The organism is Spiroplasma citri, from assembly GCF_001886855.1.
GTDB lineage: Bacteria > Bacillota_I > Bacilli_A > Mycoplasmatales > Mycoplasmataceae > Spiroplasma > Spiroplasma citri.
The window spans coordinates 807401-865071 of sequence record NZ_CP013197.1; the positions used below are offsets into that span (position 1 = coordinate 807401).

77 protein-coding genes and 5 pseudogenes (1 of these 82 cut by a window edge) are annotated in these 57671 nt (G+C 25.1%); 21 read left to right on the forward strand and 61 right to left on the reverse strand.

The annotated features are described in order from the left end of the window. Positions 1-622: 622 nt before the first annotated feature. Both SCITRI_RS04460 and SCITRI_RS04465 read left to right on the forward strand, forming a co-directional pair. A complete protein-coding gene (locus tag SCITRI_RS04460; RefSeq protein ID WP_071937382.1) occupies positions 623-856 on the forward strand; it encodes a pentapeptide repeat-containing protein in 234 nt (77 codons plus the stop codon). A gap of 438 nt (positions 857-1294) precedes the next feature. Further along, complete coding sequence (locus SCITRI_RS04465; RefSeq protein ID WP_071937383.1) at positions 1295-1753, forward strand: hypothetical protein; 459 nt, start codon at positions 1295-1297, stop codon at positions 1751-1753. 58 nt (positions 1754-1811) lie between these two features. On the opposite strand, the gene SCITRI_RS04470 is transcribed toward SCITRI_RS04465, so the two are convergent. Continuing rightward, on the reverse strand, positions 1812-3068 hold the full coding sequence (locus tag SCITRI_RS04470) for a hypothetical protein (protein ID WP_071937384.1): 1257 nt from the start codon (positions 3066-3068) through the stop codon (positions 1812-1814). Continuing rightward, the gene (locus SCITRI_RS04475; protein ID WP_071937385.1) at positions 3035-3283 is read right to left on the reverse strand and encodes a hypothetical protein; all 249 of its coding nucleotides are present in this window, start codon (positions 3281-3283) and stop codon (positions 3035-3037) included. Before SCITRI_RS04475 ends, SCITRI_RS04470 begins: the two co-directional genes overlap by 34 nt. Before the next feature lie 114 nt (positions 3284-3397). On the opposite strand from SCITRI_RS04475, the gene SCITRI_RS09970 reads away from it, so the two are divergent. Together SCITRI_RS09970 and SCITRI_RS04480 are read left to right on the forward strand one after the other, a co-directional pair. Further along, positions 3398-3571 carry a hypothetical protein gene (locus SCITRI_RS09970; protein ID WP_155522110.1) on the forward strand — a complete coding sequence of 58 codons (174 nt, stop codon included), beginning with the start codon at positions 3398-3400 and terminating at the stop codon, positions 3569-3571. A gap of 147 nt (positions 3572-3718) precedes the next feature. Then, entirely contained in the window at positions 3719-4468 is a 750-nt protein-coding gene (locus SCITRI_RS04480) for a hypothetical protein (protein ID WP_071937386.1), read from the forward strand. Between the two features lie 72 nt (positions 4469-4540). Here the strand turns inward: SCITRI_RS04480 and SCITRI_RS12460 are convergent, their stop codons facing one another. Beyond that, positions 4541-4891, reverse strand: a complete 351-nt coding sequence (locus tag SCITRI_RS12460) for a PTS transporter subunit EIIB (protein ID WP_374941066.1) — start codon at positions 4889-4891, stop codon at positions 4541-4543. On the opposite strand from SCITRI_RS12460, the gene SCITRI_RS11415 reads away from it, so the two are divergent. Then, a complete protein-coding gene (locus SCITRI_RS11415) occupies positions 4803-5006 on the forward strand; it encodes a hypothetical protein (RefSeq protein ID WP_237237825.1) in 204 nt (67 codons plus the stop codon). The genes SCITRI_RS12460 and SCITRI_RS11415 overlap by 89 nt on opposite strands. Here the strand turns inward: SCITRI_RS11415 and SCITRI_RS11420 are convergent. From SCITRI_RS11420 to SCITRI_RS04495, 4 genes are all read right to left on the reverse strand, one after another. Further along, positions 5003-5704 (reverse strand): PTS transporter subunit EIIC, encoded by a 702-nt coding sequence (locus tag SCITRI_RS11420; RefSeq protein WP_237237826.1) that lies wholly within the window; start codon positions 5702-5704, stop codon positions 5003-5005. The two genes, SCITRI_RS11415 and SCITRI_RS11420, sit on opposite strands and share 4 nt — an antisense overlap. A gap of 61 nt (positions 5705-5765) precedes the next feature. Further along, on the reverse strand, positions 5766-5981 hold the full coding sequence (locus tag SCITRI_RS11425) for a hypothetical protein (RefSeq protein WP_237237827.1): 216 nt from the start codon (positions 5979-5981) through the stop codon (positions 5766-5768). Continuing rightward, complete coding sequence (locus SCITRI_RS11430; protein WP_237237828.1) at positions 5929-6201, reverse strand: hypothetical protein; 273 nt, start codon at positions 6199-6201, stop codon at positions 5929-5931. Before SCITRI_RS11430 ends, SCITRI_RS11425 begins: the two co-directional genes overlap by 53 nt. Before the next feature lie 828 nt (positions 6202-7029). Beyond that, entirely contained in the window at positions 7030-7338 is a 309-nt protein-coding gene (locus tag SCITRI_RS04495) for a hypothetical protein (RefSeq protein WP_071937387.1), read from the reverse strand. A gap of 381 nt (positions 7339-7719) precedes the next feature. Between SCITRI_RS04495 and SCITRI_RS11435 the strand changes: the two genes are divergently transcribed. Further along, positions 7720-7845: a lipoprotein gene (locus tag SCITRI_RS11435; protein WP_233485665.1), complete on the forward strand. Its 126-nt coding sequence runs from the start codon at positions 7720-7722 to the stop codon at positions 7843-7845. Between the two features lie 280 nt (positions 7846-8125). On the opposite strand, the gene SCITRI_RS04505 is transcribed toward SCITRI_RS11435, so the two are convergent. The 14 genes from SCITRI_RS04505 to SCITRI_RS04585 all read right to left on the reverse strand — a co-directional run bounded on the left by SCITRI_RS04505 (position 8126) and on the right by SCITRI_RS04585 (position 18449). Continuing rightward, entirely contained in the window at positions 8126-8632 is a 507-nt protein-coding gene (locus tag SCITRI_RS04505; RefSeq protein ID WP_071937388.1) for a thiol peroxidase, read from the reverse strand. A gap of 51 nt (positions 8633-8683) precedes the next feature. Then, positions 8684-9493, reverse strand: coding sequence for a TlyA family RNA methyltransferase (locus SCITRI_RS04510; protein WP_071937389.1), 810 nt, complete (start codon positions 9491-9493; stop codon positions 8684-8686). A gap of 6 nt (positions 9494-9499) precedes the next feature. Further along, positions 9500-10012 (reverse strand): hypothetical protein, encoded by a 513-nt coding sequence (locus tag SCITRI_RS04515; RefSeq protein WP_071937390.1) that lies wholly within the window; start codon positions 10010-10012, stop codon positions 9500-9502. Positions 10013-11140: 1128 nt separating this feature from the next. After that, on the reverse strand, positions 11141-11392 hold the full coding sequence (locus tag SCITRI_RS04525; RefSeq protein ID WP_071937391.1) for a hypothetical protein: 252 nt from the start codon (positions 11390-11392) through the stop codon (positions 11141-11143). Then, positions 11392-11541 carry a hypothetical protein gene (locus tag SCITRI_RS04530; protein WP_071937392.1) on the reverse strand — a complete coding sequence of 50 codons (150 nt, stop codon included), beginning with the start codon at positions 11539-11541 and terminating at the stop codon, positions 11392-11394. The genes SCITRI_RS04525 and SCITRI_RS04530 overlap by 1 nt, the downstream gene beginning before the upstream one ends. Before the next feature lie 104 nt (positions 11542-11645). Then, on the reverse strand, positions 11646-11867 hold the full coding sequence (locus SCITRI_RS04535; protein WP_071937394.1) for a hypothetical protein: 222 nt from the start codon (positions 11865-11867) through the stop codon (positions 11646-11648). Positions 11868-11869: 2 nt separating this feature from the next. Further along, positions 11870-12112, reverse strand: coding sequence for a hypothetical protein (locus tag SCITRI_RS04540; RefSeq protein ID WP_071937396.1), 243 nt, complete (start codon positions 12110-12112; stop codon positions 11870-11872). Between the two features lie 588 nt (positions 12113-12700). Beyond that, complete coding sequence (locus tag SCITRI_RS04545) at positions 12701-12988, reverse strand: hypothetical protein (protein WP_071937398.1); 288 nt, start codon at positions 12986-12988, stop codon at positions 12701-12703. A 120-nt stretch (positions 12989-13108) separates the two neighbouring features. Continuing rightward, the gene (locus SCITRI_RS04550) at positions 13109-13537 is read right to left on the reverse strand and encodes an ABC transporter permease (protein ID WP_071937399.1); all 429 of its coding nucleotides are present in this window, start codon (positions 13535-13537) and stop codon (positions 13109-13111) included. Then, positions 13530-14435 (reverse strand): ABC transporter ATP-binding protein, encoded by a 906-nt coding sequence (locus SCITRI_RS04555; protein ID WP_071937401.1) that lies wholly within the window; start codon positions 14433-14435, stop codon positions 13530-13532. The genes SCITRI_RS04550 and SCITRI_RS04555 overlap by 8 nt, the downstream gene beginning before the upstream one ends. 121 nt (positions 14436-14556) lie before the next feature. Next, the gene (locus tag SCITRI_RS04560; protein WP_071937402.1) at positions 14557-15150 is read right to left on the reverse strand and encodes a hypothetical protein; all 594 of its coding nucleotides are present in this window, start codon (positions 15148-15150) and stop codon (positions 14557-14559) included. A 104-nt stretch (positions 15151-15254) separates the two neighbouring features. Next, a complete protein-coding gene (locus tag SCITRI_RS04565) occupies positions 15255-15677 on the reverse strand; it encodes a hypothetical protein (protein WP_071937404.1) in 423 nt (140 codons plus the stop codon). Between the two features lie 738 nt (positions 15678-16415). Next, on the reverse strand, positions 16416-17018 hold the full coding sequence (locus SCITRI_RS04575; RefSeq protein WP_071937405.1) for an FMN-dependent NADH-azoreductase: 603 nt from the start codon (positions 17016-17018) through the stop codon (positions 16416-16418). Positions 17019-17528: 510 nt separating this feature from the next. Continuing rightward, a complete protein-coding gene (locus tag SCITRI_RS04585; protein WP_237237829.1) occupies positions 17529-18449 on the reverse strand; it encodes a hypothetical protein in 921 nt (306 codons plus the stop codon). A gap of 830 nt (positions 18450-19279) precedes the next feature. Here SCITRI_RS04585 and SCITRI_RS09975 point away from each other — a divergent pair. The 5 genes from SCITRI_RS09975 to SCITRI_RS09985 all read left to right on the forward strand — a co-directional run bounded on the left by SCITRI_RS09975 (position 19280) and on the right by SCITRI_RS09985 (position 20247). Further along, positions 19280-19447 carry a hypothetical protein gene (locus tag SCITRI_RS09975; protein WP_157092855.1) on the forward strand — a complete coding sequence of 56 codons (168 nt, stop codon included), beginning with the start codon at positions 19280-19282 and terminating at the stop codon, positions 19445-19447. Continuing rightward, positions 19431-19553: a hypothetical protein gene (locus tag SCITRI_RS12150; RefSeq protein WP_257785664.1), complete on the forward strand. Its 123-nt coding sequence runs from the start codon at positions 19431-19433 to the stop codon at positions 19551-19553. Before SCITRI_RS09975 ends, SCITRI_RS12150 begins: the two co-directional genes overlap by 17 nt. A gap of 13 nt (positions 19554-19566) precedes the next feature. Continuing rightward, positions 19567-19743 (forward strand): hypothetical protein, encoded by a 177-nt coding sequence (locus SCITRI_RS09980; protein ID WP_157092856.1) that lies wholly within the window; start codon positions 19567-19569, stop codon positions 19741-19743. A 148-nt stretch (positions 19744-19891) separates the two neighbouring features. After that, positions 19892-20089, forward strand: coding sequence for a hypothetical protein (locus tag SCITRI_RS04590; RefSeq protein WP_071937407.1), 198 nt, complete (start codon positions 19892-19894; stop codon positions 20087-20089). 14 nt (positions 20090-20103) lie between these two features. Next, a complete protein-coding gene (locus SCITRI_RS09985; protein ID WP_155522113.1) occupies positions 20104-20247 on the forward strand; it encodes a hypothetical protein in 144 nt (47 codons plus the stop codon). A 1002-nt stretch (positions 20248-21249) separates the two neighbouring features. Here the strand turns inward: SCITRI_RS09985 and SCITRI_RS09990 are convergent. From SCITRI_RS09990 to SCITRI_RS04625, 8 genes are all read right to left on the reverse strand, one after another. Continuing rightward, on the reverse strand, positions 21250-21426 hold the full coding sequence (locus SCITRI_RS09990) for a hypothetical protein (protein ID WP_157092857.1): 177 nt from the start codon (positions 21424-21426) through the stop codon (positions 21250-21252). Next, positions 21416-21595 (reverse strand): hypothetical protein, encoded by a 180-nt coding sequence (locus SCITRI_RS04600; RefSeq protein WP_071937411.1) that lies wholly within the window; start codon positions 21593-21595, stop codon positions 21416-21418. The genes SCITRI_RS09990 and SCITRI_RS04600 overlap by 11 nt, the downstream gene beginning before the upstream one ends. 2 nt (positions 21596-21597) lie before the next feature. Next, positions 21598-21720, reverse strand: a complete 123-nt coding sequence (locus SCITRI_RS12155) for an FHA domain-containing protein (RefSeq protein ID WP_257785665.1) — start codon at positions 21718-21720, stop codon at positions 21598-21600. A gap of 99 nt (positions 21721-21819) precedes the next feature. Continuing rightward, complete coding sequence (locus SCITRI_RS04605; RefSeq protein WP_071937413.1) at positions 21820-22215, reverse strand: hypothetical protein; 396 nt, start codon at positions 22213-22215, stop codon at positions 21820-21822. Further along, positions 22169-22465: a hypothetical protein gene (locus SCITRI_RS04610; protein ID WP_071937414.1), complete on the reverse strand. Its 297-nt coding sequence runs from the start codon at positions 22463-22465 to the stop codon at positions 22169-22171. The genes SCITRI_RS04605 and SCITRI_RS04610 overlap by 47 nt, the downstream gene beginning before the upstream one ends. 60 nt (positions 22466-22525) lie before the next feature. After that, on the reverse strand, positions 22526-22762 hold the full coding sequence (locus SCITRI_RS04615; protein WP_071937416.1) for a hypothetical protein: 237 nt from the start codon (positions 22760-22762) through the stop codon (positions 22526-22528). After that, complete coding sequence (locus SCITRI_RS04620) at positions 22752-23327, reverse strand: hypothetical protein (protein WP_071937418.1); 576 nt, start codon at positions 23325-23327, stop codon at positions 22752-22754. Before SCITRI_RS04620 ends, SCITRI_RS04615 begins: the two co-directional genes overlap by 11 nt. 170 nt (positions 23328-23497) lie before the next feature. Then, positions 23498-23689: a hypothetical protein gene (locus SCITRI_RS04625; protein WP_071937419.1), complete on the reverse strand. Its 192-nt coding sequence runs from the start codon at positions 23687-23689 to the stop codon at positions 23498-23500. Positions 23690-23716: 27 nt separating this feature from the next. Here SCITRI_RS04625 and SCITRI_RS12585 point away from each other — a divergent pair. Then, a pseudogene (locus SCITRI_RS12585) lies at positions 23717-24265 on the forward strand (IS30 family transposase); the annotation flags it as partial. 224 nt (positions 24266-24489) lie between these two features. On the opposite strand, the gene SCITRI_RS04635 reads toward SCITRI_RS12585, so the two are convergent. The 5 genes from SCITRI_RS04635 to SCITRI_RS04655 form a co-directional block, all read right to left on the reverse strand. Then, positions 24490-27465 carry an Mbov_0399 family ICE element protein gene (locus SCITRI_RS04635; RefSeq protein ID WP_071937421.1) on the reverse strand — a complete coding sequence of 992 codons (2976 nt, stop codon included), beginning with the start codon at positions 27463-27465 and terminating at the stop codon, positions 24490-24492. Between the two features lie 1162 nt (positions 27466-28627). Continuing rightward, positions 28628-28819, reverse strand: coding sequence for a hypothetical protein (locus SCITRI_RS04640; protein WP_071937422.1), 192 nt, complete (start codon positions 28817-28819; stop codon positions 28628-28630). 401 nt (positions 28820-29220) lie between these two features. Next, a complete protein-coding gene (locus SCITRI_RS10715) occupies positions 29221-29481 on the reverse strand; it encodes a DNA methyltransferase (protein WP_071937423.1) in 261 nt (86 codons plus the stop codon). Then, on the reverse strand, positions 29456-30046 hold the full coding sequence (locus SCITRI_RS10720) for a DNA methyltransferase (RefSeq protein ID WP_071937424.1): 591 nt from the start codon (positions 30044-30046) through the stop codon (positions 29456-29458). The genes SCITRI_RS10715 and SCITRI_RS10720 overlap by 26 nt, the downstream gene beginning before the upstream one ends. 254 nt (positions 30047-30300) lie before the next feature. Continuing rightward, positions 30301-30513, reverse strand: a complete 213-nt coding sequence (locus SCITRI_RS04655; protein ID WP_071937425.1) for a hypothetical protein — start codon at positions 30511-30513, stop codon at positions 30301-30303. A gap of 280 nt (positions 30514-30793) precedes the next feature. Here SCITRI_RS04655 and SCITRI_RS10000 point away from each other — a divergent pair, with 280 nt between their 5' ends. Together SCITRI_RS10000 and SCITRI_RS04660 are read left to right on the forward strand one after the other, a co-directional pair. Further along, positions 30794-30955: a hypothetical protein gene (locus SCITRI_RS10000; RefSeq protein ID WP_155522114.1), complete on the forward strand. Its 162-nt coding sequence runs from the start codon at positions 30794-30796 to the stop codon at positions 30953-30955. 266 nt (positions 30956-31221) lie between these two features. Continuing rightward, entirely contained in the window at positions 31222-32283 is a 1062-nt protein-coding gene (locus SCITRI_RS04660) for a hypothetical protein (RefSeq protein ID WP_147077247.1), read from the forward strand. 163 nt (positions 32284-32446) lie between these two features. On the opposite strand, the gene SCITRI_RS12160 is transcribed toward SCITRI_RS04660, so the two are convergent. Next, positions 32447-32578 (reverse strand): hypothetical protein, encoded by a 132-nt coding sequence (locus SCITRI_RS12160; RefSeq protein ID WP_257785666.1) that lies wholly within the window; start codon positions 32576-32578, stop codon positions 32447-32449. Positions 32579-32642: 64 nt separating this feature from the next. Here SCITRI_RS12160 and SCITRI_RS10010 point away from each other — a divergent pair, with 64 nt between their 5' ends. Further along, positions 32643-32789 carry a hypothetical protein gene (locus tag SCITRI_RS10010; protein WP_162302562.1) on the forward strand — a complete coding sequence of 49 codons (147 nt, stop codon included), beginning with the start codon at positions 32643-32645 and terminating at the stop codon, positions 32787-32789. A 27-nt stretch (positions 32790-32816) separates the two neighbouring features. Here the strand turns inward: SCITRI_RS10010 and SCITRI_RS04665 are convergent, their stop codons facing one another. Together SCITRI_RS04665 and SCITRI_RS04670 are read right to left on the reverse strand one after the other, a co-directional pair. Beyond that, positions 32817-33308 carry a lipoprotein gene (locus tag SCITRI_RS04665; RefSeq protein WP_071937427.1) on the reverse strand — a complete coding sequence of 164 codons (492 nt, stop codon included), beginning with the start codon at positions 33306-33308 and terminating at the stop codon, positions 32817-32819. Positions 33309-33976: 668 nt separating this feature from the next. Next, a pseudogene (locus SCITRI_RS04670) lies at positions 33977-34858 on the reverse strand (IS30 family transposase). A 119-nt stretch (positions 34859-34977) separates the two neighbouring features. On the opposite strand from SCITRI_RS04670, the gene SCITRI_RS04675 reads away from it, so the two are divergent. Continuing rightward, positions 34978-35379, forward strand: coding sequence for a lipoprotein (locus tag SCITRI_RS04675; protein WP_071937428.1), 402 nt, complete (start codon positions 34978-34980; stop codon positions 35377-35379). A gap of 15 nt (positions 35380-35394) precedes the next feature. On the opposite strand, the pseudogene SCITRI_RS04680 reads toward SCITRI_RS04675, so the two are convergent. Next, positions 35395-35721, reverse strand: a pseudogene (locus tag SCITRI_RS04680) (spiroplasma phage ORF1-like family protein); the annotation flags it as partial. A 615-nt stretch (positions 35722-36336) separates the two neighbouring features. Here SCITRI_RS04680 and SCITRI_RS10015 point away from each other — a divergent pair. From SCITRI_RS10015 to SCITRI_RS04690, 3 genes and pseudogenes are all read left to right on the forward strand, one after another. After that, a complete protein-coding gene (locus tag SCITRI_RS10015; protein ID WP_157092860.1) occupies positions 36337-36507 on the forward strand; it encodes a hypothetical protein in 171 nt (56 codons plus the stop codon). Between the two features lie 267 nt (positions 36508-36774). Then, the gene (locus SCITRI_RS10020) at positions 36775-36939 is read left to right on the forward strand and encodes a hypothetical protein (RefSeq protein ID WP_155522117.1); all 165 of its coding nucleotides are present in this window, start codon (positions 36775-36777) and stop codon (positions 36937-36939) included. Positions 36940-37038: 99 nt separating this feature from the next. Further along, positions 37039-37612 (forward strand): annotated as a pseudogene (locus SCITRI_RS04690) (DEAD/DEAH box helicase). Here the strand turns inward: SCITRI_RS04690 and SCITRI_RS04695 are convergent. From SCITRI_RS04695 to SCITRI_RS04720, 8 genes are all read right to left on the reverse strand, one after another. Then, positions 37562-37876: a hypothetical protein gene (locus tag SCITRI_RS04695; RefSeq protein WP_071937432.1), complete on the reverse strand. Its 315-nt coding sequence runs from the start codon at positions 37874-37876 to the stop codon at positions 37562-37564. The pseudogene SCITRI_RS04690 and the gene SCITRI_RS04695 sit on opposite strands and share 51 nt — an antisense overlap. Positions 37877-38035: 159 nt before the next feature. Continuing rightward, the gene (locus SCITRI_RS12165) at positions 38036-38161 is read right to left on the reverse strand and encodes a hypothetical protein (protein ID WP_257785667.1); all 126 of its coding nucleotides are present in this window, start codon (positions 38159-38161) and stop codon (positions 38036-38038) included. A gap of 14 nt (positions 38162-38175) precedes the next feature. After that, entirely contained in the window at positions 38176-38373 is a 198-nt protein-coding gene (locus tag SCITRI_RS04700) for a hypothetical protein (protein ID WP_071937433.1), read from the reverse strand. A gap of 83 nt (positions 38374-38456) precedes the next feature. Next, positions 38457-38711 carry a hypothetical protein gene (locus tag SCITRI_RS04705; protein ID WP_071937434.1) on the reverse strand — a complete coding sequence of 85 codons (255 nt, stop codon included), beginning with the start codon at positions 38709-38711 and terminating at the stop codon, positions 38457-38459. A gap of 13 nt (positions 38712-38724) precedes the next feature. Then, complete coding sequence (locus SCITRI_RS12170) at positions 38725-38856, reverse strand: hypothetical protein (RefSeq protein ID WP_255401094.1); 132 nt, start codon at positions 38854-38856, stop codon at positions 38725-38727. Between the two features lie 36 nt (positions 38857-38892). Further along, the gene (locus SCITRI_RS04710; protein ID WP_071937435.1) at positions 38893-39678 is read right to left on the reverse strand and encodes a restriction endonuclease PLD domain-containing protein; all 786 of its coding nucleotides are present in this window, start codon (positions 39676-39678) and stop codon (positions 38893-38895) included. A gap of 83 nt (positions 39679-39761) precedes the next feature. Continuing rightward, on the reverse strand, positions 39762-41264 hold the full coding sequence (locus tag SCITRI_RS04715; protein ID WP_071937436.1) for a hypothetical protein: 1503 nt from the start codon (positions 41262-41264) through the stop codon (positions 39762-39764). Between the two features lie 8 nt (positions 41265-41272). Beyond that, positions 41273-44935 (reverse strand): AAA domain-containing protein, encoded by a 3663-nt coding sequence (locus tag SCITRI_RS04720; RefSeq protein WP_071937437.1) that lies wholly within the window; start codon positions 44933-44935, stop codon positions 41273-41275. A 206-nt stretch (positions 44936-45141) separates the two neighbouring features. Here SCITRI_RS04720 and SCITRI_RS04725 point away from each other — a divergent pair, with 206 nt between their 5' ends. Beyond that, positions 45142-45666 (forward strand): hypothetical protein, encoded by a 525-nt coding sequence (locus tag SCITRI_RS04725; protein ID WP_071937438.1) that lies wholly within the window; start codon positions 45142-45144, stop codon positions 45664-45666. 65 nt (positions 45667-45731) lie between these two features. Here the strand turns inward: SCITRI_RS04725 and SCITRI_RS04730 are convergent, their stop codons facing one another. The 8 genes from SCITRI_RS04730 to SCITRI_RS12465 form a co-directional block, all read right to left on the reverse strand. Then, positions 45732-46331, reverse strand: a complete 600-nt coding sequence (locus SCITRI_RS04730) for a hypothetical protein (RefSeq protein ID WP_071937439.1) — start codon at positions 46329-46331, stop codon at positions 45732-45734. Between the two features lie 233 nt (positions 46332-46564). Continuing rightward, on the reverse strand, positions 46565-46852 hold the full coding sequence (locus SCITRI_RS04735; protein WP_071937440.1) for a hypothetical protein: 288 nt from the start codon (positions 46850-46852) through the stop codon (positions 46565-46567). Then, positions 46815-47114: a hypothetical protein gene (locus SCITRI_RS04740; RefSeq protein WP_071937441.1), complete on the reverse strand. Its 300-nt coding sequence runs from the start codon at positions 47112-47114 to the stop codon at positions 46815-46817. The genes SCITRI_RS04735 and SCITRI_RS04740 overlap by 38 nt, the downstream gene beginning before the upstream one ends. After that, positions 47108-47263: a hypothetical protein gene (locus SCITRI_RS10025; protein ID WP_155522118.1), complete on the reverse strand. Its 156-nt coding sequence runs from the start codon at positions 47261-47263 to the stop codon at positions 47108-47110. Before SCITRI_RS10025 ends, SCITRI_RS04740 begins: the two co-directional genes overlap by 7 nt. Before the next feature lie 63 nt (positions 47264-47326). Further along, positions 47327-47671, reverse strand: a complete 345-nt coding sequence (locus SCITRI_RS04745; protein ID WP_071937442.1) for a hypothetical protein — start codon at positions 47669-47671, stop codon at positions 47327-47329. Between the two features lie 383 nt (positions 47672-48054). Beyond that, the gene (locus SCITRI_RS04750; protein ID WP_071937443.1) at positions 48055-48354 is read right to left on the reverse strand and encodes a hypothetical protein; all 300 of its coding nucleotides are present in this window, start codon (positions 48352-48354) and stop codon (positions 48055-48057) included. Between the two features lie 15 nt (positions 48355-48369). Further along, positions 48370-48576: a hypothetical protein gene (locus tag SCITRI_RS04755; protein ID WP_071937444.1), complete on the reverse strand. Its 207-nt coding sequence runs from the start codon at positions 48574-48576 to the stop codon at positions 48370-48372. Beyond that, positions 48576-48809 (reverse strand): pentapeptide repeat-containing protein, encoded by a 234-nt coding sequence (locus tag SCITRI_RS12465; protein ID WP_157092891.1) that lies wholly within the window; start codon positions 48807-48809, stop codon positions 48576-48578. The genes SCITRI_RS04755 and SCITRI_RS12465 overlap by 1 nt, the downstream gene beginning before the upstream one ends. A gap of 873 nt (positions 48810-49682) precedes the next feature. Between SCITRI_RS12465 and SCITRI_RS04765 the strand changes: the two are divergent. Then, positions 49683-50570: pseudogene (locus SCITRI_RS04765) on the forward strand (IS30 family transposase). Positions 50571-50612: 42 nt separating this feature from the next. Here the strand turns inward: SCITRI_RS04765 and SCITRI_RS04770 are convergent. The 7 genes from SCITRI_RS04770 to parC form a co-directional block, all read right to left on the reverse strand. Continuing rightward, the gene (locus SCITRI_RS04770; RefSeq protein ID WP_071937446.1) at positions 50613-53435 is read right to left on the reverse strand and encodes a cation-translocating P-type ATPase; all 2823 of its coding nucleotides are present in this window, start codon (positions 53433-53435) and stop codon (positions 50613-50615) included. Positions 53436-53800: 365 nt separating this feature from the next. After that, a complete protein-coding gene (locus SCITRI_RS11440; RefSeq protein ID WP_237237830.1) occupies positions 53801-54094 on the reverse strand; it encodes a hypothetical protein in 294 nt (97 codons plus the stop codon). A gap of 49 nt (positions 54095-54143) precedes the next feature. Continuing rightward, positions 54144-54602 carry a GNAT family N-acetyltransferase gene (locus SCITRI_RS04780; RefSeq protein ID WP_071937447.1) on the reverse strand — a complete coding sequence of 153 codons (459 nt, stop codon included), beginning with the start codon at positions 54600-54602 and terminating at the stop codon, positions 54144-54146. A 176-nt stretch (positions 54603-54778) separates the two neighbouring features. Next, positions 54779-54928 carry a 50S ribosomal protein L33 gene (gene rpmG, locus SCITRI_RS04785; protein ID WP_071937448.1) on the reverse strand — a complete coding sequence of 50 codons (150 nt, stop codon included), beginning with the start codon at positions 54926-54928 and terminating at the stop codon, positions 54779-54781. 112 nt (positions 54929-55040) lie between these two features. Then, on the reverse strand, positions 55041-55823 hold the full coding sequence (locus SCITRI_RS04790; protein ID WP_071937449.1) for a hypothetical protein: 783 nt from the start codon (positions 55821-55823) through the stop codon (positions 55041-55043). Continuing rightward, positions 55771-56652 (reverse strand): ATP-binding cassette domain-containing protein, encoded by an 882-nt coding sequence (locus tag SCITRI_RS04795; protein ID WP_237237831.1) that lies wholly within the window; start codon positions 56650-56652, stop codon positions 55771-55773. Before SCITRI_RS04795 ends, SCITRI_RS04790 begins: the two co-directional genes overlap by 53 nt. Beyond that, on the reverse strand, positions 56653-57671 hold the final stretch of the coding sequence (gene parC / locus SCITRI_RS04800) for a DNA topoisomerase IV subunit A (RefSeq protein ID WP_071937450.1). 2416 nt of this gene lie beyond the right edge of the window; only the last 1019 of its 3435 coding nucleotides appear in the window; its start codon lies beyond the right edge, outside the window — the gene reads right to left on this strand; the stop codon is at positions 56653-56655. It lies immediately after the preceding gene.

A 57671-nucleotide genomic window follows, 5' to 3' on the forward strand; every position in this document is an offset into this window, starting at 1 on the left:
TATCTTTAAAATTAAAAATTAACCTATTTTCTCCATTAATTAGTTAATTTTTATAATTTCCTTTCTGTGATTTATTATATTTTTTCGGTTTAACAGCTAATAATATCAGTTTTAAATAAAAGGTACTATCTGATGAATAATGCAGTACTAAAACTTAATATTTTGATGCTTAAAGATGGATAACTCATCTATGACACGAAGCCTTAAAGAAAGTGTGAAAGCGATTAGATTTAACCATTTTATTTCTTTAATTCTCGGCGGGGTTAGTCGCCCGCGAAATGTCAGAGCGTGTGTTTTTGGCTTGTTTCATAAAAAGAGTGCTGTTAAACCGAAAAAAACAATATCGGACACTAAAAAACAAGAGGGAGGAGCTCCAAAAGGTTATTTTCTTTATATAAAGTTGTGTAGGGATGGATGAAGCGTAATTAATAACTGGATAAACTGTTTTTTTGTTTATTTCCGTGGGTGATAAACTCTATCAAAATATCCTATCCGCCCCCGCTCACCCCCGAAGTGAAGCGGGCGGCGAAGTAATTAAATACTAAAATAAATTATCTACTAAATATCAAAATATTAACCAATAAAGGAATATTATGTTTTTTTACAGAAAGGAAATTATAAAATGAAAACATTATACGAAATGATAAAAGATTTAACAGGAATTGATGTTGAACAAAATAAAATCAGTGATTATTTAAGCAGAAAATTTTTAGATTTACATGGTGCTAAATTAAACGGTGCTTATTTAAGTTGGGTTGATTTAAAATGCGCTAATTTATCTGGTGCTAATTTAAAAGGTATTGAAATTACAAAAAAACAATTAGAACAATTAACTGTTATTGAGGAGAATGAATAATGAAAAAGTTAAATAAAAAAATTATCAACAAAATAAATGAATTAATACTTAGAAGTTATCCAGTTTCAAAAGATGATACTACACTTTCTAGAATTTTGTGAAAAATAACTTAAAGTTTAAAAAAACTTTTGCCGCGCTTTTCAAAGTACTTGGGAAAAATTCTAAGCGTTAAGCGAAGAATTTTATAAAGGTTCCCAAATTTGTTTGAAAGAACTTCAAAAATTTTTTTAACTCGCAAGTGATTTTATCACAACAATTTAAGAAAGTCAACCACTCGGCCAAAAATTATATTTACTTGACAAATTAAAAAAATAATTATATATTTTAAATAGAGATGATTAGTAAATCAGCATCTCAGTACCTAGATCGGTATTTTAAATATCAGGTCATCCCTCTTTTTTTTAAAAAGAGGAACGCATTAAATGAAAGAAATTTTATATGATTAAAAAAAATAAAATAAAAAAAATAACTATGTATAGTGTTATTAAATATCATAAATTACATTATTCAAGTTTTCATAATCATTTTTTTGATGAAAAAAATAATGAATTAACACTTAAAAAGGGTATTAATTTAATAACAAAAACATTTGATAATGAGTTTATTAAAACTAGACCAGCAATAGTTATTGGTACAATGGGGCAATCACTTTTAATTGTACCAACTTCAACAAAAAAATCTATAAATAAAAATATTCAAAATTTTTTTAGAACTAAAATTAATTTAAATGGAAAAGATACTTATATTTGTTGAGAACAAACTAATCATATTTATAATTCACAAATAACTGGATTTTGGTTTGAAGATGGGAAATTATCTTCATTATCAAAATCTTATAAAAGATATATTAAAAAAGAAAGTGAAGTTAAATTAAAAAAATTTATTTTAAATAAATAAATTTTTTTAATTTAACTTCACTTTTGCATTACCTTATTTTATTTTTACAAATTATTTATTATATTCCCATTTTAAAGCGATATGGATAAGAACCATAAAACAAAGCATCATATGGGTCGTGGTACATTTTACTATCGGGTATATTTGTTTTGGTATCGCTAAATCTTAATTCACTAATACATTTATCTAAAAATGGGAAATTATCTAATATGCCATATATCTTGCCTTGAACAAACATTTTTCGTATTCATGTTACACGGTTAATTATTCCCGCTTCTTTATTAAGTGATGTTTGATGTTTTTTGGCTTTAAACATTTTAATCTTATAACCTAAATAAGGGTAAATATCTTCTTGTAATTTTTGCATAAAGTCGTGGGCATTAATATCATAATGAAATGTGGCATATTCAAAACCATCAAATTTATCAAATGTATTAATTATTCATTGTCCGTAATGCTCTACTAATTCATTTAAATTCATTGCATTTTTTGGTGTAATAACATTTTCTTCAATTAAATATTTATCATACTCGTTATTTTCATTAATTTTATATCCACTAAATAAAAATACGGTATGGTCTTCGCTTTCATTAGCATAATCAACACCAATTGAATAACTATCAAATTGATACTGTTTTGTATTAGAATTATAAAAATCTTTTAAATTATATTCTTTAATATATTTACGATAATTTCGTAAAACATAAATACTAGGGTCATTGTCGTTATATTCAAATCCGTAATATTCAAGTTCAAATAAGTCTGGTGGTTCTTCTTTGTTGGTTAAAACAAGTTTTTTAGTGATATTAGGTATTTTACTTCAAACAGCCCCCATTGTTAATCGTAAATTAAAAACACCTAAACCGTTAAATGCTTGTTTATTTTCTGAGTATATTTGGTTATGTTCTTTTAAAATATTTTTAATTCTTTCATTTAAAAGTAAATATGGGGTTACAAATTTTTCATAAAATACGTGGTATTTATCAAAAGGATTAAAAGTAAATTGATTAGAATATGTTTTATGAAAATATGTTGTTATTGTTGTATATTGTTTTGTTATATTATCTCATTCTTTAAATGTCCAAGATAATTCTTTTATAGGAATAGGATTGTCTAAATTATATTGTTCATTATTATTTTCATCGGTGTATTTTTCATAAGATACTTTTAAACTTTTAGAACGAAACATTGAAACTCTTAAATTATTATATCTTTTATCTAATTCTTTATCAGTTAAGATTTCTTTTTCTTCGGCATGTATCATTTCATCAGTTCACGCTGTTATAATACCGCTACCTTTACCAACTTTACCCATAATTTTATTACCATTGGCATAACACGACCCGCAGAAACAAACTTAAAAAAACTTGGTGAAGTAAAATAACGGGCATAACTATCCTCAACAAAGTCTTTAAATACTTCTCAGTCAAAACCAAAATTATAGTCACTAAAATTTAAATCATATTTTGTATTTAAATGCTCATAACTAGTAATTCGTTTTTTGTTATTAATTTCAGTAAAGTCTTGCATTTTTAGATATCCTCGCTTTCAAATTATGATAAAATAATAAAACTTATCAAATATCAAATTAAGTATTATTAATATTATATTAAAAATATTTTTTAAAGATAGGAAAATAATAAGATGGAGTTAGAAAAAAATTTGTTAGGAAATTATAAAAAAAATAAAACAATCGAGACACAAAATGAAGTTAAAAATTTATTAATTAATAGAGATAATGAGATATTTAAATTATATCAACAAGGACAAATATTACAAGGATATAAGGGTTATATCAAAATTACCAAAAACAATTAAAACAGAATATGGAAATATTCCTATAAAAAGAAGATTATATGTTAAATATGATGAAGAAAAAAAGAAAATATAAATCATTATCCTTTAGATAAAGAATTAGGTTTAAAAAAATACGAAAGAATTGAAATAAATTTAAAAAATAAATATATGTCTTTTATAGGTGATGGAAAAAAATATAAAGATATTTTACATACAACAGAGAATGCAAATATTAGTGAAAGAACAATATCTAATATTTTTAAAAATGCCGATTTAGAAGAAACCGATTACATTAGTAAAAAAAATAACAATAAAATTAAAATTCCAAATAATATTTTATACATTCAAATTGATGGTGCTTTTGAACCAATGTGAGAAAATAAAAAAAGAGTTGAAAATAAAATATTTCTTGCGACTATGCATGTTGGTGTTGATGAAGAAAAGTCAACAAAAACCAGAATAAAAATGAAAAAGAAAAAAGGCGTTTTCCAAATGATAAATAAAAATGATAAATCTAATATTTATAATTTTATTGATAAAATTTTTAAATCAATGGATACTTATGATATTAATGAAGATACTAAAATATTAATATTAAGTGATGGTGAAAAACAAATTAAAAAAATTTATAAAGCAATAAAAGCAAAATATAAAAATAACACTGTATCATATAGTTTAGATAGATTTCATTTAGTAAAAAGATTTAAAGACTTATTTTCATATAGAAATAGAAACAAAATTCATAGATTAAAATATAAATTATCAAAAATATATTTTTTTACTGGAAATCATGAAGCATTATTAGATTTTTTAATTTGTCATTTACCCTATGTTATTGACAGCAAAAAGAAATTTTTATTAGAAACTATTATATTTTTAAAATCATATACAAAATCACTTTATCATATTCATTTGTAATTATCAATTGTATCAAAGTAATAAAAAATAAAAACGTTTACTTTAGTAACGTTTTTATTTTTTATTTTAATATTATTTTCCAGAAATTTCAGATAATTTAGTTGCAACAGCTTCAACATTTAAACCAATAATAATTTGAATGCCCTTTGTTTTAGAAACTAATACTAAACCAGCGACTCCGGTTGCTTTGATTGCTGATTGATCAATTTTCGTGTTGTCTTCAACTGTTAAACGTAATCTAGTCATACAGTTATCAACTTTAACTAGATTATCATGACCAATTGCATCATAAATTACTTGTGCTAGCTTTAATGGCCCATTAGGATCTTTTTGAATGTCAATTCGTTGATTAACACTATTTTGTGAAGTTAAAATATTTTCACTACCCGCTTGACCATTTTCAACAATATTGATATTTGCTATTTGTTTTTCTTGGTTTGTTTTTTTTGCATTGTTTTTAACTTTTTTTTCAAATGATTTTGCTAATGCTATTACTTCTTCTTCACGACCAACAACTCAATCAATAAAATCAGCTTAGAAACCAAATCCAACGCGAATTCCAAAACCAATAGTTAATGCTGAAAATAAACCAGCTAAAACAGCATGTAATCATAAGAAAACCGGGGCTAAGAAAACAAAAGAAAATTCAATTGGTTCTGTAATTCCTGTTAAAAAACTAACTCCTGCAGCTGACCCTAAAATTCCAGCATATTCAGCACGACGCACTTTATCTTTAATTGATAAAATCATTGCTGCACAAGCTGCAGGTAATCCAAACATCATCATTGGGAAGAATCCTGATTGGAAAATTCCACTTCCTCCTGCTAAACCAAATTTAGCATCAGCATATAATTTTCCTAAAAAGGCGTTAATATCACCATTGACTGTAGTAATAATTCCAGTTGTATTTCAATCACTAATTCGTAATACACCGTTACTATCAATACTATATACAGCCCATTGTAGCGTTCCATCAACAATTTGTCATAAGTTTGTTCCTTGATAATTCATCAAATGGCCAATAATTGGTTGTTGGAACCATAAATAAGTGTTTAACACTTGGTGTAACCAAAATGGTAATAATAACCGGTTAAAAATAGCATAGAAGAAAGCTCCTAATGGTGGAATCGCTCCTAAACCATAACCTAAGTATTGTAATCCTAATTGAAATCATGGTCAAATTGCTGCTAATGCAAAAGAGCCTAAGAGAAAATAAACTGCTGTTATCATTGGCACAAAACTACGACCTGAAAAAAATCCTAGGGCTGCTGGTAACTTAATACCAGAATATTTATTATTAAATTAGCGCAACAAGACAACCAGCTAAAATTCCACCAAAAACACCCATACTAATGTTATATTTTGCACCATAACCTTTAATAGCATCACCAACATTAAAATCAAAAACATATAGAATTTGTGAATGTGGTTTTGCTCAAAATTGATTATCTAAAAAATTACTAATTGGTGTATTTCCTAATAAAACATTTATTGTAATATCATTGTGGGACAATTCCCATTAGTCCTTCTAAAACAGCTCACCCAAAGAAAGCAACTAGTGCTGCTTCTCCACGGAAGTCTTTTGCCATTCCGAAACCTAATCCGATTGCAAATAATGGTGCTAAATTACCAATCGCAGCATTACCAACCGCTTGAAAAATTGAACCAATATATCAAATTGCTGACAATGATCCAGTTTGATTTAACTCTGGATTGATTGAGGCATAATTCATGCCCCCAATCGTAGCAACAAAGCAGAAATTGGTAGCACAACAATTGGAAATTGTAATGCTTTTCCTAATTTTTGTAAATATTGTATTTTATTTGTTCCTTTTCTTTTTATTCTTTTTTTAGTTTACATAAATTGACATGTTATAACTAAATGATTAAAAGATTATATATTAAGTTTAATAATTGTAACTATACCAACTATTAATGAGATTGCAAATAATGATGATAAAATCAAAAAAATATTTTGTTTAATTTCAAACAAAAAAATTCGTTCACGTTGAACTCCTAATCGTTTTTCTTTGAACTTAGCATTTTTATTTCGTCAGTATAAAAAGTGAATTAATAATAAAATGATGATGAAAATAATACTAATCCAATTCCAGCATTTAATGCCATATTAGCAACTAAGGTTTGACCCAGTAATTTATTGTTCATTTTAAATATCTTTTTCTACTTTTTAACTATACGTTTTATTATCTTTTTGAATAGTATTTAAAAAGATAATGTTATTTCATTAATTGATGTAACATTAATGAAAACATTGTAAAAATTTATAATAAAAAATAAATATTTTAAATATTCTTTGTTTTATAATAATTTAATTAATATAACTATTATCATTTTTCATTTTATTTTTTTATATGAATTAAATAGTTATATTTTAAATATCTATAATCTTTTTTCATTTTTTTCTAAGTATAAGTAGTCATACTTATATTTGTATTATAACACTTTTGTTTTCTAAAAAAATCCTATAAAAAATTATATTAGATTTTAAGTAATTAAAAACCTTCTTTTTCAAGAAGGTTTAAATATTAGTTTTCCCTAAATTATTTTTGTAATTGTTGATCATAATATTTTTTTGTTTTATTAATATTGTTTTTGCCAACAAAAACAAAGTTATGTTTTGATTTAACACAATCTGGATTGATACAATGCAATTTATACTCACAAGGTTTTGAGCGACAGAAAAACACCGGTTGTTCACACATTTGGCATGATAAAATTGTTTTTTGTGATTCTTGCATTGCAGCACATTTTTTACATTCTTCAGCATGTTGTTCGCAGCCAATGAAGACACTATCTGGCATTGCTAATCTTTTTTTTGTTTCAGTTGAATTGTTATTTTCGAAAGCCATAGTTTTTGTGTTCTCCTTTCATAAAATACTTGTAATAAACACCTCTCTTATCAAAAAATTATCGACGCTAATGGTAAAACATTAATGCCGATGAATGATAAAACTTATCTTTAAGGGTTAATACAAATTTTAGTATATATTTTTTAATAAAAATTAACAATGTTATTCCTGCCAATAACGTTGATTATTAAGGGTTTGATGAAATAATTTGGTAATTTATGGAAAAAATTAAATAAAATAAGTTATTTTATTTGAAATAATTTATACATATTCAATTTAATTATTAGTTTATAAAATAGAATTTATTGTAAATTTAAACTTGAAAAAAAATACAATAAAATTATCGATAACTTTAATCGAATAGAAAGGAACATATAAAAAATGAAAAAAATTTTAACAATTCTAGGAGCAATTAGTTTTTCTACAGTTGGAGCAAGTAATGTTATTGCTTGTAATTCAATACATGAAAATGAAATTAAAAGTCTTCAAAATCGACTATCAACTTAAAAGGGAAAATTGATAACTTAAAAAATGTTAGTGAAGAGCAAAAAGAACAACTAAAGTTTGCATTAATAGAACTTGAAAATGGGTTAAAAGGATTAACTTCAAATGAAATTAAATCAATGTCAAAAACAGACATTGATTTATTAAAGTCAGCAATATCTTTCTTAGAAGAGCAAATTAATAAATTAAGTTAAATAAATATTATTTCCGAAATATTAAAGATGTTTCTTTTAACTGGATATTACCAGTTAAAAGAAACATTGTTTTATTTTATTACAAGTTTTTATTTTTGAAAAGTATCTAAAAACTGGTAAACTTCTTCATAATTTGGTTCGGAAGAAATTGGTGAAACAATTTGTAAATAAATAATTTTATTATCTTGATCTAAAATCATTACGCTTCGTGCTAATAAATTATTAAATGGAAAATATAATTTTGTTTGTGTGCCAAATTCACGATAATTAGTATCAGATAATAAAATATGGTTTGCATTAACAAAACCTTCACATGCTCGTTTCAAAGCAAATGGCAAATCACGTGAAATTGTTATTAATTGAACATTAGGATACTTGCTAATAATTGTTTCATTAAATTGTTTTGTTTGTGTTAAACAAACACTAGTATCTATACTAGGTACTGCGGAAATAACTTTATATTCTTTTGTTATAGTTTCTAATTCAAAATCTTGTCAATCAACCATATCAGCTTTAAATGATACCTTGTGACCAACTTGAAGATGATCTTTTGCAAGCAAATTTTTAACATCGCCACTCATTGTTCTTACTGCCATAAAAGTTGTTTCCTCCCTTCTTTTATAAGAATATTATATCCTAAAATATTGTTATGATAATAAAGTATTTCAAGCATTTTCAATTATTGTTCCGATGGCTTCGTCAGTTATATAGTTAATCGGATTTGTTGTTCGTTGTAGTAAACAAATAAATTCAATGTTTTTCTTTTTATTTCCTAAAATTGGAGAATAGTCGCAATTGTTAACACTAAAACCATTATTAAGGGCTAAAGCAAAGATTTTTTTAATAACATCATAGTGTATTGCTTTATGATTAATTTTTCCTCTCTTAACAGCTTCTTTTGTACTCTCAAACTGTGGTTTAATTAAGAAAAAAGCATAATGATTTAATAATATAATATCTTTTAAGGGTGGAATAATTTTATCTAATGAAATAAAAGAAACATCACAACAAGCAATTTCAATTTCATCAGGGGCAAATAATGCTTTAGTAACATACCGAAAATTCGTTTTCTCTAATGAAACAACACGAGGATTATTTCGTAATTTTCAAGCTAATTGATTTGTACCAACATCAACAGCATAAACTTTTTTAGCATCATTTTGTAATAAGCAATCAGTAAAACCACCAGTTGAAGCACCAATATCAAGACAAACTAGATTCTTAACTGTTAAATTGAAAGCAGTTAAACCTTTGGCTAACTTTTCACCTGCTCGGGAAACATATTTTAATGGTTCACCACGTAATTTAATAATACTATCTAATTTTACCAATTCACCTGGTTTTAAGGCGGGTACATTATCAACTAAAACATTATTTGCTAAAATCATTGCCTTAGCTTTTTCACGCGAAGGAGCTAAATTATTATTAACCATTAATTGGTCCAACCGAATTTTCATTAAAATTTATTCTCCTTTTCATTGACTTTTATTAAATGCACGTTGGTTCTGATAACGAAATAATAACCGTTGTTTTCGAGTTTTTGTTTCACGATAAGTTTCTAAGATTGTATCTTGTGCTAAAATGTAATTAGTAATTTCTTTAAAAAAGTAAGCACCATATGATAATGACCATTCTAACGAAATAAAATTTTGATCAATTTTAGCTTCAATAATTTTTGAATAATTACTAATAATGTAATTACATTCTAGCATAATGTTATTAATATTATTATATTTAAAAAGGTAATATGTTGTTTGTGGTAATTGATATTTTTGTGCTAAAAAAGCAAGATTTTTTGGAATAATTAATTGTTGAGTATCTAAATCAATTGAAATATCAACTGGTTTTCATAATGGAACATAGTGGATTTTTCCCGATAAAGTTAATAAGCGTTGTTTAGTATCTTGTGATATTTGTCACTTTTTTGCTCATTTGTTATTTGCTCAATTATAATAATTAAACTTGTTATTTTGCATCTCATCACCCATTTGACTAAAGTAATTATACCAAATTTAACAAGAACAAAAAAGAATTTAAATAATAATTTTATTTTAAATTAAATTTAATTATTAATTATATCTTATTTTTTAAAAAAATAAATGACTTTTTTAAATAAAAAAAATATTTTTAAAAGGCAAATTATTTACAGTTCTTAACTCAAAAGTGGGAAAAAAATTGATATTTTAATAATTATAACTAAATTAATTGTACCCTAAAATGAGAAGAATATAATGAAAGTGTAAATAATATTTATGGCGTCAATATAGATATTTTTACAGGAGATGATTAATAATGTTTGGTTATAAGAATATCTTAGTTGGTGTTGGAGCAATTCCGTTGGCAACTACCCCGTCATTATTATTATCGAATACAGCATTTATCAATAATACATACAATAAAACTGCACATAATAATAAAAAACCGAGGAAAAACTAGGAATAACATATCAACAATTTTATCAAAATAATAAATCAAATATTAATCTAACAAATATTAAAAATTTAAAAGATGGGATTAATGAATGAGATTATTATTTTGTTTATTCACACTTATACTTAAATCATACTTTATTAACCAAAGTTCAAAATGATTTAGGATCAGTTGGAGGAGTTATTGCAACCTTATTAAGCACAATCCCAGAAATTGCAACTGTCGATGGAATTGTTGCTGCATTTATTAATTACACAATGATATATCTGAAATATTCCACCATATGATCAGGGTAATGGCGTTGGTGTTAACTTAATTGGAGTAGTTCCTCAACTTATAACTTCTGTTTGAGCACAGTAAGTTATTAGTTTATTATCAAAACAGACAAGGCCCAGATTTATTATTTACACTACTGCTAGCTGTTGCTAGCAGTTTTTATATGTTTTTTAAAAAGATTTTACTTGTGTTTTTTTATTTTTTGTAATTTAGTGACTTAAAAAATAATTATTTTAAATTTGAAAATTAAAAAGCATAGACAATTCTTGGTAAAGATTAAAAAATTAATTAAGTTACTATTAAAGAAGCAAAAAAAACAATTTAATACAATTTTTTAAAATAAACATTCTTAGTTTAAAGCCAAAATCAATAATTATTATAATCGATTATAATAAATATTAAAATCATTTAACCATAACACGGAAAAAGTTTAAGATTTTAATAATACAAAATATAGCAAATGGAATTAATATAATTCACGCTTCACCTAAGAAAACCATTATCTCAGGTAAAATATTTGTTATACCTTCTTTAACTTTTCATAATGCACTAGTCAAACCCGTTCAAATACCAGTCATGCCCTCAGTCATAGTTTTAGGTGTAGGTGCTGTTAAAAAATTAAACGCTGTTGTTAAATACATACCTAACATTATTTACTACTCTCCTTTCTTTCAATTTCTTTTTTTTCTTTTTTCTTTCCTCGAATTTGTTTAATTTTTTGGTAAATTGATAAACCAATATAAGTAAAAATACTTAATATAATAACAACACTAAATATTGTCGTTAATCAAGTTGGCATAATACATCTCCTTTCTAAAAAATATCGCGTCACGCTCCGCGTGTTCGCTACGCTCAAAATAAACTATATTGAATAAATTACCGCTAATAAATTACGCGGATAATTTATTCATTTTCTTTTACATTATTAATTACTATCTTATTTACAGTATTAATAACAATATCTTTTCCATACTTAATTACTAAGGACCGCAAAATAAAATAATGTTTCTTTTCAATAAAAAATCAACTCCTTTCAAAGTTGATTTGTTGCACTTCGATTACAAAATGCATCTGAGAAAAAAAATAACCAGCACAATAATTACAATGTGAAATAAACTTACTCATTATTAAATTTCCTCCCCACATGTATGACAATTCAAATAAGAAAAATTATTTTTGAGATATTTTACATAATCACATATCATTTCAAATCTACCCTCTATATTGATAACTGTTGACCATTGTGTTGATTTAGAATATTTACATTCTTGACAATGATCACAATCACATTCAATTCATTGTTCTAAATCACAATAATCATTAATTCTAAATTTATCTTTATATTTTGTATTAAATTCTTCTTTTGTCATATTAAATTTCCTCCAAATTCTTTTCTGCAATTAAAGTATCAATATAGTCATAAGCACTTTCTTCTGAATGACATTCTTCTTTAGTTATATAAGTATTTATCTATTTATTTACTACGCCATCCGCTTTACTGGGGATAAGCGGTGGCGGTATTTGGTAATTGTTGGTATATTAACTACAATGTTCTACAGTTTGTAGTTGTTTGTAGTATTAAGTACCTCCTCATCAAGCCCCCACTAGTAGATTAATTAAGAAATCCTTGCCCAGTTCTTAAAAGAACAAACTTCTACGCACACGATTTTATTTTTTCTTGTTAATTAATAGTTATGAATGCGCCACTACGCGTCTATCTTAATCAAAATCATTAATTTACAAAATCGCAAAAAAACAAGTTAACAGCTCTAATGGTTTCGTGCCGGCGAAATGCCCTGCTGGGGAACCTTCCCTAAAAAATATGTAATTGTATAAAATTAAACACTTGTAGAGCCAATATATTTAATTTGTAAAGTTGTTTTTCAAATAAAAAAAACAACCCTTTAACAAGAGTTGTTTTGTCCTATTTCATCCTTTATTCTACATTTTTAAATAAATTATAGTGATAAACTTTTTTTAATAAAAATTCAATTTCCTAAACTAAATAAACCACTTGATAAAACAAACATAGTTGGTAATTGTCAACAAAAATCTAAACTTTTAGGTTGTAATGGTTCAGCAATAATAATATTTAAACTACTATGTGGTAAATCAGCAAAATTTAATGCTGAATTAAAAAATGAAATAATTGTTAAAAATTTAAGATATTTTAATTTTTCTAAATTTGGGTTTGAAGTGCCTGAAATTTCCCCAGTAAAAGATAAAATACCAAATAATAAAAACAATATTGAAATAAATGATAATATTGAAATAGATACCCCAGACTTATCAAAATAACAAGAAATAACTCAAACAATAAAAGATCATAATATCCATAAAAATAAAAATGAAAAACTTGTAAGAACTTAATTTATTTGATTTTGTTGATTAAAATCTTTGTAAACCAGAGAGAATAAAATTAATTGTAAAAATAAAGAACCAACATTTAAAATTATAATTGACGAAATTAATGTAAAAATTTTTGAATTTAAAACTGCTTTTCTTGACATAGGCAATACTAATCAACAAGCAAAATAACCTTCTTTAATTTCTTTTGTTAATAAAATATGAGTTGTAATTATTGAATATGGAAAAATCATAATAAGACAACAACCATAACCATACATAACAAAACTAACAAAACTAGCAGCATCACTAACATCAATATCAGTAGATGGACTAAAATATTTTAGAGTTATTGCCAGAATTGTTAATAAAAAAAATAAAATAGATGATATAATTAAAATTATTTTTATATTTTTAAACTGTAATTTTACAAATTTTAAATTAATCATTGAAACTTACTTCCTTTTCATAAAATTTAATAAAATGTTGTTCTAAATTAAATGGTAATTCCTTAAAATATTCTAGTTGATAATCTGTTATTTCTTTTAAAAAATTATTTATATTATTTTGACTGATTTCAACTTTTATTATTTTTGTTACTTTATTAGTATCAATTATTTTTCATTTTTTATTCATAAAATTATCATAATCATTAATAGTTATAAATTTTAATTCATAAATTTTATCAGCATTATTTTTAAGTTCTTTAATATTAGCTTCTGATACAATTTTACCTTTTTTAATAATTGCTACTTTATCACAAGTATTATCAATTTCACTAAAAATATGGGAACTCATAAAAATGGTTGCCTCTTCTTTTTGTAAATTTTTAATTAATGTATCAAATTTTTGTTGCATTAAGGGGTCTAATCCTGAAGTTGGTTCATCTAAAATTAATACTTTCGGCTTATGCATAAAAGCACTAATTATAGCTACTTTTTGTTTCATTCCTTTTGACATTTTTTTAATTTTCTGTTTAGGATCAAAATCAAAATATTCAATTAGTTTTTCTACATATTTCCAATCAACATTTCCTCTAATTTCAGAAATTGTTTTTAAATAACTAATTCCTGTCATATATTCTGGTAAATTAACTTCACCAGCTAAATAGCCTAAATCTTTCATAATATTTTTAGTATCTTTTCACACATCATAACCTAAAATAGTACCTGTACCATTATCCGATTTAATAAATCCCACCATTTGACGAATAACAGTTGTTTTCCCAGCACCATTGGGGCCAAGAAATCCATAAACTTCTCCTTTTTTAACGGCTATATTAATATTAAAACAACCAATATTAGGGTTATATTTCTTTGTCATATTTTTTAATGATATTATTTCCATATCTCTCACTCCTATCTATTTTTTATACTAAAATAAGCTTACCATAAAAATATAAAAAATATATTTTATTTTTCATTGTTTACTTCTTTTAATTTTAGTTCCATTTCTAAAATTTCTTTTTTTAATTTAAAAATTTCATTTTCAACTGATAAATCAGATTGTTTTTCTTTTTTGGTTCTAATTCTCTTTTTAATTTAACAATTTCTTTTTTTCTTAAAGGAATTTTTTCTTCATAAGATTTAATTAGTTTAATTTGAGTACGATTTTTACCAAATTTATTAATTGTAGCTTTAAAATGTTTTAAATCTTCTTCCATTTCTTCCAATTCTTTTTCGCGGATTTGAATCCGATATTCGAGAAAAGGAATTGTTCCGCTTTTATATTCGTCATATCATTCTCATGCTTGATCTCATCTTATTTGTTTTGAATCAGTATTTTTAGGGTGTAATTCACTTGCATTATTAATATGTGAGTTTTTTAATCATGTATATTTAGCAGTTATTGGGATAATACGACCAAATTTTTCTAATACTCACATAGCATTATTTTTGTCATCGTCGTTTAATCTATCAATGCTTAGAGAAATATTGATTGATGATCCTCCCCCGAGTGCATCAATAATAGAAATATGGATTTCAGTTGCAAGACAGAGGTCTTGCATTCTGGCAACGCGTTCTCAGTTGACTTCGCCACCTAATAATCGTCATAATCCCATGATTTATTACTCCTTTTTTATTTATACCGTATTTTTTTGTTTTTGTCAGATGATTTTTTAAATTATGACTTTTTCTTTTCTGCTTTTTTGGTCGCTTTTTCATCTTATTTTTTCTGTCTAGCATCAGATTTATCGTTATGTTTTTTAATAACATCAACTATATTACCTTGTTTTCTAACTTTTTTGTTATGTTTCATCTCTCTTTTGGTTGTTTCTTTAAGATATGAAAAACTATTCTTGCTAGTAAATGTGCGTTCTACTTTCCCTAGTTTTTTGTTTAAAGATTTTTCTTTTATATCACCGTATAATTTCGTATGTCCTTTATTAATTTTATCTCCTTTGCTAGCCAATTGTGGATTAAATCTTTTACCAATTGCTTTAAATGGTGTTGCAATCCCAGTTCCAATTTGGCGGAAGAATCCTTTTGCCCCACCACCGCGAGCTGCTCCCACTAGTTTACTTGTTGCCAAGGTTGTGACACCAAGCCCAAAGCCTGCTAAGCCAACAATTCCAGCGCGAGAACTCATTCCCTCGGTCGCGTGTCAGGAATGACAAAAGTCTAGTGGTTTTTCTTGGCGAGATTGACTGTTTGATGTTTCATTATCCCTCTTTATAAATTTTTATAGTTTGTTCTTTAGTTAATTTTTCTAATCTTGCTGGTTTAGGAACAACATTTGGAACATTTTTTATTCCACCTGTATAAAACATTGAATTACCTGTTTCTAATACTTTTTCATTCTTGGATGAAATTGAGCCTGCTTCTGTTGCTGGATTTGCCTTTAATTCAAAAATATTCAGTTTACTTTTTAAATTGCTTAGAGTTTTTTGTGCTACATTAAGAATATCTGTTCCATATACAATATTTTCTTTATCTTTATCATTGTGAAAATATTGTAAAACTACCCCATTAAATAAGTCATTATAGAAATTTTTAATGTCTGATAGTTCTTCTAAATTTATTGTTTCTTTTAAATTGTTATCATTTGAGATAACTTCTTAGTATATTTTATATTTTTCATCTAATTCTAGTTTAAAATCTGCATATTCATTAGCAATAACCTTTAAATTATTAATAAATTCTATTTTTTCATTGTGATTTTCTTTCTTGTTTTTTAATTATTATTTTATAAATAATAATTAAAGTAATCTATTTTAAAACTAATTTTAAAATCATATACTTATTAAGTTTATCATAATTTATTAGTCCAAACATTAATAAGCAAATAAAAAATCAACATTTGTTGAACATTTATTATTTTTATTAATTAAAATGTTTTAACAACTTTTTGAATTTCTTCATCATATTGATCAATTAACTCATCTAGAGTTAGGGCATTGGTTGGAGCAACTTTTGTTCCTGCAACAAGAATTGGTTTATTAACAGTAGCACCAACAAATTCTCATGTTCCTTTTAAATATTCGGTATGATTTCCCCATGGATATCAACCAAAAGGAGCTCCTTGGGTTGTTAAAATTTGTACTTTTAAATGCGGTAATAACCCTATTGCATCACCTTTTTTTGAATATTTATATGAAAATGTTTTATCTGCAACTAAAACATGATCTAAGTAATTTTTCATTAATCCAGAAACATTAAAGTTATTCATTGGACATACAACAATAACTTTTTGTACTTCTTTTAATTGATTAACATAAACATCAGTATCCTCGGCATTAAAATAAGTACCAAAGTTATCACGAGTAAGTGTTTTAAGCGCCATTGGGGTTTCGTTTAAATCTAAATGAATAATTTCATCATTTGCGTTTGCTGCTTGATAATATTTAAGAAAACGAGCTGCTAAAGCTTTTGAATATGATTTTTCATTAGGACTAACCGTTCCATAAATTACTAATACTTTATTTACCATGATTTTCGTTCCTTTCTCGTTTTATTTTATCATATTTTATTCTCTAAACTAATGAATAATAATTGTTCGTAATTGTTTAAAATGATAATTTTTGATAATTTTAAAAATTTAACAAAATTTTTAAAATAGCAAATGATTTTTAACTTTTTAATAATATAATAATGTTATGAAAAAGAGAAAAAAATATTATGTATGATAAAAAAAGCAAAGTTATTGTTAAATTAGTGAATTTTCCGATTTCTTTGTCCGAGATATTCGAGAATTTGTTAATGTTGCTGACAATATTGAAGTAGAAGTTCTTGATTTTGACCCTGTTAAAAAACATTTCAAATTAAGTTACAAAAATTGTTGTCCAGAATTATTGAAAAAGGACAATAATTCAGTGGAAGAAACACTGCCAAATTCAGAATCATTACCTAATAAGCATGATTTATTATCAAAATAAATAAACTAGTAAAAAGTATAAAAAAGGTAAAAAGTAGTTTGAAACTACTTTTTATTTTGCTAAATTTAATTGGTTTTGTAATCGCTTTGTTTTTTACTACTAATTTTATTTTGTGCAAAATAGAATCCAAAGTAATATCCACTAATAATTAAGGCAAAGGTAGTGTAAACAACAATTGTTTGGACCGCCATTGGAACTTTACCATTTGTATAACTAGCTTTTGAATTTGTAAATTCCATAAAATCATATGGAAAATAACCTGAGAATGACATATCTGGCATTGGTTTTCAACTATGAGTTGCTTTTAAAATATAACCAAGCATAGTAAATACTAAGAAATATCCTAGAATTGTTGCTAAACTATAACCTCATCAACGTAACATAGTTATTTTATTATAACTTAAATTATGATGTTGATAACAAGTAAAATAATAAATCACACCTAATAGTGGAATTAAAGAATGTTGTAAAAACATACTCATTCATTGAATTGGTAATCAGGTTTTAAAATCACCTGTAATCGGTAAAGAAATATTATAAAAGAATAAGGTAAAGCAAATAACTACCATTGTTAATAGTCCAATTTTACTATTGTCATATCGTCCTTGCCCTTCTTTTAAGGTATTAAAAGCAGAATTAAGGAAGAAGGCAGAAAAAATAAAAGTTGAATATGATGTATATAAGGTTAAATTCCGAAAAATAACCATAAAACTAATACTAATATCTGATCAACTTTGTAACTCTGATAATTTTGTTTCATATTTTGGTACTCAACTTTTTGGAAATATTCCCTGATTTTTACACCATAATGTTAGTGATAAACTAACACTAGTAAAAATAATAATTGAAATAATTGGTAAAAGACCAATTATTAACTTAAATCAAAATCGTCAGCTTTTAGTTAAAGTCTTAATATTATTTTTTAATATTCAAGTTTTATTATTATTTAGTTTTAATATTGTTTCGTTGTTTGTTATATTTTCCATTTTTGGGCCTTTCTAATATAATATTTTTCATTTTACTGGTTTTCAGTAAGAAAAGCAAGATTTTAATAATTTTTGTAAATGTATATTGTAAATGTATATTGTAAAATGAAATTCGCCAAAACAACTCTTAATTAAAGGGTTGTTTTTTTATTTGAAATAAAACAACTCCTAAAAGGAGGTAATGATGATTAAATAACAAAAAATATGTGATGTTAATGATTGTTATAAATTATCATCATTCACAACGAAGAAACTGGTTTGTTAAAACTTTGATTTTATAAAACTTAATGCAGAGTGGGACAGTTATTTTATAAATAACTAAGTGCTTCTATAAGAACATGAGTATTAACTCATTCCTACAGCCGTCCGAGGCAAGTACTGAAATAGTTTATGAGTAAAGAGGTAAAACGGCGTTGGTTATTATTTTTAATAACTTGCGATAGTGGTGATGTGTCCAAGGCTAACATCTAACCACAATAAAAATAGAGATGATGACACAAACAATTAAATTTGCAAAAAGTTGTGGTTGGTTGGAGTTTAAATAGCATTCGGTCCTTCATATGGGTGCAAGTAAATTTAATTTCAAAAACTGAGCGTCAAATCCCAGAGCGAAAGCACAAATGGGCACGGAAAAAGGAAGACATATATGTCTGGCGTCAAATATAAAAATATAGGAGAATTAAAAAATGACATAATATAAAAGTAAATATATTAATAAAACTTGAGATGAAATAACAACATCATTTGATTGAGTTAATTGTCAACCTATTGATTGTCGTATTCCACATCATAAAAAACATTATGATTTGCAATGTTTAGAATGAGCAAAAATGTACTTAAATTTATTTAAAGATAAATGAGGTGTTATTGCGTCTTATATGGAACATTACAAAATTAACGATATTTTAGATTTAGCATCAGATGGATGAAAAATATTACAATTTGAGAAAAAAAATAAAAGGAATAATTTAGGAGGTAAAGATGAAAAAGTTAACTAAAAAAATTATCAACAAAATAAATGAATTAATGCTTAGAAGTTATTCAGCTTCAAAAGATGATACTACAGATGAACATTGAGCATTAGGTTTACGCAAAAAGAATTAGGAGGAATTAAATTATGAATAAAAGATACTTATTAATTATGAAAAGTGATTTTTCAAATGATATTTTAACTAAATCATTTTATACATTAGAAGAAGCAAAAATTACTGCTAATGTTGAAAATAAAAATGGTTGAATAACAACCATTATTGATTTAGAAAATGAAAATATTAAATGAAAAGGATTTGAATAATATGGAAAAAATTAAGATTAGAAATTATGAAATTACATTAGAAGAATATCAAAGTAGATACTTTATTAGATATACTAAGAGAATTTATGAAAGCAAATATTCTTAAAAGTAGTGAAGAATTGATTAAAAAATAAGGAGAATAAATAATATGAAAAAATATGTTGCTAAAAAAGATATTAATAATTATTTAGATAAAAAATTTGAAGAAGCAAAATTTAAAACCACTCAAGCTGATATAGATAATATTTGAGAAATAAGTGATAAAGATATTAAAAAAGCAATGGAAGAAGTTATAAATAATCCCTTTTGAAATCAACTATTTAAGAATTTATTAAAAAATGATTAAAGGAGATAAATAATATGTGAAAAGATGAAAATGGCAAAGTTTACACAGAAGAAGATTTATTTAATGAAGCATTAGAAGAATGTCATTCAGAAGAAAGTGCTTATGACTATATTGATACTTTAATTGTGGAGATGAATTTTCTTTTAATCGGTGCATAACTTGTGGTTGAAAAACAATGATTGATTTAACAGATATTATTGTTGAATAACAAAAAATAAATGATTATTTAGAATATGAACCATTAGATTTACAAGGTGCTAAATTAAACGGTGCTAAATTATGATGTGCTGATTTAAGAGGTGTTGATTTAAAAAATATTAAAATTAATAATAAAAAACGGAAAATATATTATTCTAGCTTTATTCGAAAAACAGTTAATTTGTATTTGGATCAAGAACAAGAAAAAATATGAAATAATTTACCACAAAACTATACTTTTTCTGAAAAAGTAGAATATTTTATTAATTATTATATTGTAAATAACAAATAAAAAATAACCAATTAAGGTTATTTTTTTAAATGCTATTTGTAAGTTTTTCAATCGCTTCTTTTTTAGCATATTCTTTATCATTAATTTTAACTTGTTTTTAATTGCTAATTCTGTTGCACTTTCAGCACCGCGTAAATGCTTTTCATGTGCAATTACAGCAGTTCGTAATTCTCTAATTTCTGCTTTATATTTTTTAATTTTTTTTAGCAGATAAACCAAGAACGCCAAGACTACCAGTTCCAAATGAACCTGCTAATACAAGTAAAACAATCATTAATGTATCTGTTGAAATATTCATTTTTTTATTTCCTTTCTATCCTTACTAAAACAGTGACCATCTATTCTTTCAGAACAAAATAATTTATAAAATAGACTATATAACCACCCAAAAATATCTACCACCCCTATATAGTCTATTTATTTCATCTTTTTTTAAGACAATATTGATTTCAACTTTCAACTTTTTCTATTGTTTGTTTACAATTATGACAAATATTAACATTATGTTTTTTAAGATATTTACGAAATATTAATCAACCAAATAATATTAAATATAAAATATAACTTGGTATTTTATAAACTTATTCTAAACATTTACCAATTGGTAATTTAATTGCTGGTATTTTAGGTATTTTTGTCGTTAATCAAGCAGTACTATGTAATAGCAGTACTATGTAATATTAGACATATCCAAAAAACCACCATCAGTTATATAGTGTTGACCAAACATAAACTCTTTAACTGGTTCTAATGTTGGTATTCAATTAGAATGTAAACTAGTAAAAAATAAACCATATAAACTTAAAAATGGAGTATGATATAAAATTGATAAAACATTATATCGCATAACGCATAATATATGCTTTTTTAATATGAAATAGATATTTATCATATTTTAAAAACTTACGATTTTTTAATGCTTTAAAACTTTGACTTGGATTTCTTTGTTCAAAACCTAATCTTTGTCAATAAGTACCATTTTCATTTTTAATAATAATATTTTCTTTATCTATCATATTTACACCTCTTGTCGGAAAATACGAACACTATTAATTGCTGTATTATTACCAGTAGAAACATCAGTTAAATAAACCCGACCACTAGAATTAAATAAAGAAAGGTCATAAGGGATTTTTCCCACATCACCAGCAAAACAATTTGATTGTTGTTTTACTAAAGTCTTATTTTCTTTTGTTTTAGTAAAATAAGGTGGTTCAAGTAATAGAAACCCCTCAATTTTTTAAAAATTAGTTGGTGATATTCTAACGTCATAACGATATTTTTCTGAAAATTCAGGAATATCAATATAAGTTGAACTATCAGGTGTATATGATATCGATACTTTTTCTCATTTAATTTTTTTATTTATTTCAAGCACTCATTTTAACATTTGTTCAATAGTATCTTTTAAACCTTTATTTAAAGATAATTTATTATTTTCAATAGATGGTATAACACCGCCTTGTTTTGCTTTTCATACATTATTTTCATAATAAATCGTATCATTATCAAAAGAAACTATTAATTTAATATACTCATTATAATCAATCTTACTAAAATCATTAGTAGGATAAGTTATATTAATTGAATTATCTGTTTGAAATCGTTCTTTTAATCAAAAATAATAATGTTTCATAAAATATTTTTTTAGTAATATATTTATATTCTTCTTCTCATGGATGAGCATAATTTCCTAAATTATAATTATATGGTCTTATATTTGTTTTACTAGATATAATATCAATTATTTCACCTGCTAATTTTAAAGCATTTTTAACATCACGAGTAGTATTTTCATTTGCCTCAGGGTCATTAGTTTGTGAATATGCTACTCCCCCTTGTGAAAATGAAGCACTCCCAGTTAGATCATTTACACCTTTTGGCAAATATCAATTCATAACTGCTAATAAACAAGCAGATTGAATATAACTTAATCATTTATCATATTAAATTACACCTGTATTATCTTTTTTTACTCATGGAAATAAATCTTTTTTATTAATCTTATCGGAAATTGTTCCACCTGATAATCTATCCATTCATAAACTAGTTTTTAAAATAGCATTATAAATTAAATTATCATTATAAGCAGATTGTTTTCTATCATTAATTGGTTGTCAAAGTTTACTTTCTTTAACATCTTCAACTGTTATAAATAACAAATTATTTAAATTATTTTCCATATAAAACACCCCTTAATTGATTACGATATTTATTTTTTAAATTAGATGGTTTATAACTATTAACTTTTCTTTTATTTTTATTAATTGTTTTAGTAGATTTATTAACCTGATAAAATTTACTACTAACTGGTGTTTTATATAAATTCTTAATATTTTTAATATCATTTCGGCGTTCACGATATCATTTTTTATTATTAATTTTACCAGCAAAATTAAAATTAAAATGCCCAATCTTTAAATTATTAATAAACTTTTTAATTTGCTGTAATTTTTGAACTGTTGGTAATGTTAATTTAATATTTCCTTTTGGGTATTTTTCTTTTAATTCTCTTGGTAATCTTTTTCTAATATAATTTCTTAAATGACTAGGTAATCATTTTCTTAATCAATAACGCCAAAATAAAGTCCTTGCATTAGATACAGCATTACTTAATAATTTTCAAATTTCCACTGGAACACTAGGATAAACATATGGACCATAAAACTTAGGGTTTTTTGCTGTTTTTGTATATATTAAAATAGTTAAATTACCCGTTAAAGTTAATTTATTTGTAATATTAAACATACCACTATCAAGTCAACTACTATTTAAAGGTTGTCAATTAGTATTTAAATAATTTTCATTTTTAAATTGTTCTCTATTTTGAATATTATTTTCTTTTTCTAATTGATTTAATATTTGTTGAATTTCTTTTTTATAACCTTTTTTAATTAAATTTAAGTAAGTAAATGGATCTAACCACTGATAAATATCTTCAACATTTTAGTAATTTTTTTATATTTACCAGTAGTATATTCAATTGGTTTTAATACTGTTTGTTTAATTTGATTAACTCTATTAATTAAATTAACAAATTTACTTATTAATGGTTTATTTTCTAAATTAGAAACTAATAAAGTTAATATTCTTAAAATTAATAAATTCATAATTAGGTTTTTTTAGTAGCAGCAGGAACAGTTAAACAGATTAAGTGATTAAACAAAAATTTTAATACTTTACATAATACGCCTGAAACAATTTGTAAAATGTATGATATTAAATTTGGCGAAAAATTTCCAATGTGTTTTAAAACACTTTATAAATATATTTATTTAGGATTATTTAATATGGATAAAAAATATCTTTATTTTAAGTGAAAGAAGCGAAAAACAAAAAATAGTACTGATAATCGAGGTAAATTATAAAATTACAGAACTATTGAAGAAGCAAAACATGATAGATATGAATTTGGTTGATTTCAAATGGATTGTATTGTTGGAGCTGACCATAAATCTGCTGTTCTTACTTTTACAGAAGAATTAACTAAATTTACTATTGCTGAAAAATTAAGAGAACAAACAGCTGAAGAAGTTGTTAAAACGATTAAAAATATTTTTGAGAATAGATTATTTAAAAATTGTATTAAAGGCATTATTACAGATCAGGGTAAAGAATTTAGTAAATGAAAAGAAATTGAAAAAATTACTGGTTCTAATGTTTATTTTTGTGACCCTGGTTCACCAAAATTATTTTTATATGATGCTATTATTTAATTAATAATAGCCTTGAAAAAACGAATTTCCATTTACAATATACAAAAACAAAATATTAATGTAAATTGTTAATTTATTTTTAAAAATGTTCAAACCTTATTTTGAATTATTTTATTTTTAATAGAAGAATATTTTAAATAGTTCTTTTTAAAGAAATACTATAACGATATTTGTTCGTTTGTTCTACTGTTGCCCTATCGAATTCTTTTCTTAAATCGAAAGTAAAATCATATTCCACCAATTATTATTCCAATTATTGGAATAATAATAATGGGCAACAATCATCGTAAATATCTTTTATCAGAACCATCATTTGAATTATCTCCCGGAATAATTGGTTTATTAGGGTCAATTGGTTCAATTGGACCTGGTGGAATATCTGGTGGAACTATGGCATTAACATCATTTTCAAGACTAAAAGATGTCATTCCGGTTGTTAAATCACTAGCATTATTTGCATATAAAAAAACAGTTATTTTCTTTGTTTGTGTTGTATTATCTAAAAAGTCTTTAAAAATGATATCATCAAAATATCCGGGAACATTATTGTGACTATCATCCTCAGGCGGAATTTTATTAATTGAAATTCCATAATCTTGGTTAAAAACTAATTGAGAATATTTTGGGTATAAACCTTTATTAATATTATCAATAATTCATTGTTTTAATTTTTCAATCGTATAACCTTCAAAATTATATTTCCCACTTTTAAACTTAATTTTTGATAAATCTACGACTTTCTCTGGGTCGTAATTTTTTGAATTTTTAATGCTTCCCTTTGCTTCACCAATTAGTAATGATGATAATGGTTTTGCTTTAATTTTGATATCAAGATATTTTGGACTTGTTGCATTATCTAATAGTGATTGTAAAGCATCAGGATTACTATTAATATCAACGCCTTCTTTGGTAACAACCGTATAGTCATTTCCTAAAACAGCGCCACTTACTTTTTGATTAATATAATTTTGGGCATAACTTAAAACTAAAGTACGGATTTTATTTGTATCAATTTCGTTCATTTTAATTGCTGGGAAATTACCTGAAATATCATAATAATTTGCTGGATTTGGATCTGGTGGAACTTTTTGAGCAATAATATCACTTGCATATTCTTTTCAATAACTAGCAACTTGTTCGTAGTTTAAAGCTAACATTTGTTCAGTATTTAATTTTTTAACATCAACTAAATAATTTTTTAAATGCACTCCATGAATAGTTGATCAAAATTCAACAGCTTGATTATTGTCAATAGTATCTAAAAAGCGTGGATATTTATTTTGATATTCTACTCCAATAATTGCATACTTTTGGGCAGTTGTTCCATCAGCCATTGTAACAGTATAATGTCAAATTCCAGTATCTGCTCAATAGTTTCCTGTTTGATCAGATTGAATTTGTTGGTTCTTTTGTCGGTCCGTGGGACTAGCAACACCTAATAAATTGCTGGCATTAACAGCACGCCGATAAACTGAAGTAATATTTTGATCATTAAAAACTTGGTTCACACCCATTCCCGAAATTGAACCTTCTGCAATAAAACCTAAGTCATAATCTTGTGGATTTTTCTCTGGATTAATTACTTCTCCGTTTTTATTTAACGGATCAAGTGGAGTTGGAACCTCTGACTTATGTTTAACTCACAAAATTTGAGTTTTAGTTCCTGTACTTGGATTAATTTCTGAATCATATTTTGGATTAGGCTTACCATCTGGTAAGGTTTTTTTCACAAGTTCAGCTTGATCAGGATTATTATTTGGATCTCAAGCATATCATTTTAATTGCAAATTAGGAACAAGCGTTTCAATTACAATTTCAATGGTATATTGTTCTTGATAAGTTCTGTCCTTATAATAAATATCAATTCGATAACTATGTTGTTTATTTGTTCCAGTAATTCGTTTATCTTCTAATGTTGCACTAAATTTATTGTCTAGCACTGAAACTGGTTGACCATTAATTTCGACATATTCAGGATTAATTGTTCCATCATCAGCTTGTTTTAAAGCATCAAATTCCATTCCAATCGAAGTATGATAACGATATTTTCCACCATAACTCTCTGCAATATTTGGTGGTGCTAATGTTTCTGGTTCATCAGTAACCATCACTTTTGTTGAATCATTTTTATCAACAATTTTTCCTGGAATAATATGTAATCGTTTTAAAATTATATTTGCTCAATAACCACTACTTAAGCGAAGATTAATGGGAGTAACAAATGTTCATACTTCTTGTTGGCCAGTTTCTGGGTTCCGAAATTTAATTAAGGTTGTTGCTTTCCGTGTTTCATCAGAAAAGGACGGTGGTTGAATAAAATTTGCTCAACTGTCATATTCATTGCCTAGTTGTTTTCTTATGATTTCATTTAATTTTGTTGGTAAATCATTTCCCTGGCCAGTTGGATCTTTAATATTACTATGATCTGTTAAACTACCAGAATAATTCGATGTAAAATCTAATGTTTTACTTAATGCAGAATTTAAATTATTTTTTAATTTATTAACATCATGACTAGAATTAAATGTTAACGATTTAATATTTACTCCTGCGCCAGCACTAGTTACTTTATCATTTCCTCCGGCAATAACGACAATATAAACATAAAAATAAAACATATTCCCACTAACACGATAATCTCAAGCAATTCCTTCATGGGTATTGGTATCATCATCAAAACTTAAACTATAAACTGCTAAAAAATCATTTCAATTAGTACTTCAACCTCCATTTGCTCCACGAGAATTAACTTGTGAAATAAAATAACTATAGTTATCGGGATAAGCACTACTTTTATTTTGAATTCTTTTTGTTAACGTATCATTATAATTATTGTGGTGAAAAAAACTTAAACTAAAGTTTATGTTAATTGAATTATAATAATTAAAAAATTGGTTATTATTGTTGGCATACTGTGAAATATCAACCGCATATTCATATCGTTTAACAGCTGATTGTTGTTGGTGAACTTGGTAGCTATAAAAACCATTATTAAAATTTTTCGTAAAAGTTGGATAAATTGGGGCAACAGACTGTGTCTGCATTAGTTTTAAATTATTTATTGAATAATTGTCTTGCTGTAACTTGTTAGTTTGGTTTTGCAAATAATAATATGTCATTGAATTTGGAAATAATGTACTTGCCAGCAAGAATAAAATAATTGCTTTCATTTTTCCTTTCCAAAATCTAAATTAAAAAACATTATAAATAATTATTATTTTAATTTACTTAATATAAATGTTATTAATTTAAATTTTTATAACTAATCTTCATTTACCAAGTAGTAACTAAACATGGTCATATATCTTAGATGTTATCATATTTTTAAGTTTAATTTCATATGAATTTACTAAATTTAATTAAAAATAACACTTTTATTATATTTATTAATATAGACATTAAATATATTCTATTGTCTTATATCATCTAAGATTTTTTATAAAATAACTACATATTTTTATATACTCATCAAATTGATAATATTTACTCAAAAATTATAAATATTTACAATTAAATATATGTAATATTTTTAAATTAATATTATTTTTTCTAAATTTGTTTGTATTTACTAGTCAAAAGCAAAAGAATTTATATAAGATATAATTAAATTATTTTTTTCATCATTTATTTCAAATTCGGGAGAATTTTCATCAATTATTTCAAAATTTGAAGAACTATTTGGTAAATCTTTTAAAGACTTCTTAACAAAAGAAAATTCAATATTATGTGAACCTATATCTAAACAATTTTATTATATTTAACAAAATTATTATTATCAATAAAAACATCAATTATAGCTTTTGAATTTATATATTTATATGTATTGGTTTCTAAATATATTTGAATTAATTGATCTTTATAAAATACATGGAATAAATATAAAATTAATTGTTATGAATATCAGTCAAATATTGTTTATTCAATATATGAAATAATTAAAGCAATTCATAGAGAAAGCAATATTAAAGGCTACAAACAAATTAAATTAGACTTGGAAGAGCAAAATATTAATGTATAAAATTCAACGGTTTATATTTATATGAAATTAGCTAATAGAATTTCTAGCGTTAGAACTAAAACAAGAAAAAATATAAATCATTTTTCAAAAATAACATATGAGCATATGTTGAGTAATTAACTGCTTAGAAAAATCTATTATTAAAAGAAAAATAGTTAAAGGAGAATTAATTATTAGCTTAGATCAAGGCCTTTATTTTACTTCAAAAAATTATGAAAGATTATTAGTAAAATATGGCATAAATATAAGTATGTCTAGAAGAGGAAACTATTTAGATAATTCTCCAATTGAAAATTGATTTTCAATATAATTTACTATAATAATCAAAAAAGAAAGGTTTTAAATTTAAAAGTGCTTTTATTTCAATATGAAATGAAAGCACTTTTAAATTTAAATTCTCAGTTATTTGAAACTGTTCAGTTTTCCAATATATTTTTAATTTCTGTTAATTCAGCTAATCGTACATCTCATCAAATTTGTCAACTCATTTTTGGGCATAATTTCATTTTTACACCCTTAGAATTTTCAGTTACATAATTATTTCCTTTAAGAGTTCAATTTTTATCAATTTTAAATATACCTGAACTAACATAAAAAATTTTGTATACAAATTGGTTACCTAATTCATTTTCTTTTTTTGAATATGGAATAAGAAAACAAGAATAAGTATTTGAATTTATAAATTTAGTAATTTCATCTAAATTTCCATTAAATCTGCCTGTTCTATGATTAGAAATAGTTATTCTATCTTTTTTATTTGACCTGATTTAATTTGAATATCATTAAGTTTACCACTTTGCTCTAAAATTCGCATATCATAGTCTATATCATGACCACGGCCTTTTCAAGAAACAGATTCTGTTTTAAAATAATCATTTTTTATCGCTCTTACAATTAATTTCTCTAGTTATCATGCCTCACATCTTCTACCTTTAAAGAGACTATGAAAAGATTTTAAATCATTTTCATACTCAGGATTTAATTCTATACCTAAATACTCAATATTATTAATTTCTGCAACTGTGCATTCAGAACCTGAGCCAGCAAATGGTATTAAAGTTCTTCCATTATTACCATTTATACGTGAAAAAATTAATTTTTCAGTTAATTCAGTAGGTTTTTGCGTAGGATGTATTATTAACTTATGATTTTCACGTTCTTTTTTCACTTGAATGGTATAACTTATTATTACAATCTTTGCACATAAAATGGCGTTTAACCATTCCTGTTCCTGCTGCTAAAGCAGGTATTTTTATAACATCTCTAGGCAATGCACCTTTTTCATTAACTTTATAAATTGTTGTTTTTGTTCCAAATCTTCCTTTTGTATTCATGCGCTCTTTTACATTTAATTTCATATAACTATCTGTATAAGGTTCTCTTATCTGATCAATTTCTAAATTAGGTCTTTGATCTTTTCATAAACATAAAATAGCTTCATGTGATCTTTGTCAAAAATTAGAAGAAGGTGATGTTTTATTAGTATAATGTCAAATTAAAAATCTTTGTTTTTCAATAGGAAATTGAGCTACAATTCTTGCCAAAATTTCAGAAAATCCATATATATACAATAGACCATTATCAGATAAAAAATTTAAACATAATTTAATTCATTTTTTAGTTCAATTAATGTATTTTTTCAATTCCATATAATCAATATTATTACCAAAATCTTTTCCAATATTGTATGGAGGGCCTGCTATTATTACATCAAATTTTATACTCTGATCCATTTTTTTAAAACTTCAATAACATCTCTGTTTATTATTTTTGATTTAAAATTAATCAATAATATTCCGCCTCCATATTTTTTTATTTATAATGCATTTATTATAGTGCAAAATATAATACAAAGTTATTTTTTATTTCTTTTTTTTGTTTTTTGTTCTTTTTTGAAACTTATTGTTTTTTCTATAAGACAATCAAATCTTTCTTCTGGTGTAAGTTTATCTCAATTAAGATTTTATTTCTTCAAAATATCACCTCTTTAAATAATTATATATTCAGTTATATCAATTTTTTCGTTGATTTTAAATCTATTATAATATTCCGTATGAGCAGAATTTAAAGTAATTCCTGGTTTTGTTATATATGGTTTTGTAATTTCATTAACAAGATGTAACGTAATAATTTCAGCCTGTGATATAAATTTTGGTATTACAATATGTTGTTTCAAAGAAAGATTCCCTTTAACTTTCATAATTAAAATATTCCTCCCATTTTTTATACTCATACAATGTTTTACTAAAAGTTCATTAACAATTCTAGAATCATAAATTTCAAAAATCATATTTATATAGTATGTTAAATATTTAATTTTATTGGTTATAACTTCTGAATTTTCAAAATCAGTAGTACTTAATATTTTAAAATTTTTGTTTATTAAAGTATAATTTTTATTTATTATTAATTTTATGAAAAAAATTAATAATACATTAAATCAAAAAATATTATAATATTCTTAAAAGGAGAATACAAATATGCCAAAACTAAATAACTATGCATGTCAAAATTGTAAAACTAAATTTGGTAATATTATGGGTGACGGTGATAAAGAAATGGAAAAAATATTTATAAATAATTTGGTTTGTAGTAAGTGTGATTTATGTTATCATTGTTGTAAAAATATGCATAATTATTAAAGATTTGTGAAAAAAAATTAATATATGATTGAATATTTGTTCCTATATTTCAAATTTTCATTATTTAGTTACTCCTTCTTCAATACAAATTCAGCAAAATACAACAATCCAAGACAACAGTACAAGTTATATAATGATTGATGAAAAAGATATTTTAATTAATGATATTTCAAAACAAGATAAATAATTTTTAGAAACATTAGACTTAAAAATAATTTCTATTAATAAACCAATTAGTGAAGACAATAAAAATGAATGCTATATCATTGAAGAATATAAACACCCCCTATTCATTAGAGGGGATTGATATTATTAAATCTATGCATTTAATTAAAATAACTGACTTTAAATGAAAAAACCAAAATAGTATTCATTTAGTATTACAAAAATCATTGTCCGAAGATATAGTATTTACTGGGATTGAAATTAAATATCCTAAATCTATGTTATTTGGTAATATTAAATGCTTAGGAAATATCAATGGTGTTTATTCATATCCTTCATCAAATATTGAAAATGCTAGTTTAGTACCATTATTATCAATGCCATTTGAAACAGAACCTAATTTAAGAGTATTTAAATATTGATTTACAGAAAGTTTTTTACCTTGAAGTATTGCTAAAAATTACATTCAAGGAAAAGATGTATTAGATTTAATAAATAAAAATGGTTTAGATAAAGTTTTATTAAATTATTTAACATATCGCTACAATTATGATAGAAAATTTCAAGGAGCAAAATACGATGAAAAAGGTAATCCCACAAATAAAGCGGCCGAATTACACCAACAATTCGAAGGACAAAAACCCGAAGAAGTAATTGATGGTTTATTTGAAAATTGAAAATTAGATAATCCAACTCTTATTAATGATAATGTTGTCAAAAGATTTAAACAAATTATCTATATGTTATCAAATTACACATATAGCAAATATGCAATTAATAAAGGCTATAATGATGATGTTAAATTATTTTCGCCTTATTACTTTGAATTAGTTTCTAATCCAAGAGAAGAAGAAACTGAATATTGAGTATTTGAAAGTTGCAAAGTTGAATTAAATTCATTATATTTTAATTTTAGTGGCAGTGGTCCTATTCCACCTGAACCAATAAATTATTGAATGAAAGTTTATGCAAATGATAAACCATTTATTACTGTTGATAATAAATATTATTTTATTGTGTGGCGTGGTGATAAAAATGATGATTGAAAAATTATTAAATTTAAACATTTTGAACAAAAAGAAAAAGTTTTAGATAAATATGATACATATGAACTTAAAACATCTCATTTTGGTGGTGATTTATTTATAAAAATGGATTTGTAGGTTATGATTGAAATAAAGATGATGGAACTTATTTTAAATCAGTTTATCGTTGAAATAAAAATAGTGAGCCAAAAAACAATATTAATAACAAAGACAATGAAATTAAGATAACTGTTAAAAACAAAGATATTTCAGAAAATCCTATTTATCAATTAGAAGCAAATTATTTTAATTGATTATCATTAACAAATGAATTAGAAACAAATAATATACCTTCTCTTATTCCAGCAGAAATCAAACTTTCAAATGGTGAATATGGTAAATATTTAACTAATTTAATTGTTTTTAATGACAAAATAGAAGATTATTTAAACTATTTTTCGCAATGATATAAATTACTTTATTCTAAGTTATCTTGAATGAGTATGACTAAAAATTTAGTTGTAGATAATATTAAAATAACTTATGATGTTAAAATATTTGCTTTAAATCAAATTGAAATATCTGGAATATGGGGTGATGGAAATTATGATATTACAATTTTTACAATTAGATTAGAAATATAAAAAGTCATTTATTAAAATGACTTTTTATTAACTAACTTGGATTACACCATCTTTATTAACTATTAAATTAGGTTCTTGTATATCTAAATTTCAACGATAAACTGATTTAAAATAAGTTCCATCATCTTTATTTCAATCATAACCTACAAATCCATTTTTATAAATAAATAAATCACCACCAAAATGAGATGTTTTAAGTTCATATGTATCATATTTATCTAAAACTTTTTCTTTTTGTTCAAAATGTTTAAATTTAATAATTTTTCAATCATCATTTTTATCACCACGCCACACAATAAAATAATATTTATTATCAACAGTAATAAATGGTTTTTCTTGTGGTGCTATTCATACTAAATTATATTTGATTTCTTGGTTATCAGTATTAATTTTGTTTTCTGCTTTTAATTTTTTTAATTCATCTTCATTATATTGTAATTGTGTATTACAAGCAACTAAACTGGTTGTAGTTGTCCCTATTAAGGTGAACGTACCTAAAAGACTTAATATCTTTTTCAATATGATAATTCCTTTCGCTAAATTTTTTATATATTATTTTTATAACATACTTGTATATATATACAAGGATTATTTAATATTTTGAAAGGAAATTGTTTAATTTATTATATGCAGAGGGTCAATTTGGCCTCGCGGTGATTTTCGATAATTTTGTGAAAAATAACTTAAAGTTTAAAAAAATTTATACCGCGCTTTTCAAAGTACTTGGGAAAAATTCTAAGCGTTAAGCGAAGAATTTTATAAAGGTTCCCAAATTTATTTGAAAGGTTTTGTTAAAATTTTTTTAAGTTATAAACCATTCTATCACAACAATTTAAGAAAATTAACCACTTGGCCAAAAATTATATTTACTTGACAAATTAAGAAAATAATTATACATTTTAAATAGAGATGATTAGTAAATTAGCATCTCATCATCTAGATCGGTATTTTAAATATCAGGTCATCCCTCTTTTTAAAAAAAGAGGGAGGCATTAAATGAAAGAAATTTTATATGATGAATTATGTAAAATTAAGTGCAACAAATATTTACTAATTAAATAATATAATAAAAATTACAAAAATCAACCATAAATTTAAATAAAAATTAAAAATATTTTAATTTTTATTTTATCCATATTTAAACAAACTAAAAAATTATTTAATATACATTTTTAAATATTTATTATTTATATATTCTGCAAAAACATTTCTTTAGCACTTATTCATTTTAAACACGGTCGGAGTTTATCATTTATAACATTAACTACTCAATCTATTTATTTTTGACTAACATTATTAAAATCAGTTCCCTTAGGAAATCAATATCTTAATTTACTATTCATATATTCAATTAAAGGTTTTTGTTGTGGTGAACCAGGATCACAAAAATACACTTGTGTTTCAGCAAATATTTCCATTTCTCGTCATTCACTAAATTCTTTTCCGTGATCTGTTATTATTCCTTTAATTTTTCCAATTAAATTATTATTTATAACAATATCTTTAAACTTTTCAAAAACTTCATTAGCAGTATGATTTTCTAATTTTATTGCAAAATATTTTTTACTTGATTGTTCTACTAAAACTAAACAACTAGATTGATGGTTTTTTCCAACAACAGTATCCATTTCAAATCATCCAACATTAGAAACTTTATTTTCAATATCTCAAATTGACTTAAAATCAGTTAATTTACCACGATTATCAGATTTTCCTTTTGTTTTATATTTTTTACCACGATGTCGCAAATTCTGTTTTAAAAAACCATAAAAACCTAAACGAATTCATTTATACAATGTTTTAACACAAACCCGAAATTTAACACCAAATTTTAAAAAATAACGATAAATAAATTCTCTCGGAGAATCACAATATTTATCTTACTTATAAGCACTATATTCATCAATAGTTTTAAATCTCTTAATTTCTCGTAAAATAGTACTACGATGTCTATTCAAAAATTTAGCGATTGCAGAAATATTCTGTTTACCATTCTTTTTTAAAAACATTTTTGATAATAATAATTGTTCTAATTTAACTTTATCTATAAAACTCAAATGACTATACATAACACTTATATACCTTTCATTAACTTATAAAATTAATATTTAATACAAAATAATTGATATATAATTGATATATGAAATAATATTAATTATATATAAAACAATAAAAGGAGACAATCTAAATGAAAAAATGACTTAGCATAATAGGAGCAATCGGATTAACCGCAACAAGCACAACAACACTAATCAGTTGTAAAAAAGAAAATAATAATAAAAACGAAGAAGATAATAAACCAGAACTACCAGATAATCAACAACATAATCCACAAAAACCACCAAAAGGTAGTAATTGAAAATTAATTAATGGTTTTGTTAATGAAAAAAATAATGATAATAAAAATTATATTGGAATTATTAAAATTGAAAATGGTTTTATAATTATAAAATGAATTGGAAAATATATAGATTATAAATATCAATATATTAACATTTATCGTTGAGATGGCGTTGGTGAACCAACATTACCTCAAATAGATAAAAATACCGGTGAAATTACTGACTGAAAAGAACAAAAAAGGAACTAAATAACAGTTCCTTTTTTATATTAATCGCACAAATTTCATAAAAATAATTAATAAAAAGATATTTGTTATTGCACTATACAACGCTGGATTAAATTTTCATACCTCAAATATTTGACTAAAAAAACTATATACTGTTTCAAAAACCTTACCAACACCACTCGCTAATTCATTAACTTGTTTAACTACCGGAATAGTATTAACAATTCAAATCACCGCACTTCTAATATGAGCACCAAAATCTCATCAACCATCTGGCATTACATATTGCACTTGTCATCATTGTTTATCGGGGAACAAACCACCATTATTAATTTCTTGTCAGTTATAAATCCCAAAATTAAAAGGCATCGTGTACAATGAAGCGGCAAAAAACAACTCTTGTTAGGGTTGTTTTTTATTTGAAAAACAACTCTTGAAAAACAACTTAATAGCAGTGTGGGACGGTTATTTTAAATAACTAAGTGCTTCCATAAGAACATGAGTTTATACTCATTCCAACAGCCGTCCGGGGCAAGTACTGAAATAGTGTATGAGTAAAGAGGTAAATCGGCGTTGGTTATTATTTTTAATAACTTGCGATAGTGGTGATGTGTCCAAGGCTAACATCGAACCACAATAAAAATAGAGATGGTGACACAAACAATTAAATTTGCGATTAGCATTCGGTCCTTCATATGGGTACAAGTAAATTTAATTTCAAAAACTGAGCGTCAAACCCCAGAGCGAAAGCACAAATGGGTACGGAAGAAGGAAGACATATATATGTCTGGCGTCTAATTTAAAAATATAGTTGCAGATTTTTAATAGATGCTAAAACAAACATAACACCGCCACCGCTCAGCCCCAGTGAAGCGGATGGCGTAGTAAATAAATAGATAATACTTATGTAACTAATTCTCGCTTTGTCACTTTCACTTGAGAGTGAGTGCCAGTGAGTTAAAAAGGAGAATTAAAAAAATGACAGAATATAAAAGTAAATATATTAATAAAACTTGAGATGAAATAACAACATCATTTAATTGAGTTAATTGTCAACCTATTGATTGTCGTATTTCACATCATAAAAAACATTATGATTTTCAATGTTTAGAATGAGCAAAAATGTACTTAAATTTATTTTGAAGATAAACGAGGTGTTATTGCGTCTTATATGGAACATTACAAAATTAACGATATTTTAGATTTAGCATCAGATGGATGAAAAATATTACAATTTGAGAAAAAAATAAAAGGAATAATTTAGGAGGTAAAGATGAAAAAGAAATATTGTCTTAAAAAAAGATATTGAGGTTAGCTTTAAATGTGATAAACAAAATAAATATATTCTTACACACAATGAAATTACTGATGAACATTGAGCATTAAATACTAAAAAGAATTAGGAGGAATTAAATTATGAATAAAAGATACTTATTAATTATGAAAAGTGATTTTTCAAATGATATTTTAACTAAATCATTTTATACATTAGAAGAAGCAAAAATTACTGCTAATGTTGAAAATAAAAATGGTTGAATAACAACTTGAACGAAGTTATATTTTTGAAAAAAATTAGATTAAATCGTCTAATTTTTATCATCCTAATTCTTACCAAATCGTCGTAAAATATTAGAACAAAATAAGCATTTAATAGTAATGCCAACTGGAACGGGAAAAACAATGGTTGTTGCTTTTGACTATAAAAATCAAGTTAAAAATAATAATTATCCAAGTTTATTATTTATTGCACATCAGAAAGAAATTATTGAACAAGCACAAAGAACATTCCAAAATGTGCTTGGTGATTTAAATTTTGGTTTTATTTTTTCTGGAACAAATAAAGAAATTGAAAATAATTTACATATTTTTGCTACTATTTGAACCATTTGAATTTAAACATATAATTTTTGATGAAGCCCATCATGTTGAATCCAATACTTTTCAAAAAGTATTTAATTATTTTAAAGGAGAAAAAATTGGAATTACAGCTACACCGGAGCGTACTGATGGAGTTACAGTTGTAAAATATTTTAATAATGATATAGCTTATGAATTACGAATTTGGGATGCAATTGCTAATGGAATGCTTGCTGAATTTGACTACTATTGTATTAACGATGATTTTTTAGATTTAGTTAATGTGGATATGAATAAAACTAATGATATTTGAAAACGAATTAAGATTTCTGATCAAAATAATCTTTTATTGCAAAAAATTAATGAATATAATAATATTAGTACGAATACGATTTAAATCATCTTTAAATGATTTAATTTTTTCTAATGGTTCTTTAAAAACAATATCAATTTTAGTTAAAGTTGATGGAATATCTTTTAAATGCACATCTTTATAACCAGTCGTATTATATTGATTACGATGTCTGTATATAAATTCTGCTAATTCTTGTCCATTTTCATCAATTCATTTTTTAATATTTAATGCTTTTAAACTTAATTCTTTAAAATCATTACCTTTAATTGCAAAAGGGAAAGAAACATTTTGAACTATATTATTCATTATTAATCCTCCTCAATAACAGTTAATTTATCTAATTTTTTTTGTAATTCTAGCACCTTGTAAATCAGCACATCGTAAAACAGCATCTTCTAAATCTATTTTTGTTCTTCAACAGTAACTCCTGTTAAATTTTTAATTAAATCTTGTAATGTTTTTATTTTATAATTCCTCCAATTTTTTATTTTCAATTTCAATTTCATAACGATCCATAATAGCCAAACCATAATCTTTATAACAATCTGGATAGTTATCAAACATTTCATTTAATAAATCTTTTAAATTCATATTATTTATCTCCTTTAATCATTTTTTGATAAATTCTTAAATAGTTGATTTCAAAATGGATTATTTATAAATTCTTCCATTGCTTTTTTAATATCTTTATCACTTATTTCTCAAATATTATCTATATCAGCTTGAGTGGTTTTAAATTTTGCTTCTTCAAATTTTTTATCTAAATAATTATTAATATCTTTTTTAGCAACATATTTTTTCATATTATTTATTCTCCTTTAATATAAGTTCTAATAATTTAATAGTTTTTTTATTATTTCTAATACTTTCAGTATATGGTTTACACCTATTTAATTCTTTTTTTAAGATATCCATTAAGATTTTCAATGTTTTTTTCCGCATATTTTATTCGTTCCTTTATTGATACCTCGTCATCACCACTTAATATTTTTAACAAAAAATTACCATCATTATCAATAATATTAATAGCGGTATCTTTATCTTGTTCTTGCAATGAAATTTTATAGCAGTATTCATCATCTAATTTATTAATAATTTCTTTTTGAAATTCTGATAATTGTAAATTTCTTATTTCTTTCATATTATTTATCTCCTTATTTTTTAATCAATTCTTCACTACTTTTAAGAATATTTGCTTTCATAAATTCTCTTAATATATCTAATAAAGTATCTACTTGATATTCTTCTAATGTAATTTCATAATTTCTAATCTTAATTTTTTCCATATTATTCAAATCCTTTTCATTTAATATTTTCATTTTCTAAATCAATAATGGTTGATTGGATAAATCAATTAGGTTTTTATTTCAATTTTTAGCAAAAGCCATTTTAATTTCATTAAATAATTTTTGATCTTTAAATTCAGAAATTTTAATATTTCATTCGCCCCCAGTTATTAAACCAGTAACTGTCATATTTGAAGAACCTAAAATTGCTGTCGAAAATCCTGTATTTCTTTTAAAAATGTAACCTTTACCATGAATTCGTTTCTTAGTATTATCAACATCTTCAACTTTTACTTTAAAATTAGAATAGAAATCAATTAATTTACATAGTTCTTCTAAATCAACATAATTTCCAGTTCCATCAAAAGTTGTTGTAATCATATTAATTTGCTTATTTCTTTTGTTTAAACTTTCAATAATATTTTCAATTTTTCTTAAAATTGGTTTAGAAATAAAAGGTACTATGATTGATACTTCATCAGAAATTATCATTTCTTTTTGAAAATCATCCAATAGTTTTGAAGAATACTCATTAGTATATAAAAAAGATTCAGATAAAGGAATTGAAGAACGATTTTTATAAAAATCAAATTCACGTTCTCTTTGTATTGACACTAATATTTTATTTGATTGCTTCGTTTTAGAAATAACCTCATTATTTTTTGATAAATAAGTTGCCAAATAATTATTAATATCAAAAGAAGGATCTAATTCATTAAAAGTAGTATTATTTTTAATATTAATATACTTATAAGAAAAAAATTCATCTTCTTTAATATTTTCTAATAATAAAAGTTCACGTAATCCTTTGTTTTCTTCCATTCTTTTTAAGCTCACACTCTCAGTATAACATATAAAAATAGGATTGATTTTAAAACCAATCCATAATTTTAATATCTAATTTTTTAACTAATTGTCTCTTCAAAAATAGTTTGAATATTATTTAGTAAGTTTCCTTTAATATATGTTAATTCATTGTCTAATAAATGACAACTAGTTTTAACATCATATCATAAGACATGATCATTAATTGTTGTCTTTTTAAAGTTAATTTTATTAATATTTTCTTTTAATAATTCTAATAGTTTATCACTTTCCAAATGATCAATAATTAAATTAATTGCTTGTTGATTTGAAGTAAATTTATAGCCTTCAAAAAAATTAATAAAATTCATTGCATATTCTTCTTTTCATTTTGGGTTTGTTGAAAAAATATAATCTTTAAATTCAAATAAATGCATTTTTTGATTAAATGATCAGTAAAAAGCTTTAATTTGACTAATAACTTCTGGACTAATTTGTAATTTTTTTTCATTAACATTAAAAGTTGAACTTAAAAATTGCATAAATAAATTAATTATAATTTTTTCAGCAGCTGTTTTAACTTCTTTATGATATTTATCAAGGTTTTTTTGAATTAAAGGAACATCATAAAATAAATTATAATCAATTAAAAAAGCATACTTAATCCGGTTTCGTAAATAATTATCATATAAAGCTTGATGAATTTTTTTATTCACAATTACATTACTATAATAATTCATAATTAATTTATCATTAATTGGTAAAGCTAATAAATAATCAATAAAAAACTTATTTAATCCTTGGTACTGAAATTGCATAATTTGATGATATGATAAAAAATATTTTCGATATTGACTAACACTCATTTTTCGTCAAATGGCTTCTGAACTAGTTGGATTAGAAAAATCAAAGGTCAACTTTTCTGGTTTAACAGTTGTTCATTCCGAAGGTTCTTCTACAGTTGGTTCAAGTTCACCTTTTAAAATGATATTTCGTTTAGTTGGATCAATATAATTATCGTCATCGTTTGACATACTATGTTGTTTGTTAAACTTAAAATATTTTTCTTCGTTCGAAGGATTATTAACGATTAAATCGGGAATATCATATAAAGCAATTACTGGTTTTTCTTTTTCATATTTAATTGAATATAATAACTGAATAAAATTAAGATACCGATCTGGAAAAGATAAACTACTAAAATCAATTATTTTACGTGGTGTTACTACTTTTGCTTTTGGTTGCGGTTTTTCTTTTTGTTCAGAAATAGAACTTAATTTTTCAATTGTTTTTGTTGACGGTAATACGGCAGGCTCAATTTCTCCTGGTTCTTCTTTTTCTTGCTTCTGACGACTAAATGATTCTAATGTTTCATTACCAACATAATTATATCCGCGCAGAAAAACAACCCGATTATCTTTTAATAACGTAATAAATTGATTTGCTTGCTCAGAAGTTACATTTGAGAAATACGTATGAATTAAATTTAATAACTCTGCTTTAATAATCCGATTACCATTTTTGGGTAAATATGTTTTAAATAAATATATTTCTAAATCCTTAAGATTTTTCATTTTTTTAATTTTAGTTAAATCAAATTTCATAAGACCTCCTATTTACCAATAATTTTTTGTACAATCCTATTAATAATATCTACTTGGTAATTTTTAAATAACCAATTACTATGTAAAATTGCTTCAATTTTTCATCCGCGGTCAACTAAATACTTTTGACGATAAAAATCATATTCTTTTTGTTCAACTCCAATTGGATATGTTAAATCATCACAAATAATCCCTAATACATAATGGTCTTTTTTCTGATCATATACCGTAACATCAATTTGATAAGTCCCTTGCACTGTATATGTTGCAATTTGATAACGCTCATGTCCACTTAAGGCTGCTGTTAAAGCAGCTGCAACTTCTGCTGTAAATTGTCGATTAATTTTAGAAATTTGTTGTTCTTGAGCATAACTTTTTGCTGTTGTTAACTTTGCTAATACTTTGTCTTTTTGATCTTTTCCGCGGTTTAATTGCTCAACATATTCTAAATAATATTTAAAGTATCGTGGGCCAGGATGTTTTGAATCTTCTGAAATTAATGATGATGGAAATGACTTAACAATATAAATTTTTTCTTTTGCTCGAGTAATTGCCACATTTAAACGGTTCTCACCACCAGCTTGCGATAAAGGACCAAAGAATTGCGTAAATTTATTATTCTCGTCCCGCGCAAAACCAATTGAAAAAATAATAATATCGCGTTCATCACCTTGAATATTTTCAAGATTTTTCACAAATAAGCCTTCATTCCGCCCATTATGCACTCGATGTAATTCTTGTTCTAACGCTGGTGTTTTTTCAAATTCTTCCGTTAAATATTGTCAAATTAAGTTTTTTTGTACTTCGTTAAAAGTAACAACCCCAATTGTTTCTTGTTGTTTTCGAGTTGTAATAATTTCTTTTAATAAAGCAACAATTCGTTTCGCTTCAGGAATATTACCCCGGTTTTTTCATACCCCATCAGGAACATCAATTAATTTTAACGGAAAATCCTTTTTTGTTTTATTTGAAATCATAATTAAATTATTATCATAAAAGGCAGCATTTGAAAAATTAATTAACTCACTATATTTTGACCGGTAATGAAATCGTAACATACTAGAATTATATTGTTTACTAGCAAAGTCAAGTAAACTCTTATCAGTTAAGGTTGTTTCAAGGGCTAACAATTCTTCGTTTTGTTCTCACCCATCATAATCAAACCGTGATGAAAAGAAATTTGTTGGTCCTAATTGTTTTTTATCCCCAGCAACTAAAATTCGTTCTGCACGATAAATAATTGGAATTGCTCGTTCCACAAAAATTTGTGATGCTTCATCAAAAATTAATTGGTCAAACTCTTGATGATTTAATGGTAATAATTGGGATGCAATATCCGGAGTTGCCATAATAACGGGAAATAAAACTTTAATTAATTCATAGTTATTTTTAAAAAAATAAGTAATTGATCGTTTTGTTTTTTTTCGACATTCTTCAATAAGTTTAGGTAACGTTTCAATAAAATTTACTTTAATAACATCCCGAATTTGTTGATGGTATAAATAAGTTAAATATTCTGTTGTATTAAGCATTGATTGATTGCTTAATTTAGTTAGTTCTTTACGTCAATTTAAAGTTCCAACTTTTAATAACTCAGCATGTTCTGTTTGATAGCAATGAAAAAAATAATGTTGATAAATTAATGGCAAATCTGCTTCAACTTTAACAACAGTTCCTAAGTAAGCATATAGTTCATAATTTTTATCTTCACGACGCAAGCGATCATTTTGGTCAATCAATTCTAAACGATTAACAAAATAATCAATATTTTTAAATTCCGTTGTTAATGCCTCAATTAAAATTGTTTCTTCAATTTTAAATAAATTAAATTTATTCTCATCAACACTATTAATCGTATAACTAACAATATTATTTTTTAAGACATTAAATATTAATGCTAAAAATTTATGTGGTTTTAATCCTTTAGCTTTTTTTAACATTTTTTTAAATTCTTTGACACGAAAACGATGATAAATTTCTGCAAAATGGGGAAAATCATTAAACAAGGCTAAAAATTTTTGAACAATCATCGTATTTTGATAAATTCGATGACAATGACGAGAATAATCATCATATTCTAATTCAAAATAATAAAACTGACTTAATAATTCAAAATCTAATGTTAATGGCTGATTTTTAACATTATTTAAAAATTGTAAATAATCTTGATAAGCATCTTGACGTGCAAATATTTTATATTTCTTAATATTATCAAATAACTGATCCATTTTGCTTAAATACATTGCACTTTCGACTTCTGGATATAATTGATTAATATTATTAATACTATCTAAAATTTTTTGATAAAAACTCTCCTTTTCTTCTAAGTTAGTAATCATTAAACAATAATTTTGAATTTTTTTCATATTATTATAAACTACTTTAATTGCATCTTGTTTTTCCGCACAAAACAAAACTCGCTCCCCACGGCATAAATTATTGACAATTAAATTGCTAATTGTTTGTGATTTTCCAGTTCCAGGTGGACCTTGAATAATCGTATTTTTTTCTAACGCTTTCTTAATGGCCACTTTTTGGGAAATATCATAATTGTTAATTGCCATTACTGTTCTTTCATTTAATTCTTCTTGATAACGTAGTTGGTTTTCCGCTCAATCCTCTTCAATATTATATTCATTTTGAAAAATTTGACTAACAGAATTATCAATAACTTTCTCTAAATCACAATAATCTCGATATAACGTTGTTGATGAAATATTATACATTCCAAGATAGCAATCAAATACTAACCCTAAATTATTAACTTGATAATTATTGGCTAAATATTTCTCAAAGTTATCAGAAATATTAGAAGATAATTGTTCATTTTGTTTATAGTAATTTAAATTATATAAATTATTTATTTTATCTTCATTTTTAACCTTAAATCCTAATGTTTTTAAATCTGTAATTGCTTTTTGAAAAATATCATCCGTTAAAGTTAAGGAATCAAAACTAAATTCAGCCACATTATAATTACTATCTTTAATTTGACTTAAACGAATTGCTGAATTTAATAAAATTTCATCATGTTTTGTTGCTAAAACAATTTTAGTTTTTGTACGACTAAGTTCATTTAGTGGTCATAATAATAATGGCGCACGAAAAACTTTTTGTGATTGTGTTAATCCTTCAATGTATGGCCAACCAATATATAATGGATTAATATTTCTTTCAAAGGAATATAATTTGGCATCTTGTAAAATTCGAATAAATTTATTAAAAATTTTTGTTGTTTCTTCACTAATGATTTTTTCTAATTTTAATAAGCTTTCTTCACTAACTTTTTTTCCATCTTTTTTAACAAACAACGTAAAAATAAATTCAAGAATTTTTGAATAATGTAAAATGGGATACTTATTGAATGCATGCTGCTTTAAGTGTGAAGCAAATTCTTCATCATTTTTACTTTTATTAATAATTCCTCCAACGTAACCACAAATTTCCCTAATTGTTTCTCCAGATAATTTTGTAATAATAAGATTTTCTTTCTTATTAATATCTTTTCAAACCTTTTCTGGACTTTGGTTTGATAAAAATAATAAGTCTAAGAAATTAATAATATTTTTACTTTTTGTGTTAATTTTGGTTAAAAAAATGTCTCCCACTGATTTATCATTTAACAGTCGTTTTTTGTACTCACTTAAAATCGTTAGAATATTTTTTTTCATAGTCTTTCTCTTCCTATTAATATTACTTATATTAGCATATTTGTTAAAAGTTGTAAATTATTGTAGAAAGACAAATGTCTTAAAAATAAAATTTTATGAAATAAATTTAGTTAAATACTACAATAATTTTTAAAAATAGTATATTATTAGCATAGTGTATGACTAATTTATTTAGTAAATAGCATTACGTTGATGAGGATAATAGTATGAACGCTATTAATCAATTATTAAATACATTAGAAAATTACGGCAGCATTACGGGAACTAATATTGTCAAAATCCAAACCTTACAAAAAAATTATACCATTAAAGATAATTGTTATTTAGTTCAAAAAAAACAAAATTCAAATGAATATTTCTTTTTTGCTAATGCTAAAATATTACCTTGATGAAATTATGAATATGATAATGATCAAAACTTAAAAATTATGAAAAATAACAAGGAAATTATTGAAACAATTCCAAAAGAAAGATATTTATCATTCAAAAATGATAAAGATGCAATAACTAGTAGTCAAGTTGTAATTCCCTTACCGTTAGCAAAACCATTATCCGTATCTGAACTAATTAATGATTATGCTTCAGAACATATTATTCGAACTTTTATTACTAATCTAGTCCCATTAGAAATTGTTGAAAAAATTACAATAAAAAATATTGAAGCAATTAAAACTAATGGTAGAAATGAACAAATTTGAAGTTTTTCACAACATATTAATAAAACGAAATAAAATGATATTAGAATTAATACTAATATCATTTTTAGTTATGTTTTTAAACAATTTATTATTGAGCCTTATTTATCTAATTCAGTTTCTTGTTCATGTTGATTTGTTTGTTGTTTATCTAAATTTTTTAATTGCTCATTAATTGATTTTATTTGTGCTTTACTTAAATCTGTTAAATTTGGTTTTGGTGCAATTGGTGGTTTTTCTTGCCCATTAATGCCATTTAATTGTGGTTTTTTTGTTTCTACTTTTCGTAAATTATTTTTCATTTTCATAATTTCTTGTTGCAAAATACTTGGTGGTGCTGGTGGTTGTTCTTTTGGTCTTTGAATTTTATTTTGCATCGCATCACTTTTTACTCGTGGTTCTACACGATAGCTTTCTGTGCTTCCTGGGATTGGCGGTGCTGGACGATGTGGTTTTAATGGTTTCAAATTTTCATAAATTGGCTCATTATCATTTGTAATAATTTCTTTTAAAACTTCACGATATTCGTCATCCTTAAGATGCTCACCAATTGTTTGACTCATTGCACTCACAAATTCTGATGAAACTTTTGAAGCTTCTTTATTACTAAAACCAAGTTTTTTCAAAAATGAATTAAATGACTTTTTAAGTGATTTATAAGCTGTTTTTAACGTATTTTTTGCTTTTGAAGTAATTCCCATCTTATTTACTTCCTTTTTTAGTTTTTAATTGACTATGTTTTATAAACAATAAACAATTAAAGTAATTTATTTTAAAAATATTAGTAATATTTTTAAAATCATATACGATATTAAAATTAACATATTTAATTAAATTTAGCAAGGATTATTTTTAAAATAATGTAAATTGTAATTTAATAAAAATAAAATGATATGAGGATTAAAACTCATATCATTTTTAATATTAATATTTATTATCAATCATAAGATAAGATTATCTGTTTTCCAACCGGTAACCACATTGCTCCCCCAATTCAAGTTCCAAAACTACGACCAAATTGATATAATAATAATTGTAAATATCATTCACTGTCTTGGCCCATATAATATGTGAAACCAATTTTTTGTTTAATTTTAATACCGGTAATACTACTTATTTTCTCATATTTATCAAAAATATAGAAATTAGCATACTCTTTTCCATCTTCTAACGTTGTTGCATGCTTAATATTGAAAATTATAACGGGGGCTAACCTTGTCATGCATTAAAAAATTATCAAAATTTTCACCATAATTTCTTGTTGTACTACCTCAACTAGCAGAAGTAGGCTCTGTATATGGTGTTCGAACCTTATCAAATTGTTTTGGATTTTTATTTCCTGTTTTTATTGTAATAATTTTAAAATTTTCAGTAGTTGTATTATAACTAGTTAACAATGTTACATCAGATTTGTCTTCATTAAAATAATAGACATATTTATTTTCTCATGGCGAATTTGCTTGTGCTAAATTTGCTCCTAACAAAAGCCCACTAGCAATGTTTGTTGTGCTGAATCTGCATCTGTTGGAATTGGTAATATAATATATTGACCAGTTGCAATACAACTATCAATAACTCCTTGTAAATAAATTGCATTCATATTTGAATATCAATTACGAGTAATAGTACGCATTTATTCTCTAATTGTATTAGTTCTTACTTCAACAGGTGATTCCATAAAACGAACAGTATCAAATTAAGGAACATCATACTTAAATGTTAACATTTGATCCATCATAACGATTGCTCTTCTTACTCCTACTGATTGTTGTTCAGCACCAGCAGATGTATCATAATCATTTCCTCAAACCATTCTTTCAGGAAAGACATATTGCCCTTGTTCAAAACCATCTTCCATTGAAATTTGTTTAGCAGACATCATCATCATTTCTGTTGCATCAATATATTGACTATCTGCTTCTAAAATTTTTTTAATTTGTAAAACTGCAACATCACCAATTGCTTTTTCTGTTGGACTATTTCCACCAATTTGAAAAAGAGTAGGTAATACAATACTTGATTTTCCACTTATTTTTGACATAGGTTAATCCTCCTTATTGTCATTGTAAATTTTTAGCAATTTCAATAATATCTTCATCAGTTTTAGCACCATTTTTCTTAATTTCTTCTAAACGATTAGATTTAATTTCTTCTTGTCTTTTTAACATTTGGTCAATTACAGAACCACCATCAACAGTACCATCAACTTGATTTAGATTATATTCTTCTGCTATTTTATTTATTCTTTCTTGTTTAGATAAATCATTATATTTTTCATTATCAATTAATGAACTAATAATTTTTTTATCTTTATCTGTAAAATTTTGTATTAGTTTTACCTAATGCTCAATGTTCATCAGTAATATCTTCAAATGAAACTGGATAACTTCTAAGCATTAATTCATTTATTTTGTTAATAGTTTTTTATTTAACTTTTTCATATTTCACATTCTTACTAGGTAATTTGTCATATTTTGAATTATCTTTTAAAACATAGTTTTTTCTTAAAGTTTTTTCTGAACAACTTGATAATATACATTCGTCAACTTTTTCACAATTTATACAATATAATTGAAAATAAAAATCTTCTTTATATAATATTTGTTGTTTTAATTCAGCAAGTTCTTTTTTAAGTGCTCGAATTTTGCTATTAAGTGCATCAATTTCTCATTTAATTGTTTGAATGTGGCTATTAATTGCATCAATTAATTCTGTTATATTCATTGTTTTTCTTCCTCACTAGAAATATGAAATAAGACAACTAGCACATACACAATGCAATTTAGCTTTGAAATTTTGTCTTAATTCTCTAGCTGAACATTCGCCACCAATAAAATCAATTTCTTTTTGTGTATATCTTTCATCTGAAAAAGACCAATAATAACCATCATAAGGAATATTTAATCCGTCTTCTTGACAATCTTCACAATATTTTCTTTTTCCCATTATTTATCCTCCCCAATAACAGTTAATTGGTCTAATTGTTCTTTTGTGATTTTAACATCTTGTAAATCAACACAAGATAAATTAGCCCATTGTAAATCAGCACCTCGTAATTTAGTACCTCATAAATTAGCCTCTTGTAAATTATCCCAACGTAAATCAAAATCTTGTAAATTAACACCTCGTAATTTAGCACCTCGTAAATCTAATGCTTCATATTCTAAATATTCATTGATTTTTTTTGTTCAACAGTAACTCCTGTTAAATCTTTAATTAAATCTTGTAATTTTTTCATTTTATAATTTCCTTTCTGTAAAAAAACATAATATTTCTTTATTAGTTAATATTTTTATATTTAGTAAATAATTTATTTTATTATTTACTTACTTCGCCGCCCGCTTCACTTCGGGGGTGAGCGGGGGCGGTAGAATATTTTGATAGAGGTTTAACCCACCACCACGGAAATAAACAAAAAAAACAATTTACCCAGTTATTAATTACGCTTCATGCACTCCTACACAACTTTATATAAAGAAAATAACCTTTTGGAGCTCCTCCCTCTTGTTGTTTTAGTGTCCGATATTGTTTTTTTCGGTTTAAAAGCACTCTTTTTATGAAACAAGCAAAAACACACGCTCTGACATTTCGCGGGCGACTAACCCCACAGAGAATTAAAGAAATAAATATGGTTAAAACCAATCGCTTTCACACTTTCTTTAAGGCTTCGTGCCATAGATGAGTTATCCATCTTTAAGCATCAAAATATCAAGTTTTAGTATTGCATTATTCATCAGATAGTACCTTTATTAAAAATGATATTATTAGCTGTTTAAATATCTCATTATCTCTATTAATAAACCGAAAAAATATAATAAATCACAGAAAGGAAATTATAAAAATTAACTAATTTGTAGGGAAAATAGGTTAATTTTTAATTTTAAAGATACTATCTGATGAATAATGCAAATAAAAAAATCGCTCTAATAAGCGATTACTTTAATTTATATTTAATTACTTTATTTATATTTTTTATAAAACCTCAACTTTTTTCTTACTACCATTTGAGTTTTATAGATAAAGTTAAATTAGAACAATTATTATTATCAAAAATGTTTTTAAAAAAGAATGGTGAGCAGAATATTTCTGTAATTGCTAAATTTTTGAATAGACATCGTAGTACTATTTTACGAGAAATTAATATATTTAAAACTATTAAAGAATATAGTGCTTATAAGTCATATGAAATGTATTATGAGGAAAGAAAAAAGAATAATAAAAGATGTAAATTTACTGAAGAACAGATTAATTTTGTGAAAATTAGACTTAATAAATATCGTGATACTCCGAGAGAATTTATTTATCGTTATTTTTTAAAATTTGGTGTTAAATTTCCCGTTTGTGTTAAAACATTGTATAAATGAATTCGTTTAGGTTTTTATGGTTTTTTAAAACAGAATTTACGACATCGTGGTAAAAAATATAAAACAAAAGGAAAATCTGATAATCGTTGTAAATTAACTGATTTTAAGTCAATTTGAGATATTGAAAATAAAGTTTCTAATGTTGGATGATTTGAAATGGATACTGTTGTTGGGAAAAACCATCAATCTAGTTGTTTAGTTTTAGTATAACAATCAAGTAAAAAATATTTTGCAATAAAATTAGAAAATCATACTGCTAGGGAAGTTGAGAAAAAGTTTAAAGATATTGTTATAAACAATAATTTAATTGGAAAAATAAAAGGAATAATAACAGATAGAGGTAAAGAATTTAGTGAATGACGAGAAACGGAAATATTTGCTGAAATACAAGTATATTTTGATGATGCTGGCAAACCTCGTCAAAAACCTTTAATTGAAAATATGAATGGTGAGTTTAGAAAATGATTTCCTCCTGGAACTAATTTTAATAATGTTAGTTAAAAACAAATTGATTGAGTAGTTAATAATGTAATAAATGAAAAAATTGGACCGTGTTTAAACAACTTAATTGCTTAATATAATATTTTCTAAAAATTATTTGTTTTAACAACGATTGGTTTATAATTTTCTTATTTTAACTTTCCCAAGTTTTTGCAAGTGTTGTTTTAATCCATGATGTCATCAAAAATGACAAGCATCAGTTATCACAATAATTGTCACAGGAATCATTGCCATTGCTAAACAAGCGGGGATAAAATATCAATTATTTAAATTATAAACTTCTAAATCATTTAAATTTAATACTTTATTATTAATTCAAGGAATAAACAAAATAATAATATTTAATAAAACTGCTCCTATTGCGGCATAAATTAATGGGCGATTAATAATTGGGGTAAAGCGGTTTTTTATTTTTCAATTTGTTAAAGTAACAGTATTAACAAACATACTTGGTGCACAAGTTAAAGCAATAAAAATCCCTGTCCGTCCAAAATCAGAAATTTGTAATTTCATTTCAATTGTAATATTTGGATCACTACTTCGTAAAAAATCAAAAACTGTTTGATAACCATAGGCTTCGTATGCCTGAGCAGGAACGAAACTCATTCCAAAATAATAAGCTCCAATACAAACACTTGTTGTTAGAATAGTAATCCGAATCATTGGTCCTCAAATATTTCGAAATAAGGGATTTTTCCCTTGAACTATTTTAATTGTCATTAATGTGTCATCATTATCCGCCATTCCAATACAAATTGCTAAAATTGATTCAATAACTAAATTCATTCATAAAATATCAGTTGCTTCTACTGGTGAAACATGATTAATTAAGGATAAAATAAAAATTGATAAAACATTTGCTAAATTAACCCCAATAACAAAAGTGATTGCCCGTCGGATTTTTTGATAAACATTGCGCCCTTCATTAACTCCTTTAATAATTGTTTCAAAATTATCATCCGTTAAAATAACATCGGCTGCTTGCTTTGCAACATCTGTTCCGGTAATTCCCATTGCTACCCCAATATCCGCTTTTACTAAACTTGGAGCATCATTAACACCATCACCTGTCATTGAAACAAGATAATCTTTTTGTTGTAAAATATTAACAATCCGAACTTTATGTTCAGGATTAACCCGAGCAAACACTTTAATATTATCAACAATTCGAATTAATTGCTCATCCATCATTTCATTTAATTGTTCAGAAGAAATTACTTCATATTCTGAATAAGCTAAGTCTAACTCCTTAGCAATTGCTAGAGCAGTTGTTGCATGATCACCAGTAATCATAACAACTTTAATTCCAGCAGCGTGTGCTTTTTTCACTGCTTCAATAGCAGATAAACGAACAGGATCAATCATTCCAACTGCTCCTAAAAAAATTAAATTTTTTTCTAATGCTTCAGGGTCTTGTTCATCATCAAAGTTAGTATTATAAGCAAACGCTAACACCCGTAATGCTTGCGCTGATAAATTATCTGCTAACTTTAATAACAGTGCTTTATCTTGCTTAGTTAATCTTAGAATTTCATTCTGAATCATAATGCGATCACAACGTTCTAATAAACTATCCAATGCTCCTTTTGTAAAAGTTGTACTAACCCCTTCAATAAGATTTAAGGTAGACATTAGTTTCCGTTCAGAATCAAAAGGAACCTCATCAATTCGTTCTCATTTATCACGTGAATCTTGTTCATCATAAGCAAATAATTCAGCATAATCAACTAATGCTAATTCTGTTGGATCACCAATTCGTTCCTTGTCTTCAGTAACACTATCATTACATAAAACTAATGCTTTCAAAAATAAATCCTGGTGCTGATCAAGACCACTATTAATGTATTTATCAGCATTAATTACATCATTATTCATAATTACTTTTTTAACTGTCATTTTATTTTGTGTTAAAGTTCCTGTTTTATCAGTACAAATAACATTGACACTACCCAATGTTTCCATACTAGCAAGTTTCTTAACAATTACATTTTGTTTCGCCATACGTTTGGTTGAAAATGATAAAGTAATAGAAACAACAGCTGCTAATGATTCTGGAATAACCCCAATTGCTAAAGTAATCGCCACCATTAAATAATTGGTTCATCCATTTTTATTACCATTAAAGTATAATGCTAAAAAGATAACAATAGTAATAATAAAACTTAATCCAGCAATTCAATAAGAAAACTTTGTTAGTTTTTTTTCTAAATTTGTGGCAGTTTCTTCTGTTTCATTAATTGTTGTTGCAATTTTTCCAATTTCTGATTGTTGACCAACCTTAATAACTACACCAACTGCTCGCCCAGCTGTAATAAAAGTTGACATAAAAGCAATGTTTTTCATTTCTGCCAAAATTGTTGTTGGTTCAATTGGATAAGCTGTTTTATGAACAGGAACACTTTCCCCAGTTAAAATTGCTTCATCAATAAATACATCAGATTGTTCAATAATCCGTAGTTCAGCTGGAACATATTTTCCTGCTTCCAAAATAACAATATCGCCAACTGTTAATTCATTAGCTGGGATTTCTTGCTGTGAATCATTTCGAATTACTACCGCTTTTGGCTTTGATAGGGATTTTAAAGCTACCATTGATTTTCGCGCTTTTACTGTTTGAATTGTTTCTAAAATTGCATCAAGGATAACAATTGCAGCAATTACTGAAAAATCAATAAAATACTCACCCTGAATTTGTCAATTATTTCCAATCATTGGTGCAATTACTGAGATTACAGCTGCTACAATTAAAATTAATTGAATTGGTTCAATTAATGCTTTACCAAAAATAACATATCATGGCGTTACTTTACTTTTTGGTAATTCATTTTTGCCATATTGTTTTTGCCGAATAATTACTTCTTCTGAAGTTAAGCCAGTTTCAAAATTAGTTTTTAAATTAGTTTCTAAGTTGCTATTAGTCTGGGATATATATTCTTCCATCATTAATGACCTTTCTATTTTATTGTGTTGTTAATCATTATACCTTAAAAATATTATTTTAGAAAAATTATTTTTACTTCAATCATTAAAAGTTAAATCAGAAAAACTATTTCTTTCTTGAACTAATTTTTCTGATTTAACTTTACTTAAAATTATAAATTTTGATGTTGCTTAGCAAGATTTGTTTGGTATTAACCAAACATTGAATAATAAGGATTTCGTCACTTTACTACGCCTTGCCCCATCCGATTATAATTGTTTGAAGCATTACGTAATAAATTAATCCTTTGCTTTGTTAATTCTAATAAATTACCTTGACTAAAAAAGGCCCCTTTTGATAAATATTTGTTACTTGTTGTGGTTTTTTATTTTTTACTATTATTTGTTTCTTTTCTTTTTTTTGTACTTTTATTAATTTTTTGCAAACTAAGTACTTGTTTTTTCTGCTGGGTTTGACTTACTGGACGAGCATTATAATTTGCTTTAATCTTAATATTATATTTTTGTCGCATTAAATTTAAAATTGTTTCTTTTTGAGTAAAAGTTAATTTTGTTTTTACTTTTAAAATTCGTTCAATTGAAAGAAAATTTAATTTTAGTGAATTTAAAAATTTAAAAGTCTTTAACACTTTTGGATCTAAATTTAATTTGGTCAACATTACCCATCGTTCCTTTTAATGGATATATTATACATTTTTTTCTATTAAATTAAAAATATTTTTTCATAAAATAGGTTAAAATTTCTTGTTGAGAATAGATATGAACATTTTTCTTCACTGCAATGTAATGATGCTTTTGAAAAAAAGCAACAGCTGATAAAAAAGCATCAACAGTAATATCTAAAAAACCATTTGTCTGTGCTTCTAATTCTAATTGTTTAAGCAATTTTTTGCCAAAATATCATCCTTGATATTCAGGATCAACATATAAATCAGTAATTTGATTTTGTTGTGCATGATAAGAACCATAACCTAAAATTTTATTTTCAAAACTAATTACATATCCTATTTCGGCTTCTAATGTTTTACAAAAATTATTATTTTGAAAATATTGTAAAATAGCTTCTTGTTCTAAAAGATTATAATCATCAAGATTAATTTTCTTAATTGTTTTTTGTCTTAATTGATTAATTTGGTCTTGATCAACAATTGTAGCTTTTCGAATCATTAGTTCTTCCTTCCTTTCATATTTTTACTTGCTATTTTAAAATAATTAAAAACACATATATGAAAATAATGTTATCTACTTTATCTTAATCATAACATAAAAACCGTTAATCAAAGCAAGATGTTAAGTCTAATCTTTGATAAAACTAATTTTAAAAAATAACTCATTTTAATGAGTTATTTTTTTTCTTTATGTAAAGTATGTTGATTACATTTTGAACAATATTTTTTCACTTCTAACTTGTCTTGTTGTTTCTTTTTATCATGCTTTGCAATATAATTTTCTTCTTTACATTGTTCACAACGTAAAATTATTCCTTCACGCATTTGTTTATTCCTCTTTTCTGCTTAAATCCTATTCTTCCCAAATTTTACAACAAATATATTATAACAAAATAATTTAAATTTGCCAATTATTTTCGGCTCTTTCCTTATTTTTTTAATTATCTCAACGAAAAATTCGAATAATTAATCATATTAAGAGACTGGTTAAAACAAGAGAGCCCAGCATAACACCACAACTAATACTTAATCCCTTGATTGATAAAATTGCCTCTTTATAATGTGTACCAACTAAAGCCGGAATAAAAGCAACAAATAAGAATGAACCTCCAACAAATAAAATTGTTAAAATTGTCGTTACTATTGATTGCATTGTTCGTGAATTAATTAAGATAACAGCAATAATCATTAAGGCAATTGCAAAAGCAGAAATAAAAATTGAAATAATGAAAAACAAAAGAACAATTAAATTATACGCAACAGCAAAATTAATCTTTAACACCGCATTAATAATGAAACTAGTAATTAAAACTAGCAAATCAGCAATTATTACTAAGGTAAAACAATAAGCGTAAACAATTAAAACAAAACCTAATGGTTTAATTTCCAATAATCCAATTCGTTTATATACAACGGACATTTTTAAATCAATTAAAAATCCCATTAACATATATACAGCAACACTTGTCCCAGTTGCAATAAAAGTAACACCAATTGATAATGCAATCACATTTGATCCTTGTCGATAGTTAACAAAAATTGCTTGACAAAGAATTGCGATTGGAATTAACACTACTGAAAAAATTAAAACCATTTTTTGACGTCGTAAATAACTTAGAAAAAAACGATATAGTGCTGATAAATTAATTTTTTCATTAATTAATCAACTATTTTTTATTTTTATCGATGTATCTTGCTCAGTTTTTTGCTCATTTGTCATGTTTGATTGCTCCTGTTCTATAGCCTTGTTTATAAGCCCCAATTTGATATTCTTTGAATTGATCTTTGACAAAATCTTCAACACTACCATATTTCGCAACAACATCAACTATTTTTGTTATTTTTGTAATTTCTCCTGCAACCATAAAAATCAAAGTATCACAAAACTTCTCAATTTCTTCCATATTATGGGAAATTAATAATAATGCTTTATTTTCATTTGCTAAAAAAATACTTAAAATTTCATATATTTTATCTTTAATTTCTAAATCTAATCCGGTTGCTAATTCATCAAGAATAATCAAATCCGGATCAACAATTAATGCTAATAAAATATTAATTTTTTGTTGTTGTCCTCCGGACAATTTTGAAATATCCTTGTTCATTCTTTTTTCAATTTGTAAATTTAGTAAAAATTGATAAATCTTTTCTGGTGGAATTAATAAATTATAAGCTTTTAAATACAAATTTAAAATATCATAACCAGTAATGCCACGAGGATATTTTGATCCTTGTAATTGCATTCCAATACGAATTCCATATTTTTTCTCACTACTACCATTCGAAACACGACGCAATTGGGCTAAAATTTCACATAAAGTTGTTTTCCCCGTTCCGTTCGGTCCAACAACCCCAATCCGTTCTCCTTTTTGCACAGTTAAACTAACATTTTTTAAAACATGTTGTTTTCGATAAAATTTATTAATATTAGTACATTTAACTAAAAAGTCTGTTCCCAAATTAGCCATTTTTTCTTCGCTCCTATTGTTTTTATCTGCAATTACTAAAATTATATATGAAAAATCAGTCAAAATTGACTGATTTTTCATTTATTTTTTACTTTTATCTAAAATATCATGGATGGTTAATTGTAACTCTTTTGTTTCATCAATTGCTAAATCTTTTTTAAATTTAGCTTTTGTTACACTCTTATTTTTAATTTCTTTAAAATCAACTCTTTGCATTGTTTGTTCATGATTATTTAAAGTAACATTTCTTAACCCCACCTTAATTGTTCTGGCTGGAGCTTGTTCAATTGCTTTTAACCATTCTGTTCGTGATTTTACTTTTATCGTAGACTTATCTTTTGGGTTATCTTTTTCAATATTATTAAACTCAAAATCAATTTTTTGTTGTCTATTTTTAAGAAGAGTCTCCACTGTAGTAACCACTTTGCCAAAAGTTGGTTTTTCTTCAGGAAGAGAAGGAACAAGCAGTTTTCTATTTTTTTGGTGATTATTTTGTTGTGCTTGTGCTTTTACTAATGCTACTTTAGCTTGTTCACGTTGTTTCTTTTCAATTAGCATGTCTACTGTTGTTTTTACTTTTCCAAATGTTTTACGAACAAACAATGGTGATGGTTCTTGTTCAGATGGCGCTGCAATTATGCTAGTTTCCACATTTGTTACTGGTTGTTCCGATTGTTTTTTACTTTGTTGTTCTTTTCGAAATTTCTTTTTTGTTTCTTTTATATTTTTATTTTTCTGGCGCATTTTTTCTCCGCGTGGTTTAACCACAATGTTTTTGTTAATACTTTTCTTACTATTAGGATGATGGTCTAGCATTGTTATTGGCTCTGCTGTTGCAATCACCTGATCGACTTGATAAATTTCTTCTGGTGGAATCATTAATGCTAATTTAACCTTGAGATCACTTTCTTCATCGTTAGTATTATCTGCTGTGATTGTTTCTTGATTATAACTTTTTTCACTTGATTCTGTCTTATTAAGAACAGAATTATTTGTTGCCTGTGTTACTTCAATTAAGGGTTTAATATTATTGGCATTATCATGTTCATTATAATGAAACGAATGCTTTTTTCCAGCAGTACTACTACTTTCTAATCCTT